Source organism: Streptomyces sp. NPDC059874, from assembly GCF_042731135.1.
Classification (GTDB): domain Bacteria; phylum Actinomycetota; class Actinomycetes; order Streptomycetales; family Streptomycetaceae; genus Streptomyces.
Genome location: NZ_JBHWJY010000031.1, coordinates 1 through 55,754, shown reverse-complemented (window position 1 = coordinate 55,754; position 55,754 = coordinate 1). Strand labels below are relative to the sequence as shown.

Annotated in this window: 51 protein-coding genes (1 of these 51 running past the window's edge); 34 read left to right on the top strand and 17 right to left on the bottom strand. The window is 73.5% G+C overall.

What is annotated here, in order from left to right; translation table 11 throughout:
• From ACFV9H_RS19550 to ACFV9H_RS19540, 3 genes are all read left to right on the top strand, one after another.
• Window positions 1-2,238, top strand: partial view of an ATP-binding protein gene (locus ACFV9H_RS19550; protein WP_385399624.1) — the 3' portion only. 801 nt of this gene lie to the left of the window's left edge; only the last 2,238 of its 3,039 coding nucleotides appear in the window; the start codon falls outside the window, past its left edge; its stop codon occupies window positions 2,236-2,238.
• A gap of 33 nt (window positions 2,239-2,271) precedes the next feature.
• Window positions 2,272-3,033, top strand: coding sequence for a maleylpyruvate isomerase family mycothiol-dependent enzyme (locus ACFV9H_RS19545; protein WP_385399621.1), 762 nt, complete (start codon window positions 2,272-2,274; stop codon window positions 3,031-3,033).
• A gap of 148 nt (window positions 3,034-3,181) precedes the next feature.
• Window positions 3,182-3,682: a hypothetical protein gene (locus ACFV9H_RS19540; RefSeq protein ID WP_385399619.1), complete on the top strand. Its 501-nt coding sequence runs from the start codon at window positions 3,182-3,184 to the stop codon at window positions 3,680-3,682.
• A 28-nt stretch (window positions 3,683-3,710) separates the two neighbouring features.
• Here the strand turns inward: ACFV9H_RS19540 and kstD are convergent, their stop codons facing one another.
• From kstD to ACFV9H_RS19525, 3 genes are all read right to left on the bottom strand, one after another.
• On the bottom strand, window positions 3,711-5,495 hold the full coding sequence (kstD, locus tag ACFV9H_RS19535) for a 3-oxosteroid 1-dehydrogenase (RefSeq protein WP_385399616.1): 1,785 nt from the start codon (window positions 5,493-5,495) through the stop codon (window positions 3,711-3,713).
• An 89-nt stretch (window positions 5,496-5,584) separates the two neighbouring features.
• Window positions 5,585-5,716 carry a hypothetical protein gene (locus ACFV9H_RS19530; protein WP_385399613.1) on the bottom strand — a complete coding sequence of 44 codons (132 nt, stop codon included), beginning with the start codon at window positions 5,714-5,716 and terminating at the stop codon, window positions 5,585-5,587.
• Window positions 5,717-5,730: 14 nt separating this feature from the next.
• Window positions 5,731-6,858, bottom strand: a complete 1,128-nt coding sequence (locus tag ACFV9H_RS19525) for an aminoglycoside phosphotransferase family protein (RefSeq protein WP_385399611.1) — start codon at window positions 6,856-6,858, stop codon at window positions 5,731-5,733.
• A 229-nt stretch (window positions 6,859-7,087) separates the two neighbouring features.
• Here ACFV9H_RS19525 and ACFV9H_RS19520 point away from each other — a divergent pair, with 229 nt between their 5' ends.
• Complete coding sequence (locus ACFV9H_RS19520; protein WP_385399608.1) at window positions 7,088-8,581, top strand: hypothetical protein; 1,494 nt, start codon at window positions 7,088-7,090, stop codon at window positions 8,579-8,581.
• 103 nt (window positions 8,582-8,684) lie between these two features.
• On the opposite strand, the gene ACFV9H_RS19515 is transcribed toward ACFV9H_RS19520, so the two are convergent.
• A complete protein-coding gene (locus tag ACFV9H_RS19515) occupies window positions 8,685-10,106 on the bottom strand; it encodes a PP2C family protein-serine/threonine phosphatase (protein WP_385399605.1) in 1,422 nt (473 codons plus the stop codon).
• Window positions 10,107-10,299: 193 nt separating this feature from the next.
• Window positions 10,300-10,548 carry an SCO4226 family nickel-binding protein gene (locus ACFV9H_RS19510; protein WP_385399603.1) on the bottom strand — a complete coding sequence of 83 codons (249 nt, stop codon included), beginning with the start codon at window positions 10,546-10,548 and terminating at the stop codon, window positions 10,300-10,302.
• Between the two features lie 249 nt (window positions 10,549-10,797).
• Between ACFV9H_RS19510 and ACFV9H_RS19505 the strand changes: the two genes are divergently transcribed.
• The 4 genes from ACFV9H_RS19505 to ACFV9H_RS19490 all read left to right on the top strand — a co-directional run bounded on the left by ACFV9H_RS19505 (window position 10,798) and on the right by ACFV9H_RS19490 (window position 17,078).
• Entirely contained in the window at window positions 10,798-13,008 is a 2,211-nt protein-coding gene (locus ACFV9H_RS19505; protein ID WP_385399676.1) for a molybdopterin cofactor-binding domain-containing protein, read from the top strand.
• A gap of 15 nt (window positions 13,009-13,023) precedes the next feature.
• On the top strand, window positions 13,024-13,479 hold the full coding sequence (locus ACFV9H_RS19500) for a (2Fe-2S)-binding protein (protein WP_385399600.1): 456 nt from the start codon (window positions 13,024-13,026) through the stop codon (window positions 13,477-13,479).
• Window positions 13,480-13,667: 188 nt separating this feature from the next.
• A complete protein-coding gene (locus ACFV9H_RS19495) occupies window positions 13,668-15,104 on the top strand; it encodes a PucR family transcriptional regulator (RefSeq protein ID WP_385399598.1) in 1,437 nt (478 codons plus the stop codon).
• A gap of 51 nt (window positions 15,105-15,155) precedes the next feature.
• Entirely contained in the window at window positions 15,156-17,078 is a 1,923-nt protein-coding gene (locus tag ACFV9H_RS19490) for an APC family permease (protein WP_385399596.1), read from the top strand.
• Here the strand turns inward: ACFV9H_RS19490 and ACFV9H_RS19485 are convergent.
• The gene (locus tag ACFV9H_RS19485) at window positions 17,014-18,258 is read right to left on the bottom strand and encodes a helix-turn-helix domain-containing protein (RefSeq protein WP_385399593.1); all 1,245 of its coding nucleotides are present in this window, start codon (window positions 18,256-18,258) and stop codon (window positions 17,014-17,016) included. The genes ACFV9H_RS19490 and ACFV9H_RS19485 overlap by 65 nt on opposite strands.
• Window positions 18,259-18,435: 177 nt before the next feature.
• Between ACFV9H_RS19485 and ACFV9H_RS19480 the strand changes: the two genes are divergently transcribed.
• Window positions 18,436-18,993 (top strand): TetR/AcrR family transcriptional regulator, encoded by a 558-nt coding sequence (locus tag ACFV9H_RS19480; RefSeq protein WP_385399590.1) that lies wholly within the window; start codon window positions 18,436-18,438, stop codon window positions 18,991-18,993.
• Here ACFV9H_RS19480 and ACFV9H_RS19475 read toward each other — a convergent pair whose 3' ends face one another.
• On the bottom strand, window positions 18,994-19,131 hold the full coding sequence (locus ACFV9H_RS19475) for a hypothetical protein (RefSeq protein ID WP_385399588.1): 138 nt from the start codon (window positions 19,129-19,131) through the stop codon (window positions 18,994-18,996).
• A 179-nt stretch (window positions 19,132-19,310) separates the two neighbouring features.
• Between ACFV9H_RS19475 and ACFV9H_RS19470 the strand changes: the two genes are divergently transcribed.
• From ACFV9H_RS19470 to ACFV9H_RS19430, 9 genes are all read left to right on the top strand, one after another.
• Complete coding sequence (locus ACFV9H_RS19470; RefSeq protein ID WP_385399586.1) at window positions 19,311-19,574, top strand: helix-turn-helix domain-containing protein; 264 nt, start codon at window positions 19,311-19,313, stop codon at window positions 19,572-19,574.
• 159 nt (window positions 19,575-19,733) lie between these two features.
• Entirely contained in the window at window positions 19,734-20,135 is a 402-nt protein-coding gene (locus ACFV9H_RS19465; RefSeq protein ID WP_385399583.1) for a roadblock/LC7 domain-containing protein, read from the top strand.
• A complete protein-coding gene (locus ACFV9H_RS19460; RefSeq protein ID WP_385399581.1) occupies window positions 20,132-20,914 on the top strand; it encodes a transcriptional regulator in 783 nt (260 codons plus the stop codon). Before ACFV9H_RS19465 ends, ACFV9H_RS19460 begins: the two co-directional genes overlap by 4 nt.
• Before the next feature lie 86 nt (window positions 20,915-21,000).
• Window positions 21,001-21,420: a roadblock/LC7 domain-containing protein gene (locus ACFV9H_RS19455; protein ID WP_385399578.1), complete on the top strand. Its 420-nt coding sequence runs from the start codon at window positions 21,001-21,003 to the stop codon at window positions 21,418-21,420.
• Window positions 21,421-21,502: 82 nt separating this feature from the next.
• On the top strand, window positions 21,503-21,880 hold the full coding sequence (locus tag ACFV9H_RS19450; RefSeq protein WP_385399575.1) for a hypothetical protein: 378 nt from the start codon (window positions 21,503-21,505) through the stop codon (window positions 21,878-21,880).
• Window positions 21,881-22,046: 166 nt separating this feature from the next.
• The gene (locus tag ACFV9H_RS19445; RefSeq protein WP_385399572.1) at window positions 22,047-25,628 is read left to right on the top strand and encodes a CDP-glycerol glycerophosphotransferase family protein; all 3,582 of its coding nucleotides are present in this window, start codon (window positions 22,047-22,049) and stop codon (window positions 25,626-25,628) included.
• A gap of 123 nt (window positions 25,629-25,751) precedes the next feature.
• Window positions 25,752-26,234 (top strand): VOC family protein, encoded by a 483-nt coding sequence (locus ACFV9H_RS19440; protein ID WP_385399569.1) that lies wholly within the window; start codon window positions 25,752-25,754, stop codon window positions 26,232-26,234.
• A 168-nt stretch (window positions 26,235-26,402) separates the two neighbouring features.
• Window positions 26,403-28,967, top strand: coding sequence for a molybdopterin-dependent oxidoreductase (locus tag ACFV9H_RS19435; protein WP_385399566.1), 2,565 nt, complete (start codon window positions 26,403-26,405; stop codon window positions 28,965-28,967).
• Window positions 28,964-29,926: an FAD binding domain-containing protein gene (locus tag ACFV9H_RS19430; protein WP_385399564.1), complete on the top strand. Its 963-nt coding sequence runs from the start codon at window positions 28,964-28,966 to the stop codon at window positions 29,924-29,926. The genes ACFV9H_RS19435 and ACFV9H_RS19430 overlap by 4 nt, the downstream gene beginning before the upstream one ends.
• A 34-nt stretch (window positions 29,927-29,960) precedes the next feature.
• Here ACFV9H_RS19430 and ACFV9H_RS19425 read toward each other — a convergent pair whose 3' ends face one another.
• A complete protein-coding gene (locus ACFV9H_RS19425; protein ID WP_385399562.1) occupies window positions 29,961-30,686 on the bottom strand; it encodes an NAD-dependent deacetylase in 726 nt (241 codons plus the stop codon).
• Window positions 30,687-30,973: 287 nt separating this feature from the next.
• Here ACFV9H_RS19425 and ACFV9H_RS19420 point away from each other — a divergent pair, with 287 nt between their 5' ends.
• The 3 genes from ACFV9H_RS19420 to ACFV9H_RS19410 are packed head-to-tail and all read left to right on the top strand — an operon-like array spanning window position 30,974 to window position 33,259.
• Window positions 30,974-31,405, top strand: a complete 432-nt coding sequence (locus ACFV9H_RS19420; protein WP_385399560.1) for a hypothetical protein — start codon at window positions 30,974-30,976, stop codon at window positions 31,403-31,405.
• Between the two features lie 42 nt (window positions 31,406-31,447).
• A complete protein-coding gene (locus tag ACFV9H_RS19415) occupies window positions 31,448-32,395 on the top strand; it encodes an ATP-grasp domain-containing protein (protein WP_385399558.1) in 948 nt (315 codons plus the stop codon).
• Between the two features lie 21 nt (window positions 32,396-32,416).
• Window positions 32,417-33,259: a GNAT family N-acetyltransferase gene (locus ACFV9H_RS19410; protein ID WP_385399555.1), complete on the top strand. Its 843-nt coding sequence runs from the start codon at window positions 32,417-32,419 to the stop codon at window positions 33,257-33,259.
• A 62-nt stretch (window positions 33,260-33,321) separates the two neighbouring features.
• Here ACFV9H_RS19410 and ACFV9H_RS19405 read toward each other — a convergent pair whose 3' ends face one another.
• On the bottom strand, window positions 33,322-33,804 hold the full coding sequence (locus ACFV9H_RS19405) for a subtilase-type protease inhibitor (RefSeq protein ID WP_385399553.1): 483 nt from the start codon (window positions 33,802-33,804) through the stop codon (window positions 33,322-33,324).
• A gap of 283 nt (window positions 33,805-34,087) precedes the next feature.
• Between ACFV9H_RS19405 and ACFV9H_RS19400 the strand changes: the two genes are divergently transcribed.
• Together ACFV9H_RS19400 and ACFV9H_RS19395 are read left to right on the top strand one after the other, a co-directional pair.
• A complete protein-coding gene (locus ACFV9H_RS19400; RefSeq protein WP_385399550.1) occupies window positions 34,088-34,825 on the top strand; it encodes an ABC transporter ATP-binding protein in 738 nt (245 codons plus the stop codon).
• Window positions 34,819-37,287, top strand: a complete 2,469-nt coding sequence (locus ACFV9H_RS19395) for an ABC transporter permease (protein WP_385399547.1) — start codon at window positions 34,819-34,821, stop codon at window positions 37,285-37,287. Before ACFV9H_RS19400 ends, ACFV9H_RS19395 begins: the two co-directional genes overlap by 7 nt.
• A 14-nt stretch (window positions 37,288-37,301) precedes the next feature.
• Here the strand turns inward: ACFV9H_RS19395 and ACFV9H_RS19390 are convergent, their stop codons facing one another.
• Window positions 37,302-37,763, bottom strand: a complete 462-nt coding sequence (locus ACFV9H_RS19390) for a Crp/Fnr family transcriptional regulator (RefSeq protein ID WP_385399544.1) — start codon at window positions 37,761-37,763, stop codon at window positions 37,302-37,304.
• 172 nt (window positions 37,764-37,935) lie between these two features.
• Window positions 37,936-38,238 carry a hypothetical protein gene (locus tag ACFV9H_RS19385; protein WP_385399541.1) on the bottom strand — a complete coding sequence of 101 codons (303 nt, stop codon included), beginning with the start codon at window positions 38,236-38,238 and terminating at the stop codon, window positions 37,936-37,938.
• A 153-nt stretch (window positions 38,239-38,391) separates the two neighbouring features.
• Between ACFV9H_RS19385 and ACFV9H_RS19380 the strand changes: the two genes are divergently transcribed.
• Entirely contained in the window at window positions 38,392-39,216 is an 825-nt protein-coding gene (locus ACFV9H_RS19380; RefSeq protein WP_385399538.1) for a class I SAM-dependent methyltransferase, read from the top strand.
• A gap of 9 nt (window positions 39,217-39,225) precedes the next feature.
• Window positions 39,226-41,118 carry a helix-turn-helix domain-containing protein gene (locus tag ACFV9H_RS19375; RefSeq protein ID WP_385399536.1) on the top strand — a complete coding sequence of 631 codons (1,893 nt, stop codon included), beginning with the start codon at window positions 39,226-39,228 and terminating at the stop codon, window positions 41,116-41,118.
• Window positions 41,119-41,133: 15 nt separating this feature from the next.
• On the opposite strand, the gene ACFV9H_RS19370 is transcribed toward ACFV9H_RS19375, so the two are convergent.
• Window positions 41,134-42,630 carry an MFS transporter gene (locus ACFV9H_RS19370; protein ID WP_385399533.1) on the bottom strand — a complete coding sequence of 499 codons (1,497 nt, stop codon included), beginning with the start codon at window positions 42,628-42,630 and terminating at the stop codon, window positions 41,134-41,136.
• Between the two features lie 77 nt (window positions 42,631-42,707).
• Here ACFV9H_RS19370 and ACFV9H_RS19365 point away from each other — a divergent pair, with 77 nt between their 5' ends.
• From ACFV9H_RS19365 to ACFV9H_RS19355, 3 genes are all read left to right on the top strand, one after another.
• Window positions 42,708-43,337, top strand: a complete 630-nt coding sequence (locus ACFV9H_RS19365; RefSeq protein WP_385399531.1) for a helix-turn-helix domain-containing protein — start codon at window positions 42,708-42,710, stop codon at window positions 43,335-43,337.
• Window positions 43,338-43,363: 26 nt separating this feature from the next.
• Window positions 43,364-43,750: a MazG-like family protein gene (locus ACFV9H_RS19360; protein WP_385399528.1), complete on the top strand. Its 387-nt coding sequence runs from the start codon at window positions 43,364-43,366 to the stop codon at window positions 43,748-43,750.
• Between the two features lie 67 nt (window positions 43,751-43,817).
• A complete protein-coding gene (locus ACFV9H_RS19355; protein WP_385399525.1) occupies window positions 43,818-46,550 on the top strand; it encodes a DNRLRE domain-containing protein in 2,733 nt (910 codons plus the stop codon).
• Window positions 46,551-46,574: 24 nt separating this feature from the next.
• Here the strand turns inward: ACFV9H_RS19355 and ACFV9H_RS19350 are convergent, their stop codons facing one another.
• Together ACFV9H_RS19350 and ACFV9H_RS19345 are read right to left on the bottom strand one after the other, a co-directional pair.
• The gene (locus ACFV9H_RS19350) at window positions 46,575-47,459 is read right to left on the bottom strand and encodes a GNAT family N-acetyltransferase (RefSeq protein ID WP_385399523.1); all 885 of its coding nucleotides are present in this window, start codon (window positions 47,457-47,459) and stop codon (window positions 46,575-46,577) included.
• A 62-nt stretch (window positions 47,460-47,521) separates the two neighbouring features.
• Window positions 47,522-47,974: a hypothetical protein gene (locus ACFV9H_RS19345; RefSeq protein ID WP_385399673.1), complete on the bottom strand. Its 453-nt coding sequence runs from the start codon at window positions 47,972-47,974 to the stop codon at window positions 47,522-47,524.
• Window positions 47,975-48,082: 108 nt separating this feature from the next.
• Here ACFV9H_RS19345 and ACFV9H_RS19340 point away from each other — a divergent pair, with 108 nt between their 5' ends.
• On the top strand, window positions 48,083-48,400 hold the full coding sequence (locus tag ACFV9H_RS19340) for a hypothetical protein (RefSeq protein ID WP_385399521.1): 318 nt from the start codon (window positions 48,083-48,085) through the stop codon (window positions 48,398-48,400).
• Between the two features lie 16 nt (window positions 48,401-48,416).
• On the opposite strand, the gene ACFV9H_RS19335 is transcribed toward ACFV9H_RS19340, so the two are convergent.
• Window positions 48,417-48,842 carry a hypothetical protein gene (locus tag ACFV9H_RS19335; protein WP_385399519.1) on the bottom strand — a complete coding sequence of 142 codons (426 nt, stop codon included), beginning with the start codon at window positions 48,840-48,842 and terminating at the stop codon, window positions 48,417-48,419.
• A gap of 200 nt (window positions 48,843-49,042) precedes the next feature.
• Here ACFV9H_RS19335 and ACFV9H_RS19330 point away from each other — a divergent pair, with 200 nt between their 5' ends.
• The 3 genes from ACFV9H_RS19330 to ACFV9H_RS19320 all read left to right on the top strand — a co-directional run bounded on the left by ACFV9H_RS19330 (window position 49,043) and on the right by ACFV9H_RS19320 (window position 51,470).
• Window positions 49,043-50,350, top strand: coding sequence for an MFS transporter (locus ACFV9H_RS19330; protein ID WP_385399517.1), 1,308 nt, complete (start codon window positions 49,043-49,045; stop codon window positions 50,348-50,350).
• A gap of 128 nt (window positions 50,351-50,478) precedes the next feature.
• Window positions 50,479-50,616: a hypothetical protein gene (locus ACFV9H_RS19325; protein WP_385399515.1), complete on the top strand. Its 138-nt coding sequence runs from the start codon at window positions 50,479-50,481 to the stop codon at window positions 50,614-50,616.
• A 62-nt stretch (window positions 50,617-50,678) separates the two neighbouring features.
• The gene (locus tag ACFV9H_RS19320; protein WP_385399513.1) at window positions 50,679-51,470 is read left to right on the top strand and encodes a peptidoglycan-binding protein; all 792 of its coding nucleotides are present in this window, start codon (window positions 50,679-50,681) and stop codon (window positions 51,468-51,470) included.
• Between the two features lie 17 nt (window positions 51,471-51,487).
• On the opposite strand, the gene ACFV9H_RS19315 is transcribed toward ACFV9H_RS19320, so the two are convergent.
• Together ACFV9H_RS19315 and ACFV9H_RS19310 are read right to left on the bottom strand one after the other, a co-directional pair.
• A complete protein-coding gene (locus tag ACFV9H_RS19315) occupies window positions 51,488-52,180 on the bottom strand; it encodes an alpha/beta fold hydrolase (RefSeq protein ID WP_385399510.1) in 693 nt (230 codons plus the stop codon).
• A 161-nt stretch (window positions 52,181-52,341) separates the two neighbouring features.
• Window positions 52,342-53,085, bottom strand: coding sequence for an SDR family NAD(P)-dependent oxidoreductase (locus ACFV9H_RS19310; protein ID WP_385399508.1), 744 nt, complete (start codon window positions 53,083-53,085; stop codon window positions 52,342-52,344).
• Between the two features lie 154 nt (window positions 53,086-53,239).
• Here ACFV9H_RS19310 and ACFV9H_RS19305 point away from each other — a divergent pair, with 154 nt between their 5' ends.
• Window positions 53,240-54,316 carry an RNA ligase (ATP) gene (locus tag ACFV9H_RS19305; protein WP_385399505.1) on the top strand — a complete coding sequence of 359 codons (1,077 nt, stop codon included), beginning with the start codon at window positions 53,240-53,242 and terminating at the stop codon, window positions 54,314-54,316.
• Window positions 54,317-54,474: 158 nt separating this feature from the next.
• The gene (locus ACFV9H_RS19300) at window positions 54,475-55,392 is read left to right on the top strand and encodes an NADP-dependent oxidoreductase (protein ID WP_385399670.1); all 918 of its coding nucleotides are present in this window, start codon (window positions 54,475-54,477) and stop codon (window positions 55,390-55,392) included.
• Window positions 55,393-55,754: the final 362 nt, after the last annotated feature.

Genomic DNA, 55,754 nt, shown 5'->3' with positions numbered 1-55,754 from the left:
GCCGCCCAGCGCGGCAGCGGCCTCGTCGCCCGCCTCGAACGCCTCGGCCCGTCCACCGTCCGCTTCGCCTGGGCCTGCGCGATCCTCGGCACCGCCATCCCGCAGGACCTCGCCGCCCGCGTCGCCGCCCTCGGCACCGAGGAGGCCGTGGACGCCACGGGTCGGCTGCGGGACGCCCGCATCCTGTCGGCCGCCACCGAAGCCTCCGCCACCGAAAACACCGACGCGGGGCTGGAGTTCGTCCACCCGCTCATCGCCACCGCCATATACCGCGCCATCCCCGACGCCCTGCGCGTCGCCCTGCACGGCAAGGCCGCCGCGGCCGTGGTCGACGCCGGACTCGGCGCCTCGGCCGCCGCCCGCCACCTCCTGGAGACCCACCCCGAGAACGACCCCTGGGTGGTGCGCACCCTGCGGGAGGCCGCGGGCGAGAACCTCCGGGCCGGCGCCCCCGAGGCGGCCCGCCGCCAGCTCGCCCGCGCCCTGCGCGAACCCCCGGACTTCGACGAACGAGCGGCCGTCCTGTACGAACTCGGCTGCGCCTCCCTGCTCACGGAGCCCGCCAACACCGTCAACCACCTGCGGGCCGCCCTCGCCGAGCCCATCGACGACCCGGCCCTGCGCCAGGGCATCGTCATCCGGCTCGCCCAGGTCCTCGCCCACAGCGACCGCCTCGCCGAGGCCTCCGAATCCCTCGCGCGGGAGATCGCGCACACCCCGGACGTCCGCGCCCGACTGCGCCTGCAGTCCAAGCAGTTCATGTGGGACGCTTTCAACGCCGCCGAGACCGACTCCCCGGCCCGCTCCCGGCGCCTCGCCCGGCTCGCCGACCGGCTGACCGGCCGGGACCTCACCGAGCGGTACGTCATCGGACTGCGCGCCTGGGACGCCTGCCTGCGCGGTGAACCGGTGGACGTGGTCCTGCACCACGCCGGACGGGTCCTGGAACAAGGCTTCAGCTGGGCGCATGAGGACCGCGGCTTCGAGGTCCCCGTACTGGTGGCCATGGCCCACATGTACGCCGACCGGCCGGGCCGCGCGGACGAGCTCTTCGAGGCGGGTACCGCCGAGTTCGAACGGCAGGGCTGGCGCGGGGCGCACCTCTCCTTCGGCTACAGCCTGCGCGCCTACATCCGCTTCCGGCGGGGGCGGCTCGCGGAGGCCGAGGAACTGGCCCGGGCCGGGCTGCAGCTCGCCGAGCGCGTGGGGCGCGGCACGCCCGTGCACTGGTACACCATCGCCATCCTCATCACCACGCTGCTCGCCCGGGGACGGACCGACGAGGCCTGGGAGCTGGCGCGGGAGCACGAGTTCGGCCGGCCCTTCCCGGCGGCGGTGGTCTTCCCGGACTCCCAGACGGTGTACGCGGAACTGCTGCTGGCCCGGGGCGACACGAAGGCGGCCGCCGCCGAACTGGAGGAGGTCGACCGGCGGTTGACCCCGCGCGGCATCCAGAACCCGGCGTGGTGCCCCTGGCGGCTCTACCTGGCCAGGGCCGTGGCCGCGGAGGACCCCGAGCGGGCGCGAGCCCTGGCCGCCGACGCCCTGCGGCGGGCCCGCGCCTTCGGTGCTCCCTCGGGCATCGGCCAGGCCCTGCGGGTGGCGGCCGAGGTCGCGGCCCCGCGGGACCGGGCGGGGCTGCTGCGGGAGGCCGTGGCCGTGCTCGCGGCCTCTCCGGCGGGCTACGAACTGGCCCGCGCGCTGGCCGCGCTCGGCACGGAGCTGCGGGACGAGGACCTGCTGACCCGGGCCGTGGTGACGGCGCGGGAATGCGGCGCGGACGCTCTGGCGGCGGAAACGGCCGACACCCTGTTGGGGGTGGGCGGTGGCTTCCCGTGCGGGTCGTCCCGGGAGGACGGGCTGACGGAGGAGGAGCTCCGCGCCGCGCGGCGCGCGGTGCGGGCCGAGACGGCGCCGGACGTGGACTTCGGCCCGGCCGGGGAATCCCCCGCGGTCGCGGCCATGCCTTCGGGCAGGGCCATGGCCTCGTCTCCGGGCAGCGGCGCGGTCCCGGACGGGGGCAGGGGCACGGCCTCGGCGCCGGGCGGGGAGCCGGGGGCTGCTCCCGGCAGGGCGTCGGCCCCGGCCCCGGCCCCAGCAACGGCCCCGGCCGCGGGCCTGACCGTGGACGGCGGCCCGGAGCCGGACTGGGCGCTTTCGGACGCCTGCCGCAAGCTCGGTACCGACCGGTCCGGACTGAAGGCCGCGCTGGAGGCGTTCGCCCGTAGCTCAAGGTGATCGGACCCACCGTTCGGCGGGCAGGGTGATCCCATGGACCACACAGAACGGATCACCCTGTTCCAGAGCGAGGCGTCGGCCTTCGAGAAGGCCGTCCGCCGCGCCGTCGATCCCGGCGAGCCGCTGCCCCCGGTTCCCTCCTGCCCCGGCTGGTCGGTCTCCGACCTCGTCGGGCACCTGGGGGGTGTGCACCGCTACCTCGCGTACGTGCTGCGGGAGCGGCTCGCGGCCCCACCGGACCCGGCCGGCCTCGCCCTCCCGGAGGTCCCGGCCGACCCGGAGGCGCTGACGGACTGGTTCGCGCAGGGGGCGCGGGAGCTGGTGGAGCTCTTCCGGGAGCTGGGACCGGACACCCCCGTGTGGAGCTGGTCGGCGGAGCACAGCTCGGGCTTCTGGCTGCGGATGCAGCTGATCGAGCTGGCGGTCCACCGCTGGGACGCGGAAGCCGCGACGGGCACCCCCGACCCCCTCGACCCGGCCGTGGCGGCGGACGCCGTGCCCCAGACGTTCGAGGTGATGGCCCCGGCCCGCCGCTCCTGGAAGCAGGCCCCGCCGGGAACGGGGGAGCGGTACCGCTTCCGGCGTACCGACGGCCCGGAATCCTGGACGGTCGTCTTCGCCGGTGACGAGGTACGGCTGGAGCCCGACCCCACCGCGCCGGTGGACGTCGAGGCCGCGGGGACGGCCTCGGACCTCGACCTCTTCCTCTGGGGCCGCCTCCCGGCCACGGCCCTGCGGGTCTCCGGAGACGCCACCCGGCTGCAGCAATGGTTCACGCTGGTCCCGCCGGTCTGACGGGCGGTACGCCACTCGGAGGCCGCCGGCCCGCCCGCCGCCCGCCCCCCGCCGGCCCCCCGGCGTCGCGCGGGCCGGGCGCCGGAGGGCGTCGGCCGGATCGAGGCCCCCGGGTCGGAAAGGGCGCGCGGACACGTACCATGGCGGCATGTCCTTCCTCCGCCGCCACCGCGCCGCCACACCCGCCGGCCCGGACTTCGATGTCCTGGCCATGGACCCGGGGGACTGGCCGGGCAATCTCGGGGCCGGGCTGCTGCCCGCGCCCGACGGAAGCTGCCAGGGCGTCTTCCTCCGCTACGACCTGTTCGGCGGACGCGGCCCCGCGATGATCATCGGCAACCTGCCCGAGGGATCCCCCGCCCGGGACCTCGCCGACGGCGAGGTGCCCTTCGAGGTGGCCCAGCTCCTCGACGCGCTGGAGAACGACGAGGACGTCGAGGTCAACGGCGTCGAGGACTGCCCCGTCATGCAGGGCGACAACCTCCTCATCGTCCGGAAGATCAAGCTGTCGGAGTCCCGCATCTCCTGCGTCCAGTTCGACCGCAGTGACAACGTGCTGGTCACCATCGCCAGCTGGGACCGCCCGATCACCGATGACCTCTACGCCCTCCTGAAGCCGCTCCCCGCCGAGCTGTTCCAGCAGGGCTAGCAGCAGCAGTAACCGCTAGACCACGACGTCACGCGTCCGCGATGTCGTTCGCCGCCACGTAGCCGAACGTCATCGCGGGACCGATCGTCGATCCGGCCCCCGCGTAGCTGTGGCCCATCACCGCCGCGCTCGCGTTGCCCGCCGCGTACAGCCCCCGGATCACCGAGCCGTCCGCCCGCAGCGCCCGGGCCCGGGCGTCCGTCACGATGCCGCCCTTCGTACCGAGATCCCCCGGCACGATCTTGAACGCGTAGAACGGCGGGGCCCAGATCGGCGCCAGGCACGAGTTCGGCGTCACCCCCGGGTCCGTGTAGTAGTGGTCGTACGCCGTGTCGCCCCGGTGGAAGTCCGAGTCGGTCCCGTTCCACGCCTGCGCGTTGAACCGGTTGAGCGTCGCCCGCAGTGCCGCCGCCGGGACCCCGATCTGGCCGGCGAGGGCGTCCCAGCTCCACGCCTTCTTCGCCGCGCCCGCCTCGTACCAGGAGTTCGGGAAGACGATCGTCGGCAGGATGTCCTTGAACAGATACTTGTTGCGGTAATTCTGATCCACGATCAGCCACGCCGGGATGTGCGAGCCGACCGCGCCCCGGTCCTTCTCGTACATCACGTGGACCACGTCGCTGTACGGCGCCGCCTCGTTGACGAACCGCGCGCCGTTCGCGTTCACGATCAACCCGCCCGGCAGGGTCCGCTCGGCGAGGCAGAAGTACGGTTCCCCGGGCAGCGGGATCGACGGCCCCCACCACGCGTCCTCCATCAGGGCCAGCGCCGCCCCCGCCCGCTGCCCCGCCCGGATGCCGTCGCCGGTGTTCTCCTTCGCACCCACCGACCACTGCGTGCCGATCGGCTGCTGCTGGTACTGCGCCCGCATCTGTGCGTTGTGCTCGAAGCCGCCCGAGCCGATGATCACCCCGCGCCGGGCCCGTACGGTGCCGCGGACGCCCGCCTGCTCGACCACCACTCCGGTGACCGTGCCGCCTTCCTGGACCAGGTCCACCAGCGGACTGTTCAGCCACACCGGCACCCCGGCCCGCATCAGTCCGGCCCGTAGCCCGGCCGCCAGGGCCTGCCCCATGGTCAGCGGCTTCTCCCCGCGCAGCGCCGCCTCCGTGCCGCGCGCCAGGCACTCCGTCGACACGGCGAGCCCCTTCGCGTTCACCGCAGCGAGGTTCAGCCACTTGTAGTCCTGGCTGAACACCACCATCCCGGCCGGCACCGGCATGTACGCCGGGTTCAGGTGGGCCAGTTCGGCGCCCAGGAGACGGCCGTCGATGTAGTCCGGCTCGATGGAGCGGCCGTTCGGGAGGCCGCCCGGCAGGTTGGGGTAGTAGTCGCTGTACCCCTCCATGAAGCGGAACCTGAGCGGGCTGTTGGCCACCACGAAGTCCAGCATCCGCGGCCCGTTGGTGAGGAACGCCGCCTGGCGGTCGGCCGGCACCTCGCTCCCGACGACGGCCGCGAGGTACGTCGCCGCCTTCTGCGGGGTGTCCGGCACCCCCGCGCCGAGGATCACCGAGTTGTTCGGCAGCCAGATGCCGGCCCCGGAGCGAGCGGCCGAACCGCCGAAGGTGGGGGCCTTCTCGACGACCAGCACGCTCAGCCCCCGGTTGGCGGCGGTGAGCGCGGCGGTCATCCCGGCGGCCCCGGAACCGACCACGACGACGTCGTACTCGCCGAGCGCGGGACCGTCCGCGGCGCGCGCCGCGGCGGACGGCAACACGGTGGCGGCGAGCACCCCGGCTCCCGTCCCGGCGATGACCGTTCGTCTGGAGGGGAGGGTTTCGGGGGATGTGCGTGAAGCGCTTGCGGACATGGGCAGGCTCCAGCGGTGTGGGGAGGGCGAGGGTGGCTCCAGCATGTCTGATGCTGAGTCAGAAAAGGTGTTCGGGGGATCATGTGATGTCAAGGCATCCGGCGCCGCCGCCTCCAGTGCGCCACCATCACCACGCCCATCAGCCCCGCGACGTACTCGGCGTACCCGGCCCGGAACGGGCGAAGTCCCGTGGCGGTGGGAGCCACGGGACTTCGCGTCATGGGGGCGACGGGGCCTACCGGGTGCCGACGGCAGCGCGCACCGCTCTACGGGCCATCCCGGCGTCGTCGTGCAGCCGGCGCAGCAGCAGCCGCTGTTCCTCTCCCGAGGACAGGGCGCCCGCCGGGAGCGGCTGGGTCGGGGCGGTCGCCAGCATCGAGCGCTGCACCGCCGTCTCGGACATCCGGATCTCCCTGGTCAGCACCAGCATCAGATTGACCAGGAAGGCGTCCCGCGCGGCCGGTCCGGCCGCCTGGGCGAGCCGGCTGATCTGTGCCCGGGCGGCCGGGGCATCGCCCAGCACCGTCCACAGCGTGGCCAGGTCGTAGCCGGGCAGGTACCAGCCCGCGTGCTCCCAGTCGAGCAGCACCGGCCCCGCCGGGGACAGGAGCAGGTTCGACAGCAGCGCGTCGCCGTGGTTGAACTGCAGCGCCGTGCCCGACAGTTTCACGCCGTGCAGCAGCTTCTGCAGGTCACCCAGGTCCCGGTCGGTCAGCAGCCCCAGTTCGTAGTCGCGGGCGATCCGCCGCGCGTAGTTCAACGGGGTCCCGAACTGCTCGGCCGGCGGACGCCACTGGTTGACCCGGCACACCGCCCCCAGGGCCGCCCGCAGGTCCACCCGCGGCGGCGGCTCCACCGGGTGCCGCTGGAGCGCCGCGACCCGGCCCGCCATCCGCTCCACCACCAACGTGCAGTTCTCCGGGTCGGCGGCGATCAACCGCGGCACGCGGACCGGAGGGCGGTGCCGGACGAACGTCCGGTACGCCGCTATTTCGTGCCGGTAGCGCTCGCGCCACTCCGGCGAGTGGTCCAGTAAAACCTTCGCGACGGCGGTCATCCGACCGGTGGTCCCCACCAGGAGTACCGAACGGCCGCTGCGCCGCAGCACCTGCACCGGCGCGAACTCCGGACAGATCCGCTGCACCGAGGCGAGCGCGGTGCGCAGTTGCGCCCCTTGCGGGCCCGAGAGGTCGATTCTTCCGCTGATGGGCTGCGATCCGGCACTCGGCATCCGTCGCGCCCGGGCGCCGCCCTGCGTCGCGGACGCGGGCCGGCCGGGGTCGAGGTAGGGGCTGCCACCCGCCGCCGGGAGCGTGCGGTAGGGCCGGACAGGTGCGGACACGGAGGACGTTGCTGCGTACATGGCTTACGGATCCCTTCGTGCGCCGACTGGGTTCGTACGCCGCCCCGCCGGATCCCGTACTTCACCCTGGGGAGTTCCGCCGGTGACCGGGTCGGGGAGGCGCATTCCTACCTGACACCCGGCCGCCCGTGGCGAACCATCGGGCGTGCCCTGGCGAAGCCTGGCGAATATGCCGTGGGGGCGTGGCGGGGGGTTACTGTCAACTCAGCCGAGAACCTGGGGGCTTGACGTGAGCAAGGGTCCAAACACCCGCTTGAACGACCTGTTCGGCCTGGCCGGCTGGTCGAAGGGCGAACTGGCGAGGATGGTCAACAAGCAGGCGGCGGCCATGGGCCACCCCCAGCTGGCCACCGACACCTCGCGGGTGCGGCGCTGGATCGACATGGGGGAGACCCCGCGCGAACCGGTGCCCACGGTACTGGCAGCACTGTTCACCGAGCGGCTCGGTCGTGTCGTGACCAACGAGGACCTCGGGTTCGTACGGCAGCGGCGCACCACGAGAAGGCAGCCGGACGGGGATCGGCAGAACCCCGACGGAATGCCCTGGGCGCCCGAACGCACAGCCGCGGTCCTCACCGAATTCACGGGAATGGACCTCATGCTCAACCGTCGCGGTCTGATGGGCGCGGGCGCCGCGCTCACCGCCGGCTCCGCCCTCAGCAACGCCATGCACGACTGGCTCCACACCGACCCCGCCCTCGCGAAGGAGGCGCAGCACTTCGGGGACGCCTTCCAGGCCGACCCGGCGGGCTACGACCGCTACGAGGCCGCCCCGATCGGCTCGCAGGAGATCGAGGCACTGGAACGTTCCGTCGAGGTGTTCCGCGCCTGGGACGCCTCCAGGGGAGGCGGCCTCCAGCGCAAAGCCGTCGTGGGACAACTCAACGAGGTCGGCGGGATGTTGGCCTACCACCACCCGGACCACCTCCAGCGCAGGCTCTGGGGGGTGGCCGCCAACCTGGCGGTGCTCGCGGGTTGGATGTCCCACGACGTGGGCCTCGAACCCACGGCGCAGAAGTACTTCGTCATCGCCGCGCACGCGGCCCGCGAGGGCGGCGACCGGCCGCGCGCGGGAGAGGCGCTGTCCCGCGCCGCCCGCCAGATGGTCCACCTCGGCAGGCCGAACGAGGCCCTGGACCTGATGAAGCTCGCCCAGTCCGGCTCCGGGGAGCGGACCCTGCCGCGCACCCGGGCCATGCTGCACACCATCGAGGCCTGGGCGCAGGCCGCCATGGGCAAGGGTCAGGCCATGCGCCGCACCCTGGGCGAGGCGGAGGAGCTGTTCGTCTCCGACAAGGGCGACGTGCCGCCGCCGAGTTGGATGCAGCACTTCGACGAGGCGGACCTGCACGGGATGCAGGCCCTCGCGTACCGGACCCTCGCCGACCACGACGCCACGGCGGCGCCCATCGCGGCGCGCCACGCCAGGGAGGCCCTGCGGCTGCGCGGGGACGGCTACCAACGCTCGCAGATCTTCGACTACATCTCGATGGCGTCGGCCTGTTTCATCGCCGACGATCCGGAACAGGCCGACCGGTACGCCCGCCTGGCGCTGGTCTCGATGAACGAGACCTCCTCGCACCGGACATGGGACCGGCTGCGCGAGATGTACCGGCTCACCGGCCAGTACTCGGGGTACGCGCGCATCGAGGACCTCCGCGAGGAGATCGAGCTGGCCCTCCCCGACAGCCCGGCGCCGCGGGCCCGGGGTGCGGCGATCTGACCACGGGAAAAGGCCGCGCCGTGTGGCGCGGCCCCCCTGCACGTCCGTCGAAGACACCCGAGGCACGTCCGTCGAAGCACCCGAGAAGGAACGCGGCGCGGAGTCAGCCGCCGACCCGGGCGACCAGCACGCACGCGTCGTCCTCGCGCTCGCTCTCGCCGAACTCCTCGATCACCATCCGCACGCAGTCCTGCGCCGACCGCGCCGCCGAGAACCGCGGCGCGAGGGCCAGCAGCCGCTCGGTCCCGTCCGCGCGGCTGAACTCGATGCTGCGCGGGGTCAGTCCGTCCGTGTGCAGGACGAGTACGTCGCCCACTTCGAGCCGCTCCTCGGCCTGCCCGTACACGGCTCCGGAGGTCGCGCCCAGCAGCACGCCCTCCGGCGGCAGCAGGGACCGGCCCGACCCGCGGCGGAAGATCAGGGGGGCCGGGTGGCCGGCCTGCGCCCAGGACAGGACGCGGCGCGTGGCGTCGTAGCGACAGCACACGGCCGAGCCGAGCGCGGGCTGGACGGAGGTCTCCAGGAGCTGGTTGAGCCAGCCCATCAGGGGGCCCGGCTCGATCCCGGCCATGGCCATGCCGCGCAGGGCGCCCAGCATCATCGCCATCCCCGAGGTGGCGGTCACGCCGTGGCCGGTCAGGTCGCCGACGGTCAGCATCGAGCTGCCGTCCGGGAGTTCGAGCGCGTCGTACCAGTCGCCGCCGATCAGCGCGCTGGTCGAGGAGGGCAGATAGTGGGCGGCCACGTCCAGCGTGCCCGCGTTGCCGTGCGGGAACCGCAGGGAGCCGCGCCACGGGGGGAGCACGGCTTCCTGCAGCTCGACCGCCAGCCGGTGCTCGGTCTGCGCGATCTCCCGCTGGCGCTGGAGCGAGTCCCGGGACTCGCGCACCGCCCGCTGGCTCCGCCGCAGTTCACTCACATCCCGCAGTACGGCCCACATGGAGGCCGTGCAGCCGTCGGAGTCGAGTACCGGCTCGCCCCTCATGTGCAACGTCCGGACCCTGCCGTCGGCCCGGACGATGCGGAATTCGCCGTCGATGGCCTTGCCGTCGACCAGGCAGGCGGTCACCCACGCGGTGAGCAGCGGCTGGTCCTCGGAGAACAGGGTGGAGCCCAGTTCGTCGAGGGGCAGCGGGCCCGCCTCGGGGGAGCGGCCGAAGATCTGGAACAGCTCGTCGGACCAGCTGACCTCGTCGGTCAGCAGGTTCCACTCGGCGCTGCCGACCCGGGTCTGGGCCTCCGGGCCGGCCTCGGGGGCAGTCTGCGGGAGCTCGATGGTCTCGGGCGCCGGCGGCAGGCCCTCCTTGAGCTGGCCGAGGTGCTCGCCGAGGTCGTCGAGGTGGTGCACGGCGAGGTCGCACAGGGCACGCTGCCAACGGCCCTGGGCGTCGTCGTCGTCGACGACCGTGTCGCGGCGCACCGCGTCCACTTCTCCCCGCAGCCGCCGGGTCTGTGAGATCAGTGCGTCCACCGACCCCGGCTCGGGCGGCTGCGCGGGACGGTCCGCGAACAGGTGGGACGGCATGAGAACTCCGATACAGGCGCGGCACGGCCAAGTCTGAAGGAAGGACCGGTAACGACTGTTGCACAGGCAGCGACTACGTGTAAGGCGTTTGGCAACATCCGCAACGGTCTTGCTTCTGGCATATGCCGCAGGCCTCTCGGCCGTCCCACCGAAGGCCGTTCGCGTGCGAACGAATCCGGTCAGGTGCGCGCCACTACACGCTCAGCGGCACCGGGTGGATCTCGTTGGCGGGGTGTCCCGTGCGCGTGTGGATCCGCTGGACCGCGTCGGCGGACGGGCCCTCGGAGAGGCAGTAGACCGTGCCCGTCGAGGGGTCGGCCCATGCCCGCTCGAAGTGGACTCCCTCTTCCTTCTCGATCGCCAGATCCGCCTTGTGGGCGGCGGTCAGCTGCTCCTGGGTGATGCCCTTCATGTCCGTGTGGACATCCATGAACTTGGCCATCGCGGAGCACCTCCTTATCGTCTCTTCCATCGTCCGCCCGCGGCCGAAAAACGGCCTTCCGGCCACGCCTGCTCGCTCGTACGGCCGACCTGTACGAGCGTCCTCGCCGCAAGGCGCCGCGCACCGCGTAACCCGAACGGAGGACCCCTTGACCGGGCTTCCCACCGCACCCCCGGCTCGCTACTCTACGTGCCGGTAATAAGGGGCGGGTCCGCTCGGGCGGACCCGCGGAGCGTGGGGACCAACGAAATGACCGGGCAGAGCCGTCGCTCCTTCCTCACCTACCTCGTCGCCGCGCCGACGCTGGCCCTCGTCACCCGCGCCGGCCTCGACGCGGTCGCCCCGCAGCCCGCCCACGCCGTGGTGCCGAGCCTGCCCGCCATCGCCGACGTCATCGACCTGGGCGACCTGTTCATCCTGGCCGGCGCGCCCACCTCCGCCCTGCTGGCGCTCGCCGTGGAGGCGGACGGGACCATCCGCTTCCGGTTGCCGCGCGAGGAGGTCGGCCAGGGGCTGACCACCGCCGTTGCGATGCTGGTCGCGGAAGAGCTCGACGCGCCGCTGGCCGATGTACGGGTCGAACTGGACGACGCCCGGCCCGAGCTCGTCTTCAACCAGCTCACCGGCTCCTCCAACTCGATCCGCTCCCTCTACGGTCCGGTCCGCCAGTGCGCCGCCACCGCCCGGGCCCGGCTCGTCGCGGCCGCCGCCGTCCGCTGGAGCCTGTCCGCCTCCACCCTGACCACCGCGAACGGCGCCGTCCGCGCCCCCGACGGCCGCACCGCCGACTACGGCAGCCTCGCCGCGGCCGCCGCCGACCCCGCGCTCGTCGTCCTCGGCGCCACGCCCAAGAAGACGGCGAAGCACATCCTCGTGGGCAAGCCCACCGGCCGCGTCGACGCCCGGGCCATGGTCACCGGCGCCCAGAAGTACACCCTCGACCTCGACGTGCCCGGCGCCAAGCCGTGCGTGGTGCGCCGCCCGCCCACCCTCGGCGGCACCGTCCGCTCCGTCACCAACCTCGCGGCCGTCCAGGCCATGCCGGGCGTCCTGCACGTGGTGACCGTCCCCACCGGGGTCGCCGTCGTCGCCGAGACCTTCGGGCAGGCCCTGACCGCGAAGGCCGCCCTTCAGGTCACCTGGGGCCCCGGCCCGGCCGACCGGCTCTCCGACGCGGAGGTCCGTACGAAGCTGCGCGCGGCCACCCCGCCGCTGCTGGTGCCGCCGCTGCTGACCCCGTACGTGGACGCCGAGTTCGACTTCGCGTTCGTCAGCCACGCCCCGATGGAGACCAACTCCGCGATCGCCGACGTACGGGAGGACCGCGCCGAGATCTGGTCCGGACTCAAGTCCCCGATCGTGGCCCGCGAGACCATCGCCGCCGAACTCGGACTGCCGCTGAGCAAGGTGCAGGTGCACGTGGTCCAGGCCGGCGGCTCCTTCGGCCGGCGGCTCTTCTTCGACGCGGCCCTGGAGGCCGCCCGCGTCTCCAAGGCCTGCCGCCGCCCCGTCAAGCTGATGTGGACCCGCGTCGACGACACGCGGCACGGCCGGATGCGCCCCGCCACCCACCACAAGATCCGCGCCACCCACCTGCTCGGCGAAGTGCTCAGCTTCGAGCACCGCGTCGCCGCCGCCGAGACCGACTTCCGGCACGGGCTCGGCGAGATCATCACCGCGACCGCGGCGCACCTGCCGCTCGGCATCGGCAACGCCACCCTCGCCCAGACCCTGTTCCTGACCACGGTGAAGTCCCCCTACAACTTCGGCCTCACCACGCAGGCCCTCACCGAGGTGCCGACCGGCGTCCCCACCGGCTCCTGGCGCTCGGTGTACTCCGCCAACACGCGCGGCGCCGAGGAGATCGTCGTCGACGAACTCGCCGCGAAGACGGGCCGCGACCCCTACCAGTTCCGCCGCCTCTTCCTGAAGACCGCCGCCCAGCGCGCCGTACTCGACAAGGTGGCGGCCGAGGGGGAGTGGGGCCAGCCGATGGGGGCGGGCCGCGCGCAGGGCATCGCCTTCCACGAGGAGTACAAGTCCCGCACCGCCTGCCTCGTCGAGATCGACACCCGCGACCCGGAGCACGTCCGCGTCACCAAGGCGGTCATCGCCGTGGACGTGGGCCTGCCCGTCAACCCGCGCGGATTGGAGGCCCAGATGATCGGCGGCCTCACCGACGCCATCTCCACCACGCTGCGCGCCGGGCTCCACCTGGACAAGGGGCTGCCGCTGGAAGGCAGTTACAGCCAGTTCCACTGGGCCAAGCAGCGCGACACCCCGCTCGACGTACGGGTCTTCGTACTCCCGGCCACCGGCGAGGAACCGGGCGGCGCGGGCGAGCTCGGTGTGCCCGCCGCCGTCGGCGCCATCGCCAACGCCTGGGCCCGGGCCACCGGTTCCAAGCCGCGCAGCTTCCCCCTCGACTTCGACGTCGACTTCACCCCCTACCCGCGCTAACCGCTGGAGTACGCCGTGCCCTCGCACACCTTCACCGTCAACGGGCGGAGCGTCACCGTGGACGCCCCCGACGATCTGCCCCTGCTGTGGGTGCTCCGCGACATGCTGGGCGTCAACGGTCCCAAGTACGGCTGCGGAGTGGACGTCTGCAAGGCCTGCACCAGCCATCTCGACGGCGCCGACATCCGCCCCTGCGTGGTGCCCGTCTCCGCGTGCGCGGGCAAGTCGGTGACCACCATCGAGGGGCTGGCCAACGGGGACGAGCTGCACCCGGTGCAGGAGGCCTGGCTCGAACAGGACGTCGCCCAGTGCGGTTTCTGTCAGCCCGGTCAGATCATGGCCGCCGTCGCCCTGCTCAAGCGGACCGGTGAACCCACCGACGCGGACATCGACGCCATCGCCAACATCTGCCGCTGCGGCACCTACGTCCGCATCCGGGATGCCATCCGCAGCGCGGCCGCCAAGATGTGACCCGCCGTGGGACGAGCGAGGAAGGACCCCGACGTTCCCCCGTTGCGACGGTGCGCATCGCGCCGGGGTCCGACCGCTCATGACCAACCTAGGCGGGTCGCCGGCCGTGCACAGGGTTCGCACCGCCCAGTGACCGGGCGAGACGGGTATCACAGCGCACAGTGTGCGCCGGGTGGTTGAATGCGCCGGTGTCCAGGTCAGACGACATCCTCAAGCTCCACCGGCTCGCCCACACCGGGGGATCGGCCGTACTGCTCACCTGGCTCGCCAACCGGCTCGGCGGCTGGACCGGAGTGGTGGACGCCGACCGGCCCCCTGACTCCGCGGGCGACCCGGGGCCTGAGTCCGCCGTGCGGGGCGCCGCCGAGATGAGCGCCCGGGGCCTGCGCTCGGCCGTCCTGGAGAGCGAGAGCTCCGCGACGCTGCTGTTCGCGCTCGACGAGCGCCGCGCGCTGGCCGCCGTACTGGAGCGGCCGCAGCACCCGGAAGCCGCCACCCTGCTCGCCGACGCGGCCGTACCGCTGGCCCTCGTACTGCGCGCCGAGGAGGCCGCGCGGCGCGAGGAGCGGACCGGGCGCGCCGAGGCGCGGGCCCGCGAGGCGGTGCTGCACCTGCTGATGAACGGCCGGCTGTCCACCGCCCGCCAGATCGCCGAGGCGCTCGGCCCCTCGCTGCCCGACCCGATGCGGATGTACGTCGTGGAGTGCCGGACCGGGCAGCGCGGCGAAGTGGCCAGGCTGTGCGCGGAGCTGACGGGCGGCCGGGCCTGGACCGTGCGCTGCCCCGTGTACGTACGCCACCTCATCGTGCTCGTCCCGGCCGACCTGGCGGCGGCTTCCGTCGACGACGACCCCCTGGCCGGAGCGCTCGTGGGGGTGGCCCGGGACGCCGTGGTCGGGGTCAGCGCGCGGGTGGGCCTGCGGGAGGCGCCGGGCGCGTACACCCAGGCCTTCCACGCACTCGCCGTGGCCCGGGGACGCGGGGAGCGGCACGCCCGGTTCGGGCCGGGCCCCGAGCTCGCGCTCGCCGCCCACGAGGCGGGCGCGGACTGGGCCGGGGCCCTGCTCGCGCCGCTGCACACGTACGAGCCCAGGCGCCCCCAGGACCCCGGAGCGCAGGAGCTGCGCGCGACGGCCCATGCCTGGCTCAACTTCACTTCGCACGCCACCCGCCTGCTGAAGATCCACCGCAACACCCTGGCCGGCCGGCTCCGGCTGATGGAGGGGCTGCTCGGGTTGGACCTCGCGCGCCTCGCGGACCAGTCCGCTCTGTCGCTCGCGCTGCGGCTGACCCCGGGCGGGAGCGCCCCGAACGGCTCGGGGGAATCCGGCGCGGGCAGCCTCGACGAGGTGCTGAGCGATCCCGGCCTGACCGACTGGGCCCGCGCCCACCTGCGCCCGCTGTCCGCCCCCGACGCCCCGCCCGGGGCCCGCGCCACGGTCCGGGTCTGGCTGGAGCACGACGCCCAACTCGCCCCGACGGCCGGGGCGCTGGGCATCTCCGTCCCGGGCGCCCGCAAACGGCTGACCCGCGTCGAGGCGCTGCTGGAGCGCTCGCTGCTGCAGTCCCCGAGTGCGCGCCACGACCTGTGGCTGGCTCACCGGGCGGAGGAGCTCGCCGGGTGACACAGTCACCAAAAGGGACGAATCGTGTGAAACATGCACGATCATGCCTGAATGAGGCGTATCAATGCGAAGCGCGTGCTGGTCGGTGAACCCCTCGACACCGCACGCCTGGGCGAGACCCTGTTGCCCAAACGGCTCGCCCTGCCGATCTTCTGCAGTGACCCGCTCTCCTCGGTGGCCTACGCCACCGAGGAGATCCTGCTGATCCTCGCCCTCGGCGGTGTCGCCCTGCTCCACCTCGCCTGGTACGCGGCCGCCGCCATCGTCTTCCTGCTGGTGGTGGTCATCGCCTCCTACCGGCAGACCTGCCACGCCTATCCCAGCGGCGGCGGGGCGTACGTAGTCAGCAAGGAGAACCTCGGCCCGACCGCCGCGCTGACCGCCGCCAGCGCCCTGCTCGTCGACTACGTGATGACCGTCGCCGTCTCCGTCGTCTCCGGCGTCTCGGCCATCACCTCCGCCGTCCCCTCGCTGAGCGACCACGAAGTGGGCCTGTCGGTCGCGTTCGTGGTGCTGCTGACGGTGATGAACCTGCGCGGCGTCCGCGAGTCCGGCCGGATCTTCGCCATCCCCACCTACGGGTTCGTCCTCGTCATCTACCTCATGTTCGCCTTCGCCGCCGTGCGGTTGGCGACCGGCGAGACCATCCGTGCCGAGTCCGCCGACCTGCCGATCACCGAAACGGGCACCTACACCGGCATCGCCCTCGTGCTCCTCGCGATGCGGGCCTTCGCCTCCGGCTGCACCGCGCTCACCGGCGTCGAGGCGATCAGCAACGGCGTCCCCGCCTTCCAGAAGCCCAAGGCCAAGAACGCGGCGACCACGCTGGCCGCGATGGGCTTCCTCTCCGTGACGATGTTCGTGGGCATCACCGCCCTCGCCATGGCCTACAAGGTGCACGTCGCGGAGGACCCCACCGAACTGGGCCTGGCCCCCGGCACCCCGATGTCCACCGCCCTCGCCCAGATCGGCCGAGCCACCTTCGGCGACTGGCACTTCCTCTTCTACCTGCTGCAGGCCGTCACCGCCGGCGTGCTGATCCTCGCCGCGAACACCGCCTTCAACGGCTTCCCGATGCTCGCCTCGATCCTCGCCAAGGACCGGTATGCGCCCCGCCAGCTCTTCAACCGCGGCGACCGGCTCGTCTACTCCAACGGAGTCGTGCTCCTCGCGCTCGTCGCGATCGGCCTCATCGTCGCCTTCGACGCCAACCTGACCCGCCTCATCCAGCTCTACATCCTCGGCGTCTTCGTCTCCTTCACCCTCTCCCAGGCCGGCATGGTCGTGCACTGGCGCAGGGAACTCGCCTCGCAGGCGACCCCGCGCGAGCAGCGCGTGCACATCCACCGCCGGCTCGCCATCAACGCCGTCGGCGCCGTCCTCACCGCCCTGGTCCTGGTCATCGTCCTCATCACCAAGTTCACCCACGGCGCCTGGCTGGTCGTCATCGCCATGCCGCTGCTCTTCCTCGGCATGAAGGGCGTGCGCCGCCACTACGACCAGGTCGCGCGACAGGTCGCCATCGCCCCCGACGCGAAGCCGCGCAAGCCCGCCCGCCACCACGTCCTGGTCCTGGTCGCCAACGTGCACGCCCCCACGATGAAGGCCCTCGGCTACGCCCAGGGCCTGCGCCCCGACACCCTGACCGCCGTCACCGTCGCGGCCGACGAGGAGGACGCGGACCGGCTGCGCGAGGCATGGACCGAACACGACCCGGGGATTCCCCTGAAGATCCTGCACTCCCCGTACCGCGAGGTGGTCGGCCCGATCCTGGCCCACGTAGAGGAACTGGCGGGGGACTCCGCCACGGACGTGCTGTCGGTGGTCATCCCCGAGTACGTCGTGGGGAACTGGTGGGAGCAGCCCCTGCACAACCAGAACGCACTGCGGCTCAAGGCGCGGCTGCTGTTCACCCCGGGGGTCGCGGTGATCGACGTGCCGTACCTGCTGGAGTCGGCGGGCAAGGAGGAGTAGCGGGATCCGCCGCGGCGAGCTGGTACACGGCCGCGTGCGCCAGCGCCAGCTCCACCACGTGTCGGGGGTCGGCGAGGGACCGGCCGGTGAGCTGCTCCAGGCGGCGCAACCGGTTGGAGACGGTGTTGCGGTGGCAGTACAACCGCTGCGCGGCGTACGTGGTCGAGCCCTGGCAGGTCAGCCAGGTGCCCAGGGTGGTCAGCAGGGTCCGGCGGTCCTCGGCGGGCAGCGCCAGCACCGGGCCCAGCACCACCTGCCGCAGCCGGGCCGCGAGTTCGCCCTGGGCGGCGACCAGCGCCGCCGGCAGCCCCTCGTCCAGCAGCGCCGTGCGCGGGCCGCCGGACCCGGGGGCGGTGCGCAGGGCGAGGGCGGCCAGCCGCCGCGCCCCGGCCAGTTCGGCCGGTGCCCCGACCACCGGGCTGACCCCGGCGCGGGCCCCGAGCGGCGCGAGCAGCTCCCGTACGGACTCCAGCGGATGGTGGCCCAGCTCCACCAGGCCGCACTCCCCGTCGGCGCGGATCCGCCACAGTACCCGGGGTGCGGAGCCGGGCGTCCCGGCTCTCTCGCTCGTGCTCCCGGCGGCGCCCGTACCGGCCACGACCACCACCGCGAAGCGGCCCCGCTCCGGCAGCCCCAGCTGCGCGGCGGCCTCCGAGGCCGCCGGTCCGTCGGTGGCGGCGGCGCCGTCCAGCAGGATGTCCAGCAGGGCCGCACGGCGCTCCCGGTCGAGGTCGGTGCGCGCGGCCTCCGTACGCCTGTACGAGTCCGTCACGGCGTCCGTCATCTGGTCCAGCACGTCCCACAGCAGGGTGGCGGAGGGCAGCAGCCGGGGCAGCGCCGCCCGGTCGTGGGCGGCCACGGTTTCGGTGAGCGTCTGCCAGAGCAGCCGCCCGCCGCGGCGGTAGGTGTGCAGCAACGAGGCGAGCGGCAGCCCCTGTTCCGCGCGCAGCGTGCCGGTGGCCCGGGCGTCGGCGAGATCGACGGGCAGGCCGCGGGAGCCGCGGACCAGGCCCTCGACGGCCTGTCGGAGGTTGTGGTGGATCCGCTCGCGCAGCTCGGCCCGGCCGAGCAGGGCGGCGTACGCGGGGTCCTCGGCCAGCGTCAGATCGGCCAGCCGGTGCGCCGCGACGGCGATCCGGCGGGACAGGTCCTCGCGTACGTCCTCGATGATCCGCTCCATGACGGGCAGGGTGGCACGGGGGACAGGGCGCTGGGGAGGGCCCGGACCGGACCGGCGGGGAGAGCCCGGACCGGACCGGCCGGGGAGGGCCCGGAGCGGCGCCATCCGCTACCGTGAGCGAAGCACTGCACATGTAGTGCTCACCATGATGTGCCGCAGCCACTCCGAGGACCGTCCATGCGCCAGAACCCGCAGCGCCGCGCGGCCCTGCTCGACGCCGCCATCGAAGTCCTGGCGCGCGAGGGCTCACGCGGGCTGACGCTGCGCGCGGTGGACGCGGAGGCGGGAGTGCCGACGGGCACCGCCTCCAACTACTTCGCCAACCGGGCCCAGCTGCTCGTGCAGATCCTCCACCGCACCCGCGAGCGGCTCGTGCCGGACCCGGCGGACCTGTCCGGCCCACTGGACACCAAGGTCCTGCTCGGCCGCCTCCTGGACCGGATGCGGCGCGAACGCAGCGTGCACATCGCGATGCTGGAACTGCGCCTGGAGGGCACCCGCCGCCCCGAACTCCAGGCGGAGCTGGCCGGTTTCCAGGCCGCCGAACTGGAGGCGAACATCGACTGGCACCTGGAATCGGGCCTCCCGGGAGACCGCCGGGGCGTTGCGCTGCTGTACCTCGCGATGCTCGGCCTGATCGTGGACGACCTGACCGCGCCGGCCACCCTGGCCGCCCACCCGGTGGACGGCCTCATCGAGACGATGGTCGAGCGTCTCCTCCCGGACGAGGATTAGTCAGCCCGCGAAGTCGCGGATCACCCGGCGTGCCAGAGCGGCGCGGGCGGGTTCCGGTTCGGCGGCGACGGCCGCCTCCCGCCGCCGGAGCACCTGCGGGTCCTTCGGCAGCCGCCCCGGCCGGGGCCGCGTCTCCACCGCGAGCTGATCCCCCGTGCTCCCGCGCGAGGCGCCGTCGGACGGCCGCGATGCGTCCCGGCTCAGGATCGGGGTGCGGTGATCTTATGCTCGGGTTTACGCGAGTCAGCTGGTTTTGCGGCTGGTGAGCGACTTTGATGGGTTTGCCAGGGCCTCGTACCGGAGCAGGGGGACTACTCATGGGTGCCGACCACGACCAGATGGGTGCCGAGCACAACCAGAAGGACAGCACACCCACACTGATCGGTTCCGTGCAGCGCGCGCTGCGTCTCGTGGAAGCGATGCACGCCGAAGGCGGGGCCACCGCCAAGCGGCTTTCCCGGCTCACCGGGATTCCGTTGCCCACCGTCTACCACTTGCTGCGCACCCTCAGCCACGAGGGCTACGTCCAGCGCGAGGGCGGCGCCTTTCGGCTCGCGGACGATCTACCGCTCGCATCTTGATCAAAAGCCGAAGGGATCCGGCCAAGCTCCGATGCGCTTTGGCGCATGTTCCAGCGGAAAATGCCAGAACACCCTTCCGCACTGTGGAAGTTGAGTAAGTTCCCTCCTGTCGCGCCGCAGACCGTGCACCCAGCACGTCCGGCCGGGAGGGGAGCCCGCGTGCCCGGGATCGACGAATGCCTGCTCGAAGCCATGGCCCTGCCTGGTGCGCGGGGGGCCGCGCTGGTCGACTGGAGCAGCGGACTGGCCCTCGGCACCGCGGGGGACTCGCCCGTGGGAGACCACGAGACGACCGCCGCCGAGACCGCCGAGCTGGCCCGGGCCGCAGCCGAGTACGAGTCCTTCGCCCCGGCGGTCGCGGCCTTGGGCGGGGACGAGGCCGGCCCGCCCGTGGAGGACCTGATCGTCACCACCCGCACCGGGTACCACGTACTGCGCTTCGTCGAGACGAGCTTCGACAGCAGCGTCTTCCTGCACCTCTGGCTCGACCGCGCCGACGGCAATCTCGCCCTCGCGCGCCACAGACTCCGCGCCCTGGCGGAGGGGCTGGTGCTCAGATGACCGCCCCAGCCGCCTCGGCCGCCGCCGTCTCCCCCCTCCTCACCCGGCTCGCCGCCGAGCGAGCCACCGGCGCCCTCCTCCGTGACCGCGGCACCCTGTTCCTGGAGGACGGCCGGATCGTGCACGCGGAGAGCCCGGCCACCCCCGGCCTCGACGTACTGCTCACCACCGGCGGAGGCCTCGCCCCGGAGCGCTGGCGCGAGGCCGTGGACCGGGCCGGAGCCCGCCGCCAGGTCGCGCGCTTCCTCGTGGACAGCGGCGGACTCGCGGGCGGCGAGCTGGAGATATGCCACCTCGCCGCCATCTTCGACGCCGCGTTCTTCGCGCTCTCCCCGGGCAGCGGACCCTCCCGGTTCCGACGCGGGGCCACTCACTGGATCGGCTCCGTCCGCTCGGTGCCGGCCGCCGCGGTCGAGCGCGAGACCTGCCGGCGCAGGGAACTGCTCGACGCGGTCTGGCCCTACCCGCAGCTCGACACCGCCCCGGTGGTGCCCCGGCCCGCCGCGCCCGGCCAGACGGTGACCGCCCGGCAGCGGATCCTGCTGCGCCAGGCGGACGGCGTCCGCACCCCGGCCGACCTCGCGTGGGCGCTGGGCCGGCCCGCCTTCCACACGCTCCTCGACGTACGGCGCCTCGCGGCGGCCGGACTGGTCGAGACTCCGCACGCGCCGGCCCAGCCGCCGGCCGCGGCACCCCTGCCCGACTGGATGACCCAGGCCCAATCCCCGGACGTGGCGCTGCTCCGCCGGTTACGCGACGCACTGGAGGCAAGCCTGTGAGGCTCCCGCTGCGACCGGTCCTGCGTGCCGACCGCTCCGAGCGGAGGCAGCCCGAAACGAGGATGGCCGAAAGGAGGAAGGCCGACATGAGTACGGTGCCCCCCGAGGCGGAGGCAGAGATACTCGCCGAGCTCCGCAGGCTCCGCGCCCGGGTGCCCCAGCTCACCGGCGCCTTCGCCGCGAGCATCGACGGCCTGGTCCTCGCCCAGGACAGCGCCGCCACGGAGGCCGACTCCGTCGCGGCCCTCACCGCGGCCGCCCTCGGCGTGGCCCAGCGGCTCAGCGACTGCACCGGCCAGGGCGGATTCCGCGAGCTGCTGGTGCGCGGCGAAAGCGGATACGTGGCGACCTACGCGGCGGGCGAGGCGGCCGTCCTCACCCTGACGGCCGAACCGCGCGTCAACGTCGGGCGCCTCCACCTGGAGGCCCGCCGGTCCAGCGTGCGGATAGCCGAGCTCGTCGAACCCGCCCTCGGGCGCCGAGGCCCCGACGGCGCGTCGGCGTGAGCCCGTAGCACTCCCCGAACCATTTCCGTACCAGCTCAAGCGACAGAGACACCTACACGGACACCGGAAAGAGGACACACCCATGGCCAACGTGGAGACCGCGCTCAAGGAAGCCACCACCAGCATCGAGGGCGCGGTGGGCGCCGCCCTCGTCGACTACGGCAGCGGCATGGCCCTCGGAACCATCGGGGGAGGCAAGGACCTGGACCTCACGGTCGCCGCCGCGGGCAACACGGACGTGGTGCGCGCCAAGGTCCGCACGATGGAGATGCTGGGGATCAAGGACGAGATCGAGGACATCCTGATCACCCTCGGGGGCCAGTACCACCTGATCCGGCTGCTGCGCACCCGAGGCTCCTCGGGGGGCTTCTTCCTCTACCTGGTGCTGGACAAGGGGCGAGCCAACCTCGCGATGGCCCGCCACCAGCTCAAAAAGATCGAGTCGGAGCTGGAGATCTGACCTTCAACCGCGTCGTCGAGGTGGCGGACGGTTTAATTCTTGCCGTCCGCCCGGCGATCGGCTCCGTTTGCCCTGTATGGGGGGAGTTTATGATTCTGTTACAGAGTAGGATGCTGTGAGCAGCTGATCATCGATAAAGCATAAAACGCTGGAGAACCCGCCACCTATGCCCCCGCGCCTGAGCATCGTCGTCCCCGTTTACAACGTCGAGCTCTATCTCGACGAGTGCCTGGAATCCATCGCCGCTCAGACCTTCGAGGACTTCGAGGTCATCCTCGTGGACGACGGGTCCACGGACACCAGCGCAGTCATCGCCAAGGCGTTCGCCGCGAAGGACAAGCGCTTCCGCGTCGTGATGCAGGACAACGCGGGCCTCGGTGCCGCCCGCAACGTCGGTGCCCGACACGCCGACAAGGACGCGGAGTACCTGGCCTTCGTCGACAGCGACGACACCATGCCGGACTACGCGTACGAGCGCCTCATCGGCGCGCTCGACGAGACCGGCTCGGACTTCGCCGGCGGCAACGTGAAGCGCTTCCGCTCCGTCGGCATGCAGCAGTCCTGGGGCCACCGGGCCGCCTTCGCCAAGACGCAGCTGAAGACCCACATCTCCAAGTTCCCGGCGCTGGTCACCGACCGCACCGCGTGGAACAAGGTCTACCGGCGCACCTTCTGGGACGAGCACGGCTTCCAGTACCCGGAGGGCATCCTCTACGAGGACGCCCCGGTCAGCATCCCCGCGCACTACTTCGCCTCCAGCGTCGACGTCATCAGCGACTGCGTCTACCACTGGCGGGTCCGCGAGACCGGCGAGCGCTCCATCACCCAGCGCTCCACCGACCCGATCTCCCTCATCGACCGCGTGAAGTCCGTCCGCCTGGTCCGCGAGTCCCTCAAGGCCAAGCAGGGCGCCAAGTACGTCCGTTACCTGCGCGACTACGACTACAACGTGCTGAGCGAGGAACTCCCGCTCATCTACAAGTACGTCGGTGAGGGCGGCCCGGACTTCCGCGCCGCGTTCGTCAAGGAGGTCGGCGGTCTCATCCGGGAGATCGGCACCGCCCCCTGGTCCGACCTGACCGTCGCCGACCGGCTCAAGGCGTATCTCGCCGGCGAGGGCCGTGTCGAGGACTTCATCGCCCTCCAGGCCCACCAGCGCGACTACCACTACAGCGTGCCGGTCAAGGGACTCGCCCGCCCGCAGGCGGACTACCCCTTCCTGCACGGCCGCCCGCCGGTCCCCGCCAAGATCCTCACCCTCGGCCCGCGCGAGCGCCGCGTCGTCAGCCGACTGGAGCAGGCGGCCTGGTCCGACGGCAAGCTGCTGCTGCGCGGCTACGCCCTCCCGGGCCACCTCGGCGCGGAGAGCCGCCTCGGCTCCCGCAAGATGCTGGTCTTCCGCGAGGGCGGCAAGCGCCGCCGTTCCGTCGTCAGCGCCCGTACGGTCGCCTCGCCGATGGCCACCGTGCTGGCCCCGCACCTCGCCCTGCGGCACGCCGACTGGGCCGGCTTCACCGCCGTCGTCGACCCCTCGATCTTCCAGTCGGGCGGCAAGTGGCGCGAGGGCATATGGACCACTTCCGTCGCCGTCACCGGCGCCGGCGGCCTGCACCGCGCGCGCCTGCGCGGCGGCGAGCACGACACCGGCCAGAACCCGCCCCCGCACTGGGTGGCCCCCGACGTCCGGATCGTCCCGGCCGTCTCCGGGTCGTTCACCGTCCAGGTGGAGATCGTCGGAGCCCGCGCCCTGGACGTGCGCCCCGTCGGTGACGACGCCGTCGAGATCGTCGGCGAGCTCTCCGCCGAGGTCGGCGCCGCCACCGAGCTGAAGGCCGTGCACGTCACCACCGGTACCACGGCCGCCTTCCCGCTGGAGACGACCGCCGCCGGCGCCGGCGGCCGGATCCCCTTCACCGCCCGCGTGGCGCTCGCCGAGCTGGCCGCCGTACCGGACGCCGAGTGCGAGCCGGGCGAGTGGACCCCGGAGCCCTGGAGCCTGTCCGTGCTCGGCGCCGACGGCACCGAGCACCGCCTCGTCCACGACGAGCGCGGCGGCTTCAACGGCCTGGTCGTGCCGCTGCCCGGCGCGGACACGGACCGTGCCCTCTTCGCCAAGCGCGGCAACACCGGCCACCTCACGCTCTCCGTGCAGCCCTCGCCGCCGCTGATCGACGAGGTCTCCACCGAGAACGGCACCGTGAGCCTGGCGGGCCGCTTCGTCGCGCCCACCGACGAGCCGTACGAACTCGTCCTGCACAACGCCCACGGGACGGAGTTCAGCTACCCCGTCACCCGCGACGGCGACCGCTTCACCGCCGTGTTCGAGCCGGTCCTCGCCGAGGCGTACGCGGGCCGCACCACCATCCCCGAAGGCCGCTGGTGGCCCACCATGCGTCCGGTCGCACAGGGCGGGACCACCGCGGGCCTGCTCGGCGTCGACCGCGGCGCCCCGGTGCAGATGGGCATCGGCATGCTGTTCGCCGGCCCGCACCCCGTCACCGTCCAGGGACGCCGGATGCGGGTCGAGACCCGCTTCCACGACCGCATGGTGCTGGTCGCCGACCCGCTGCTCAGCCCGCACGACCGCTCCAACTACGCCCAGCGCGTCGCCCGCTTCGAGACCTACCCGGCGCAGCGCGCCCTGCCGGTCAAGGACATCGTCGTCTACGACACGTTCCAGGGGACCGGTGCGGGCGACTCGCCGCGCGCCATCCACGAGGAGCTGCTGCGCCGCGGCGAGAAGCTGGAGCACATCTGGCTGGTCCGCGACGGCCGCGCCGAGGTCCCCGCGACCGCGCGCGCCGTGCAGTACGGCAGTGTGGAGTCCTGGGACGTACTGGCCCGGGCCCGCTACTTCGTGACCAATGACAACGTTCCGCGCAACTTCCAGCGCCGCCCGGGACAGATCGTCGTACAGACCTGGCACGGCACGCCGATCAAGCAGATCGGTCACGACTTCGTGCACGACTACTACACGAGCCCGGAGATCCTGGAGGGCCTGGAGCACGACAGCGCCCAGTGGTCCCTGCTCGCCTCCCCGAGCTCGTACGCGACTCCGATCCTCAAGCGGGCCCTCGGCTACGACGGCGAGGTCATCGAGGCAGGCAGCCCGCGTACGGACGCCCTGGTCCGGCCCGACGCGGAGCGGATCGCCGAGGTCCGGCGGCGGCTCGGCCTGCCCGAGGGCAAGAAGGTCGTCCTCTACATGCCGACCTGGCGCGAGAACTGCGAGGGCTTCTCCGGCGGTTACAAGCTGGACCTGCGGATCGACCTGGACGCGGCCCGCCGCGAGCTGGGCGAGGACCACGTCCTGCTGATCCGCGGCCACCACCACGTGAGCGAGCAGGTCCGCGACGGCGTCCGCGACGGTTTCGTCGTCGACGTGTCCCGCTGGCCCGACGCCGCCGACCTGCTGCTCGTCGCCGACGTGCTGATCTCGGACTACTCCTCCGCGATCTTCGACTTCGCGCTCACCGACCGGCCGATCCTGCTCTTCACGTACGACCTGGCCCACTACCGGGGCACGCTGCGCGGCTTCAACTTCGACCTGGAGGCCAAGGCCCCCGGTCCGCTGCTCGCAGACTCGGCGAGCCTGATCGAGGCCGTGCGGAACGCGGACGCGGTCGGGGCGGAGTACGCCGAGGCCCGCGCGGCGCTGCGCGCCGAGTTCTGCGACCTGGACGACGGTCACGCAACCGAGCGCGTCGTCGACCGCATGCTCGCGATGAACGAAGCCGCAGCGAAGTAGGGCATAGGCCACACGAGCGAAATCCAGGCCGAACACAGACCGGCCCCGGGCCCACCGATGACTTTCGGGCCCGGGGCCGGTCTGCATGTGAGGACGTACCCACGCACTCGCCTGGAGGCAGTCATGAGCGGCAACGGATTCACCACGTGCCTGTGGTTCGACGACAACGCGGAAGCGGCGGCCGACTACTACGTGTCCGTCTTCAAGGACGGCAGGCTCGGCCGGATCTCCCGCTACACCGACGCGGGCCCGGGACCGGTCGGATCGGTGATGGTCGTCGAGTTCGAGATCAACGGGCAGAAGTTCGTCGGCCTCAACGGTGGACCGCTGTTCCACTTCTCCGAGGCGATCTCCTTCCAGATCCACTGCGAGTCCGAGTCCGAGTCGGACCACTACTACGACGAGCTGACGAAGGACGGCGGCGAGGAGTCCGCCTGCGGGTGGGTCAAGGACAAGTTCGGGCTGTCCTGGCAGGTCATCCCGCCGGGCGCCATCGACCTGGTGAGCGACCCCGACCCGGGGCGGGCCGCCCGGGCCACCGCCGCCATGCTGAAGATGAAGAAGTTGGACGTGGCGGAAATGCGCCGCGCGGCCGACGCTGCGTAGGCCGTCCCTTCCGCGTCCTGCCCGACCCCTCCCTCCCGGCACGATCTCGAAGAGACGACCCCGGCGAGCGCGCGCCGAACTGCGCCGACCCCGCGAGCGGGATATCAAGGACGTGAAGGCGACCGCGAGGCCCGGCGGTCGCCACCCCACGGCTGAGGAGTACGTCTCGTGGAGTTCGAGGTCAATGGCGCCCGGCGCGCGGTGGACGTGGACGACGACCCGGCCGCCGTGGAGGTGGTGCGCGACCGGCTGGGGCTGACCGGCACCAAGCTGGTCTGCGCGGGCGGGGTGTGCGGGGCCTGCACGATCCAGGTCGACGGCGAGCCCCGGGTGTCCTGCCTGACGCCGGCGGTCGCGCTGGCCGGCCGGCGGGTGACCACGGTGGAGGGCCTGTCCGACCATCCGGTGGCACGTGCCTTCGCCGGTGAGGACGCCCTCCAATGCGGCTACTGCACCCCGGGGTTCGTGGTCGAGGCGGCGGCCTTCTTCGAGCGGTGGCGGGCCGTGCACGGCCGCGCCCGGCCGGAGCGCGAGCAGATCGCGGACGCGCTGGCGGGCCACCTGTGCCGCTGCGGCGCGTACGAGGGGATCTTCAACGCGGTCGCCGCGGCCTGCGCGGGCGACCACGACACCGCTCCGACCGGTGGTGAGGCGCCGGCCGTCCCGCGCGCCGAGGCCCCGGAGAAGATCGACGGATCGGCCCGGTACACCACGGACCTGCGCCCCGACGGGCTGCTGGAGGGGGTGATCATCCGCTCGCCGCACGCCCACGCGCACGTACGCTCCCTGGAGGCCGGAGACCTCCCGCTGGTGCCGCTGCTGCCTCCCGACGGTGTGGTGCGGTACGTCGGCCAGCCGGTGGCGGCGGTCGCGGCGCCGGACCGGGCCTCCGCACGGGCGGCCGCGGCACGGGTCAAGGTGGACTACGAGGTGCTGCCGGCGGCGCTCGACGTACGCCGAGCCCGCGCCGGCGAGGGTCCGGTGGTCTACGAGGACAAGGCGGCGCGCAAGCGGGCACCCGGGTCCGGCGAGACCCCCCAACTGCTGCCCGCCCGCTGGCGCGGCAACCTGCGGGGCCCGTCCGCCATGAACAAGCGCCCCGCCACGGCCGTGCGCCGGATCACCGAAGCCCGCGGCCGGACCCCCGAGCGGGTGGTGGAGGGCGTGTTCACCACCGCCGCGCAGACCCACACCCCGCTCGAACCGCACGCCTGCCTGGCCCACTGGGTCGACGGGACCCTCCACCTGGACGTGTCCACGCAGTCGGTGAAGCACACGGCCGAGCTCGCCGCCGAGCGTTTCGGTGTGCCCGTCGAACGGGTGGTGGCGCGGGCCGTCCACGTGGGCGGCGGCTTCGGCTGCAAGATGGGCCTGACCTCCGATGTCGTCGCCGCGGTCGAGCTGGCCCGGCTGCACGGCGCCCCGGTACGGGTGGTGCTGGACAGGGACGAGGAGCTCGTCGACGGCGGATACCGGCCCGGCACCCGGATCCGGCTGGCGATGGTCGCGGACGCGGCCGGCGATCTGAGTGCGCTGGCCATGGACGCGGAGAGCGACGGCGGGGTCTCGGTGGGCGGCTCCGTGGCGGCACTGGCCCGGTTCATGTACGGCAAGGCCCCCCGCCGGCTCCGCGACTTCGACGCGGTCACCAACCAGCCTCCGGGCGCCCCGTTCCGCGGCCCGGGCGGTCCCACGATGTGCTGGGCCCTGGAGCAGGCCGTCGACGAGATGGCCCACCGGCTCGGCCAGGACCCGATCGCCCTGCGCCGGCGCTGGGACGGCAACCGCAAGCGGCACGCCCTGTACGACCGGGCCGCCTCGCTCCCGCTCTGGTCCGGTCCCCGCGGCGGCACCGGGCGGTTCCGCCGCGGCGTGGGCGTCGCGGCGGCCAACTGGCTGTACTTCCTCGATCCCGTAACGGAGGTCGAGCTCACCGTCGAGAACGGGGTCGTCGTCGCCCGCTGCGCCGTGCAGGACATGGGCACGGGCTCGAGGACCGTGCTGCGCCGGGCCGTCGCCGAGGGGCTCGGTGTGCCGGAGGGGAGGGTGCGCGCCGAGGTCGGCCGGAGCGATGCCGTCCACGGCCCCACCTCCGGCGGCAGTCGCACCACACCCTCCCTCGTACCCGCCGCCGCGGACGCCGCCGCCCGGCTGCGCGACGCGCTCGGCGGCGGCGACGTCGCCGCCCGGCTGGACGCGGCGCACGGCGTACGGGTGACCGGCCGGCGCCCCCGCGACCGCCGGGGCTTCGTGACCCCCTTCACCCTGGGCGGTGTGGCCATCGGCCGCGGCTTCACCGGATCGGTGCAGGTCGCCGAGGTCGAGGTGGACACGCGGCTCGGCCGGATCCGCCCGCTGCGGGTGTGGAGCGGCATCGCCGCGGGCCGCATCCACGCGGACCGGCTGGCCCGCAGCCAGTGCGAGGGCGCCGTCGTCCAGGGCATCGGCTACGCACTGTTCGAAGAGCGGCGCGTCGACCCGGCGACCGGTCGGGTACTGACCGACAACCTGGAGGACTACCGCATCCCAGGCATCGGTGACACCCCCGAGATCACCGTCCACTTCCATCAAGAGGGCTTCGAGCACGTGCCCGGAGGCGGTGTCGGCCTCGGCGAGATCGCGACCCTGCCCACCGCGGCGTGCCTGGCCAACGCGGTCCACGACGCCACCGGCTGGCGCCCGTACGACATGCCCATCCGCCCCGACCGGCTCCTGGAAGGACTGGGTACGTGAGCACCGAGCCCGCCCTCACCGATCTCTCGGCCGCCGTCCTGTCCCGCGGCGGCGAGCTGCGCGCCGGCGGCACCGACACCACCGCCCGGCAGCGCAGCGGCGTCTCGCCCGGACCGTTCACCGACCTCGACGGCGCGGGCCACCTGCGCGGCTGCACGCCGCTGCCTGGCGGCGGGCTGCGGATCGGCGCCCTGACCACACTCGCCGCGCTGGCCGCCGATCAGCAGGTCCGCGCCGGCTGGCCCGCCCTGGCGGCCGCGGCCGGGACCGCGGCGACCCCGCAGATCCGCGCGGCCGGCACGCTGGGCGGCAACCTGCTCCAACGCAACCGCTGTTGGTACTACCGCAATCCGCACGTCAGCTGCTTCCAGAAGGGCGGCACCGGCTGCCCCGCGCGCGAGGGCGACCACCACTTCGGCGTGGTCAGCGGAGACGCCCCCTGCGTCATCCCGCACCCGTCCACCCTCGCGATGGCCCTGCTCACCTACGACGCCCAGGCCGAGGTCCACGGCGAATCCCCGCGCGGCGTGGCCGACTTGTACGGGGACGGCGACCGACTCTTCCGCGCCGACCACCTGCTGGCGCCGGACCGCATCCTCACCGCGGTCAGGCTGCCCGCACCCCTGCCCGGCGAACGCGCCGCCATCCACCGGGCCACCAGCCGCGCCCACGCCGAATGGCCCCTGGTCGAGGCCACCGCCCGGATCGCCCTCGACGGCGCCACGGTCACGCACGCCGCCGTCGCGGCGGGCGGGGTGGCGCGCGTCCCGCTGCGGCTGACCGAGGTGGAGGCCGCCCTGATCGGCCGCGAGCCCAGCGCCGGGGTCCTCGCGGCGGCGGCCGTGACGGTGCTCGCCCGCTGCCGGCCGCTGCCGCAGACCGGCTACAAGGCCACGCTGTTCCGCGACACCGTGCTCGAAGTGCTGGAACAGGCCGTCGGCCCGGCTGCCGCCGGCTGATCCGACCCGGTCCGGGCTGGTCCCGAGGCGGGCTTCAGTCGGCGATGCGCGCCAGCAGCGCCGGGAGGGCGGTGCCGATGGGCTCGCGGACGACCTCGTCGGCGAGGGAGTCGTACGGGGTCTCCTCCGCGTTCACGATGATCAGCCGGGCCCCGGCCTCCGCGGCCATCCCGGCGAGCGAGGCGGCGGGCTGCACCTGGAGGGTGGATCCGACGGCGATGAACACCTGGCAGCCCTTGGCCACGGCCATCGCCTGCCCCAGCACCACCGGGTCGAGGCGCTGACCGAACATCACGGTCGCCGCCTTGAGGATCCCGCCGCACGCCAGACAGGCGGGATCGGGCTCCCCGGCGGCGACCCGGGCCAGCGCCTCGTCCATCTCCGACCGGGCGTCGCAGGCCGTGCACACCACCGCCCGGGCCGTGCCGTGCAGCTCGAACACCTTGCGCGCCGGCATCCCGGCGAGCTGGTGCAGCCCGTCCACGTTCTGCGTGAGGACCCGGACCGGGGTGCCGCCTCGCTCCAGTTCGGCGATCGCGAGGTGCGCCGCGTTGGGCCGCGCCCCGAGGGCGCCGAGTTCGGCCCGCATCAGCCAGGAGCGGCGCCGGATCTCCGGGTCGGTCATGTAGTACTCGTACGTCACGAGCTTCTCGGCGTCGGGCTCCCGGCGCCACAGACCCTGTGGCCCCCGGTAGTCCGGAATCCCGGAGTCGGTGGACATCCCGGCCCCACTGAACACTGCGACGAGCGGCTTTCCCATGCGCCGACCCTACGGACGGGTCGCCCGCGCCCGCGACCGGATTTACGCCCGGTCCGCGACCGGATCGGATCCGCCATCCGGAGCACGCGGTTACCCCCACTCTCCGGTTCCTCTTCGATCACTCCGACGATCACGTCATGTCGGCCGGAGCCCGGCCGGAGCCCGGGGAAACCGGGGTGGGAACCGGCCCCCGGAGTGTCGTTTCTGCGGTGAATCCCGTGCTCCACGGGAGTAAGACACGCGGCGCACCGGGGCGGGCCGACAGGGCCGAGGGTTACATATCGGGTATGAAGCTCATGCCGTACAGCCTCGGCGCCCTGCCGCTGACCCTGCTCGCCCTGCTGACCCCGGCAGCCGCCCACGCCGGCCCCGCCTCCGCCCCCGGCGACGTGCCGGGCGGGCACAGCGCCTCCGAGATCGGTCGCTTCCTCACCGACTTCTACGGGGACCACGGCCCGTCCGCGAACGACCGCCAGAACCACGTCTCGCAGGTGCTCAAGGACAAGCAGAAGGAGAACACGGAGGCCGACGTCCTCCTCTGCGCCCAGAACGAACCCCAGGACATCGTCATTGGTCCCGTCACCGTCCTCCAGGATGCCGGGATCGGCTGGGCCACGGTGACCACCCACTGGGGCGCCGACACCACCGACACCTTCACCGCGTACGTACGACTGGACTCCCAGCCCATCCGGATCGACGACGTGATCTGCGCCGGCTGAAAACCGTACCGGGCCCGGCGAGACCCTCCGTAGGGTGGCGCCATGGCTCCGACGACCACTCCCCAGACGGCCCCTCCCACGCCGCCCACCCCGACCGTCCTCTACTGCGCCGACCCGCTGGGCGGGCGCCGCGTCGACGCCCACTTCGCGGCGGAGGCCCGGACGCTGCGCGCCGCCGGAGCGGCGGTCGCGCTCGTCGACCACGACGCGCTGCTCGCCGGGGACGCCGAGCGGGCGGTGGCCGGGGTGCCCGCGGGGACGGGCGGCGTCCGGTACCGGGGCTGGATGATCCCCGCCGCCCGGTACGCCGAGCTGGACGAGGCCCTGCGTCGGCGCGGCGCGGCGCTCCTCGTCGCTCCCGAGGCGTACCGCCGGGCCCACGAACTCCCCGGCTGGTACGAGACGTTCGCCGACCTCACCCCGGTCAGCGCCTGGTTGCCGACGGCCCCGGGGGAGGTCCCGGATCCGGAGCGACTCGGCGCCCTCGCCGCGGGACTGCCGCCCGGCGCCGCCGTGGTCAAGGACTACGTGAAGTCCCGCAAACACGAATGGCACGAGGCCTGTCACGTGCCCGACCTCGCCGACGCGGTGGCACTGCACCGCGTGGTGAGCCGGTTCGTCGAGCTCCAGGAGGAGTTCCTTGCGGGCGGAGTGGTGCTGAGGGCCTTCGAGTCCTTCGTCGCGCCGCCGGGCGCGGCCGCGGAGGTCAGGGTGTGGTGGCGGGACGGGGATCCCCGGCTGTTCACAGCCCACCCCGACAGCCCGGTCAGGGAGGTCGCCGAGATCCCGGAGCGGGACCTCGAACCGGTACGGGCCGCCGTGCGGGCGCTGGACTGCCCCTTCGTGACCACCGACCTCGCGTTGCGCGCCGACGGGGTGTGGCGGGTCGTCGAAGTGGGCGACGGTCAGGTCAGCGACCTGCACGCGGAGGTCGATCCGGCGCTGTTCTACGCTCTCCTGACGGATGATCAGCCGCCCGGGGTCTCTTGAGGGTCTGGTACAACACCGACCATGACGACATTCGAGATCGCCGGCGCGAGCGCCGCCGACATGGAACTGATGCGCGGCTGGGCCGACGAGGAGGGGTGGAACCCGGGGGATTCGGACCGGTTCGCGTTCGCCGTCGCGGACCCGGAGGGCTTCCTCGTCGGCCGGCTCGACGGCGAGCCGGTGGCCTGCGTCTCCGCCGTCCGCTACGGCGTCGGCTTCGGCTTCATCGGCTTCTACATCGCCCGCCCGGCCCACCGCGGCCAGGGCTACGGCATCCGGATGTGGGACGCGGCGATGCGCAGGCTCGACGGGCGGCTCATCGGCCTGGACGGGGTCGTCTCCCAGCAGGGCAACTACCGCAAGTCGGGCTTCCGGCACGCCTGGAACAATATCCGCTACGAGGGCGTGCCCCTGGGCCGGGACGACGGCCGGGTCGAGATCGTGGACGCCGCCTCGCTGCCCTTCGCCCGGCTCGCCGCCTACGACCGGCGGTTCTTCCCCGAGCCCCGGGACGCCTTCCTGTCCGCCTGGACCGCCCTGCCCGGCCGCACCGCTCTCGCCGCCGTACGCGACGGCCGCGTCGAGGGCCTCGGCGTGATCCGCCCGAGCAGCGCCGCGCACCGGATCGGCCCGCTGTACGCCGCCGACCCGGAGGTGGCCACCGCCCTGCTGCGGGGCCTCGCGCGGTCCGCACCCGGCGCCGCGGTGGCCGTGGACGTGCCCGACGCCAACCCGCACGCCGCCACGCTGTTCGAGGCGGTGGGCATGGCCCCCACCTTCGAGACCGCCCGGATGTACACGGGCCCGGCCCCGGAGCTTCCCCGGGGCGAGCTGTTCGGGGTGACCAGTCTCGAACTGGGCTGAGTACGCACGGCGGTCGGCCGGACGGCGGTCGCACGGCGCCGCCCGGCCGGGGCCGTGCCGGGTCAGAAGTCGAACAGCATCCCCTCGGTGCTCCGCAGGCCGCACGCGTTGGCGAAGGTGTGGGCGTAGCGCAGGTGTCGGCCGTTCCACACCCCGTCGGCCGTGACCGTCATCGGACTCCATTCCCTGGTACACGCGGTGTCAGCGGCCGGGGCGGTCAGCGCGTCCAACCGGGCGTCGTGCTCACGTAATTCGGCGCACGCGCCGACGGGGTCGGGGTGCGTACCGCCGGGCGTCGGAGCGCATACGAGCGTCACCGCGCGCAGCACCGTACCCCTGCGGGCGTCCTCGCCGGTGGTGACGGTGAGGACGAGCGCGGAGGGTGCGTACAGGCTCGCCGTGGCGGCCGGTGCGGCCGCGGGTGCGGCGGGTGCGGCGGGTACGGACGGCGCGGCACCGGCCGCTCCGGGCCAGGCCAGCGCGGTCAGCGCGGTGAGCGCCATGGCGGCGGATCCCAGTCCGAGACTCCTTGCGATGGACCGCATTTCGAACACTCCCTTGGGTCGGCGTTTCGGATAGCGGACGCAGTCTTGCCGACGCGGAACATGAACGCCCGTTCGCACCCCCATTTCTCGTCACCGATCGTGTACGGATGAGTGCAGACAGCAGTGGGCCCCGAGGTGCTGACCTGTGCGGGAGCGGCCCGCCGATTCGGCCGAACACCGACGGGGAGACACCCCGGAAACCTTCGGGGGTATGGCCGGCCATACCCCCGGGACACCGTCTGGACCCGCTGTGCCGGACCGCCCGGGACGGTTGGCTTGAAGCATGGAAAACGACGCGATCCAACTCAGGGACGTCACCCGTCTCCACGGGGCCGGCGAGCACGCGGTCACCGCCCTCGACCAGGTCTCCCTCGACTTCCCCAAGGGCACCTTCACCGCCGTCATGGGCCCCTCCGGCTCCGGCAAGTCCACCCTGCTGCAGTGCGCGGCCGGCCTCGACCGGCCCACCTCCGGCACCGTGACCGTCGGCGGGACGGAGCTCACCCGGCTCAGCGAGACCAAGCTGACCCTGCTGCGCCGGGAGCGCATCGGCTTCGTCTTCCAGGCCTTCAACCTGCTGCCCTCCCTGACTGCCGAGCAGAACGTCTCCCTGCCGCTGCGCCTCGCCGGCCGCCGCCCCGCCAAGGCCGAGGTCCGCGAGGTGCTCAGCCGGGTCGGCCTCGGCGACCGGGCCCGGCACCGGCCCTCCGAGCTGTCCGGCGGCCAGCAGCAGCGGGTGGCCCTCGCCCGCGCCCTGATCACCCGCCCCGACGTGCTCTTCGGCGACGAGCCCACCGGCGCACTGGACTCCCGGACCGGGCGCGAGGTGCTCACCCTGCTCCGGACCATGGTCGACACCGAGGGTCAGACGGTCGTCATGGTCACTCACGACCCCGTGGCGGCCTCCTACGCCGACCGCGTGCTCTTCCTCGTCGACGGCCGCCTGACCGGCGAACTGGTCGGAGCCCGCGCCGAGGAGATCGCCGCCCACATGACGAAGCTGGAGACCGTGCCGTGCTGAGCGTCGCCCTGCGCACCGTGCGCACCCGCTGGGTCACCTTCGTCGGAAGCTTCGTCGCCCTCGCCCTCGGCGTCGGCCTCATCGCCACCATGGGACTCGCGCTCGCCGCCACCCTCGACGCCCCGGAGCGGCAGCCCGAACGCTTCAACACGGCCACCGTCGTCGTCAAGGGCAACGACACCCTGCGCGTCGACAGCCCGATCGGCGACCGCACCCGCAAGCTGGCCCATCCCAAGCCCGTCGCCCCCGACTTGGCCCGGCGGCTGGCCGCCCTCGGCCCGACCACCGAGGACCGCTCCTTCCCCGTCCGCGCCGAGGGCGGACCCGGGCGCCTCGTCGGCCACCCCTGGTCGGTCGCCGCCTTCGCCCCGTACACCCTCGACGCCGGCCGGGCCCCGAGAGCCGACGGCGAGGTCGTCACCACCGGCTGGGCCCGGCCGGGCGAGCGGCTGACCACCGACCGCGGCCCGGTCACCGTGGTCGGCACCGTCGCCCACCCAGGCGCCCCGAAGACGCCGGGCTTCGAGAACGCCGTCTTCTGGAACGACGCCGAAGCGGCCCGGCTGTCGCCCGCCATCGACCAACTCGTCGTCGCCGCCGACCCGGTGGCCGTACGGGCCGCCGTGAGCCAGGACCCCGACGTACGCGTGCTGACCGGCCGGGACATCCGTTACGCCGACCCCGACCCGGAGCGCGACAGCGAGGCCCTGCTCGCCGTGAACGCGATGCTGGGCACCGCCGGCGGGGTCACCGGCTTCGTGTCGGTCTTCGTCGTCGCCTCCACCTTCGCCTTCGCCGTGGCCCAGCGCCGCAAGGAGTTCGCCCTGCTGCGCACCGCCGGGGCCACCCCCGGGCAGATCCGCCGCATGGTGCTCGCCGAGGCGCTGCTCCTGGGCGTGGCGGCCTCCGCCTTCGGCTGCCTCCTCGGCTCGTACGGGGCGCCGCTGGTCGCCCAGTGGTCGGTGGACGGTGACATCGCGCCGCGCTGGTTCGCCATCGGCGACGCCACCTGGCCGTACCACCTGGCCTTCTGGACCGGCCTGCTCGTCTCCCTCGCCGGAGTCGTCGCCGCCTCCTGGCGAGCGGGCCGAGTGGGGCCCGCCGAGGCGCTGCGCGAAGCCGCCGTCGACACGCGCACCATGACCTGGGGCCGCTGGATCCTCGGCGCCGGACTGCTGCTCACCGGCCTCGCCACCCTCGCGTACGCCCTGCTCGCCGACCCGTCCGACCTGCTCCACCGCAAGACGTACACCAGCCGCCCGATGCTGCTGATCGTCGCCTTCGCGCTGCTGGCACCGGTGCTCGTCCGGCCGCTGGTCCGGCTCATCGCCTGGCTCCCGGCCCGCCTGCCGGGCGCCGGCGGGATGCTCGTACGGGAGAACGCGGCGGCCGGCGTCCGCCGCACCGCGGCCATCGCCGCACCCGTGCTCGTCACCGTGGCCCTCGCCGGATCCCTGCTCGGAGCCACGGCCACGCTGAACGAGGCCAAGGCCAGGGAGGTCAGCCGGCGGACCACCGCCGACTACGTGATCACGGGCGGCGCCGGGGGCTTCGACCGGGCCGCCGTCGACCGGATCCGGGCCGTACCCGGCACGGCGGTCTCCGCCACCGCCGAGACCGCCGTGTACGTCCTGGAGGAAGGCGTGGCGCTGATCCGCTCGGACGCCCGCGCCGTCGACCCGGCGGCCCTCGCCCGGACCGCCGAACTGCTCCTCACCGCGGGCAGCGTCGCCGACCTCGACGACGGCTCCGTCATCGTCACCGAGGAATGGGAGCGGCACGCCGTCGGCTCCACCGTGGACGTCTGGCTCGGCGACGGCACCCGCAAGTCCCTGCGGATCGCGGGCGTGATGAGCATCGGCACCGGCAACAACGGGGCCTACGTCACCGCGGCCAACGCCGCCGGCGCGCCCGTCGACCGGATCGACGTACGGCTCTCCCCGGGCGCGGACGCCACCGCCGTCGGCTCCGGGCTGGCCGAGGCGGCCGAGCAGGCCGGCGGCAAGGTCCTCACCAAGGACCAGTGGGTGGCGGCCGGTTACCCCGAGACCAAGCGCACCACCCGGCTGGGCTTCCTGCTCGTCCTCGGCATCGCCCTGCTCTACACGGGGATCGGGCTCGCCAACACGCTCGTCATGGCCACCTCCGACCGGGCCCGCGACCTCGCCGTGCTGCGGCTGGCCGGCGCCACCCGGTGGCAGGTGCTGCGCCTGGTGGCGTGGGAGGCCCTGCTGGTCGTCCTCGTCGGCGCGGTCGTCGGCACCCTCGTCGCCGCCCTGAACCTGGGCGGGATGCAGGCGGCCCTGGGGCTCCTGGGAGTCCGGAGCCCGTTGGTGATCCCCTGGGACGTCATGGGGGCGAGCTTCGCCGCCTGCGTGGCCCTGGCGGTGGTATCCGCCGCCGCCTCGGCCGCGGTGTCCCTGCGGCGCCCGGCGATCGAGCTGGCCGGCGTACGGGAATAGCCCCTCGGGGGGCCCTAGCTCGCCGCCATGCGGGGGGCGTAGAGGTCGAGGAGACGGGTACGGGTCTGCTGGAGCCGGAGTGCGAGGACCCGGCCGACCCAGTGCCCGATCGCCGACCCGAAGGCGGGGTCGGAGTCCATGAGCATCCGCACGCTCACGCCGTCGAACTCGTACGCGCGCACCGGAGTCATCGCCTCGGCGCTCAGCTGCCACACGTACGGCGGGAAGAGCCAGGACCAGCCGACCAGCTCACCGGGGCCCAGGTTCTCCACGGGGGCGGGCCGGCGGACGCCGGGCATGGGGATCTCCAGGGTCACGGTGCCGGAGCGCACGATCCAGAAGGACTCGGCCCGTGCGCCTTCCTGGAAGATCCGCGCACCCTCCTCGAAATTGACCTCACGGGCCTGGGACATCAGCCGTCCGCGGTGCTCCGTGGACAGCACGGCAGCGATCCGGATGGGGGAAGGTGTGCTCACGACGGCCTCCGATCAAGACCCCCCACGACGCTCCTGCTCTCCCCAGTGTCGCCGAAGCCCGCCCGATCCCGACCGCATCGGGCGCGGCTTCTTCGCCCGGGTCCGTGCCGGCCGCACGACGGCCGCGCGTGGGCCGCGCCGGACCGTGCCCGGCCCCCCCCGCGCGGCGGGGTCATTCGTCGGCGTTGGCCTCCAGGCAGGCCAGCTCCATCGCGTCCAGGACCGCCTCGTGGCTGCGCCCGCTCAGCTCGGCGACGTTCTCGATCTGGGCCGTGGCCCAGGCCGCGAGGGTCATCGTGAGCACGCGGAGGCCGTCGGTGCCGTGCTCGGCCAGGATCGCGTCCGCGACTTCCATGGCGTCCTCGGGCACCTGCTCGGGTGGTTCCAGGCCCACGAGGCCGCGCAGCATGGTGAGGGCGCGGCGGGAGATCTCCGGCGTCATCCCCGCCAGCCGCATGTCTTCTTCCTCGTTCATCCGCCCCACCCCTCCGGTGCCGTACCCACTGCCTCAGGGCACGGTAGAGGGAGGCGGACCCACTTGGGGCGGTTTCGCCGGGGTGACCCTGTGTGAACGGGTGGCGGCGGCCGGTTCCGGTTGACGCCGGCGCGGCCGTGTCATGATCGGTGCATGCCAGAGACCAGGCCCAACGCAGCGGACGCGACCGCGTTGAACCGGGCGCTGTGGGACACCCGCGCCCGCATCCACGGCTCGACCTCCACCGACAGGTTCTACGACGTCGAGTCGTTCGTGGCCGGGCGCCAGACGCTCTTCGCGCTCGAACGCGGCCTGGCGGGAGACGTGGCCGGGAAGGACCTGCTGCACCTCCAGTGCCACTTCGGGATGGACACGTTGAACTGGGCCCGACTGGGCGCCCGGGTCACCGGCGTCGACTTCTCCCCGGCGGCCGTCGAGCGGGCCCGTGCGCTCGCCGCTCGCACCGGGCCGGCCGCCACGTTCGTGGAGGCCGACACCCAGAGCCTGCCCGCGCACCTGGCGGGCCGCTTCGACTTGGTCGTCGCCACCTACGGGGTCCTGTGCTGGATCGCCGACGTCAAGGCCTGGGCACGCGGCGCGGCCATGGCGCTGAAGCCCGGCGGAAGCCTGGTCATGGTGGACCTGCACCCCGCCTTCCAGACGATCGCCACCATCGATCCGCTCGTCGCCGACTGGCCCTACGGCGGGGGAGAGCCGCAGCGCGAGACGGTCACCGGGACGTACGCCGAGCCGGGCATGACCGTGCCCGCGCACGACACCGTCCAGTACCCGCACTCCCTCGGCGACATCGTCACCGCGATCGCGGACGCCGGCCTCACCGTGAAGCACCTGGGCGAACACACCGCCACCGAGTTCGACCCCCGGGGCATCCTGAGCCAGGGTCAGGACGGCCTGTACCGGCTGCCCTTCGGGGACACCCACCTGCCCGTCCTGTACTCGCTGCGCGCGCGGAGCTGAGAGCGCCCCATGCCCACCCCCGGGAAGCACCCGAGCACCGCCCTCCGCCACCTGCTCGCCCTGTTGGACCTGCTGGTCGAAGGCGCACCTGCCGAGAGCTTCGCGCTGCCCGCCGGCGAGGACGTCCACCTCTCCGAGCCGGAGGCGGCGGCGATCGCGGACGCCACCCGCGTCGCGCTGCGCATCCGCCGCACGCTCAGCCAGCACCGCCGGCGCGAGGCCGAACTCGCCGCCCTCTTCGACACCGCCGGAGACCTCGCGGGGCTCCGGGACCTGGACGCCGTACTGAAGGCCATCGTCCACCGGGCCAAACTGCTCCTCGGCACCGACGTGACCTACCTGTCCCTCAACGACGACGAAGCCGGCGACACCTACATGCGGGTCACCGACGGCTCCGTCTCGGCCGCCTTCCAGCAGGTGCGCCTCGGCATGGGCGAGGGGCTGGGCGGGCTCGTCGCGGAAACGGCCCGCCCCTACTCCACCGGCGACTACCGCGACGACCCCCGCTTCCGGCACACCGCGACCATCGACGGCGCCGTCGCCGAAGAGGGGCTGCGCGCCATCCTCGGCGTACCGCTGCGCCTGGGCGCCCGGGTGATCGGCGTCCTCTTCGCGGCGGACCGCACGGCCCGTACGTTCACCCCGGAGGAGATCGCGCTGCTGTCCTCCCTCGCCGATCACGCCGCCATCGCCATCGACGGCGCCCGGCTGCTGGACGAGACGCGCACGGCGCTGGTCGACCTGAACGCGGCGTCACGGACCATCGAGGCGCACAGCAAGGCCATGCGGCGTGCCGAGGACGCCCACGACCGGCTCACCGACCTGGTGCTGCGCGGCGGGGACGTCACCGACGTCGCCACCGCCATCGGCGCCCTGCTGCGGGGCGGCACCCTCATCCACGACGCCGAGGGCACCGAACTCGCCCGGGCGGGCGCCGACCCCCAGCCCCCGTCGGCCCGGGCCGTCGCCGCCTCCCGGGCCGAGGGGCGGGCCGTACCCGTCGCCGGGACCTGGGTGTGCGCCGTCCTCGCCGGGCCCGAACTGCTCGGCAGCATCGCCCTCAGCGGCCGCGCCGACCTCGACGACGCCGACCGCCGCCTCTTCGAACGCGCCGGAGTCGTCACCGCCCTGCTGCTGCTCCTGCGCCGCTCGGTGGCCGAGGCCGAGGACCGGGTACGGGGCGAGCTCCTCGGCGACCTCCTCACCGGGGCGGCCGACCCGGCCGGACTGGCCGCCCGCGCGCGCCGCCTCGGAGTGAACCTGAACCAGCCGCACGCGGTGTTCGTCCTGCACCCCGAGACCGCGCCGCGCCCCCGGCTGCTGGCCCTGGCCGCCCGTATCGCGCACACCCGCAAGGGCCTCGCCGGGGCGCACCACGACGACGTGGTCCTCGTCTGCCCCTCCGAAGCCCCCAGCGCCTGCGCCGCCGACCTCGCGAACGAGCTCGGCCACGCCCTCGCCGACCCCGTCACGGTCGGCGCCGCCGGCCCGGCCACCGGTCCCGCGGCCCTCGCCGGGGCCTACGCCGAGGCCCGCCGCTGCCGCACCGCCCTGCGCGCGCTCGGCCGGTCCGGCGCCGGGGCCGCCCTGCGCGACCTGGGCTTCCTCGGCGTCCTGCTCGGCGACCAGACGGACCTCGGCGGGTACGTGCAGCGCACCCTGGGCCCCGTGATCGAGTACGACGCCCAACGCGGCACCGACCTCGTCCGCACCCTCACCGTGTACTTCGACGCGGGCATGAACCAGTCCAGGGCCCGAGACGCCCTGCACGTACACATCAACACGGTGGTCCAACGGCTCGACCGGATCGGCAGACTGCTCGGCCCCGACTGGCAGCGCCCGGAGCGGGCCCTGGAGCTGCAACTCGCGCTCCGCGTCCACCAGGTGCACGCGGCGGGATAGCCCGACCTCCACCGCTCAGGGCTTGGAGGGTGCGGGAGCCGCGGGGGCGAACTTCCCCGCCAGGGCCAGGGCGAGGCAGGTCGCGACCGCCGCGACCGCGAACGTGGTCCGCATTCCGGTGGCCGTGGCCCCGGGGGACGCCGTCGCCACGTCGGTGGTCGCCGACGCGAAGGCGAACACGGCGCCCATGACGGACGCGCCCGTGACGAGCCCGAGATTGCGCGACAGATTGAGCAGTCCGGCGACGACGCCCCGCCGATCCGGGCGTACCTCCGCCATGACGGCGGTGTTGTTGGCCGTCTGGAACAGCGCGTACCCGATGGTCACGACCGCGATGGGGAGCACGTAGCCCCAAACGCCGAGTGACGTGGGCAGCAGGGCCAGGAGCCCGCAGCCGGCGGTCATGGAGGCGAGCCCGACCAGTGTCGTCCGCCGGGTGCCGAAACGGTCCGCGCCCCGCCCGGCCGGCACTCCGGTCAGCGCGGCGACGAGCGGTCCGACCGACAGGACCAGCCCCACCAGGGCCTCGTCGAGGCCGAGCGCACGAGAGAGGTGGAACGGCCCGACCACCAGCGTCGCCATCATCACCGTGGAGACGAGCGCGCTCATCGCGAGGCCCGCGCTGAGCACCGGATCGCGCAAGGTCGACAGGCGGACCAGAGGTGACGCCGCCCGGGCCTCGGCGCGTACGAACAGACCCGCTCCGACGGCGGCGGCCAGGAGCAGGGACACGCTGAGGGCGCCGAAGCGTCCGCGGCCGATCGTCATGGCGAGCGCGTACGCCGCGAGTGTCAGGGCGAGCAGCAGGGTGCCCACGTGGTCGAAGCGGCTCCTGCCGGCCCCGGGCTCCCGGCGGTCGGCGGGCAGGAAACGGTGCGCCAGGAGCAGTGTGAGCAGTCCCAGCGGCAGGTTGACGAGGAACATGGACCGCCAGCCGAGTCCGGCGATCAGTGCGCCGCCCAGCGAGGGACCGAGCGCGGTGCCGATCGCGGACGTCGTCCCGAGCAGCCCCATGGCCCTGCCGGTCCGCTCCTTCGGCACCGTCTCGCCGACGAACGCCATCGTCAGGGCCATCATCACGGCCGCCCCGAGGCCCTGCACCGCCCGGGCGGCGATCAGCCACCCGAGCGAGGGCGCGACGCCGCACAGGACCGAGGCCACCGTGAACAGCAGCACACCGCCCAGCAGCAGTCTCCGCCGGCCGAAGAGGTCACCGAGCCGTCCGACGCCGACGATCAGGGTGGTGATGGCGAGGAGATAGGCGAGGACGATCCACTGGACCTGCTGGAAGGTGGCGTCGAACGCCTGCGCCAGTGTCGGCAGGCCGACGTTGGCGATGCTGGTGCCGAGCGAGGACAGCAGCATCGACAGTGACAGACCGGCGAGTGCCCATCGCACCGGGACCGGCCTTCGGTTTCCTCCGGCCACCACCTCGTCCTCGTCCTGTCCTGCCTGTCCTGCCTGTCCTGCCTGTCCCGCGCGGAGCGGGTTCACGTCACTGTGTGGGCTCATGGGCCGGAGCGTGCGCCCGCGGGCCCGAGGCGGCAATTCTTGTTGCCGATTCCGGGACGGCGGGATGGAATGCCCGCATGGACACCCCAGCGGACGACCTGCCGGACCACGCGCCGGACACCTCACCGGACAGGCCGGGCCCCTACCAGGCGGTCCTCGACCAGGTCGCCCCCCGGCTGCGCCGGCTGCGCGCCGCGCGCGGCCTCACCCTCGCCGCGCTCTCCGAGGAGACCGGCATTTCCAAGAGCACCCTGTCGCGGCTGGAGTCCGGGCAGCGTCGCCCCAGCCTGGAACTGCTGCTCCCGCTCGCCGGCGCGTACGGCGTGCCGCTGGACGACCTGGTGGGTGCCCCCGAGGTGGGGGACCCCAGGGTCCGGCTGACGCCCCACCCGCTGCCGAGCGGCGGTACGTTCGTCCCCTTGACCCGCACCCCGGGCCCGCTCCAGGCGTACAAGATGATCATCGCCGACCGGGGTTCCGAGCCGGCCCACCGTACGCACGAGGGCTACGAGTGGCTGTACGTCCTGAACGGCCGGCTGCGCCTCGTCCTCGCCGAGCACGACCTCGTCCTCGGCCCGGGAGAGGTGGCCGAGTTCGACACCCGGCTGCCCCACTGGTTCACCAGCGCGGACGGGCGGCCCGTGGAGATCCTCAGCCTCTTCGGTAGGCAGGGGGAGCGGATGCACGTGCGGGCGAAACCGAGGTAGCGGCGGCGACTGTAGGGTGCCGGGCCATGACCACCGCATGGGACACCATCAACGCGCTCGCCGACCGCTTCGACGCATCGGACGCGGCGCAGGGGCTTCGGCCCGAGGAGAGCCACGTCCTCCAAGTGCTCAAGATCGGCGAGGAGTTCGGCGAGGCCGCCCAGGCGGTGATCGGCGCCAAGGGCACCAACCCCCGCAAGGGGCACTCCCACAGCTGGGAGGACGTACACGACGAGGTGTGCGACGTCATCATCACGGGCATGGTGGCCCTCGCCCGCATGCGACCCGACGCGGCGGAGTACTTCGCCGGTCAACTGCGGCTGAAGGCCGGCAAGTTCCTTCCGCCCGCCGCCGGCGCGGCCGTGGATCCGACTTCGCATCCGATCCGTCAAGTGGCCCGAACCGAACCGTGAATCGCTCTAGGGTGCGCCCGTACGGTCACACCGCAGACCGCACGTCGCACACCGAACTGGGGGGTTCATGCGTAGATCCAGAGGGCTCGCGGCCGCCGTCGCCCTGTCCCTGGCCGGAACCGGCGCCGGGCTCGGCCTCGGTCTCGTCCCGCAGGCGGCGGCCGTCACCCCGCCCGTCGCCTTCACCGCCGACGCGCTGTCGACCTGGCAGCCCAACGGCGTGGTCTGGGCCCTCGCCGAGGCGGCCGGCCAGGTCTTCGTCGGCGGCACCTTCTCCACCGTGCGCCCGCCCGCGGGCGGCGCCGGCAGCGAGCGGCCGGCCGTGAACTTCGTCGCGCTCGACGCCGCGACGGGCGCTCCGACCTCCTGCGTCCTGTCCTTCACCGTCGCCTCCGGCACCGCCACCGTCCGCACGCTGGCCCTCTCGCCGGACAAGAAGACCCTCTACGCGGGCGGCTACTTCGGCGCCGTCAACGGCGCCGCCGTCTCCAGCCTCGCCGCCGTGGACGTGGCGAGCTGCACGGTCAAGACGGACTTCCGCCCCGCCTTCTCCGCCACCGTCCGGGCCCTCGCCGTCACCGACGACACCGTCTACGCGGGCGGCGACTTCCTCACCGTCGCCGGGCAGCCCCGTCAGCGCTTCGCCGCCGTCGGAGCCACCGACGGGGCCCTCAAGCCCTTCACCGCAGACGCCGACGAGCCCGGGCGCGCGGTCGAGGTCACCCCGGACGGCAAGAGCGTGCTGCTCGGCGGCGACTTCTTCACCGTCAACGGTACGAACACGCACGCGCTGGCCGTCGTCGACGCGACGAGCGGCGCGCTCACCAAGTCCTACCCCGGCTTCATCGAGACCAACTCGGTCGTCAAGGACATCGCGACCGACGCGACCGGCTTCTACACGGCCAACGAGGGCACGGGCGGCGGCGTCTTCGACGGCCGGATCGCCCTCGACCTCGGCACCCTCGGCCAGCGCTGGCGCGACACCTGCCTGGGCGCGACGCAGGCCGTGCTGCCGTACCAGAACGTGCTCTACAGCGCCTCGCACGCGCACGACTGCTCCGGCGTCGGCGAGTTCCCCGACGGCCGGCGCCACCACCTGCTCGCCCAGCCCACCACCGGCACCGGCAAACTGGGCTGGGCCCCCGACACCAACGACGGCATCGGCGAGGGCATCGGCCCGCGCGTGATGACCGTCGGCTCCAAGGGCGGCGTCCAGTACCTGTGGGTCGGCGGGGAGTTCACCACCGTCAACGGCGCCGCGCAGCAGGGCCTGACGCGCTTCGCCTCCACGGGGGACACCGGGGCGCCCTCGGTGCCCGTCGCCGGCGCGGTCGGCTTCAAGCCCGGCGAGGTCCAGGTGCGCTGGCGCACCAGCCTCGACCTCGACGACAGCGCGTTGACCTACAAGGTCTACCGGAACGGCGCGGCCACGCCGATCGCGACGGTCACCGCCGACTCGCTGTTCTTCAAGCGTCCGCAAGCCTCCTGGACCGACACGACCGTCTCGGCCGGGCAGTCGTACACCTACCGGGTGACGGCCACCGACGCGGCCGGCAACACCAGCGCCCTGTCGGCCCCCGCGAGCGTCACGGTCCCGACCAAGGTCGACGGCTACCCGAGCCAGGTCCGCGCGGACGGGGCCCGGCAGTACTGGCGCTACGACGAGTCGGTCCTGCCCTTCGTCGCCGACTCCTCCGTCTCGGGCAACCAGAGCGGCGCGCACCTGAACGCCCCCGCCCTGCGGCAGAGCCCCGGTGCGGTCTCCGGGGCGAGCACGGCCATCGGCTTCAACGGCACCGACACCCAGGTGTACGGGGACGAGCGGCAGACGGTGGGCGGCAGCTACACCATCGAGACCTGGTTCAAGACCAACACCACCCGGGGCGGCAAACTCTTCGGCTTCGGAAGCAACCAGGACCGCGGCAGCAATCAGTACGACAAGCACATCTACATGACCAATGACGGTCGGCTCGTCTACGGCGTGTACACCGGAGCCACCCGAACCATCACCACGACCGCCACCTACAACGACAACGCCTGGCACCACGTCGTCGCCACCCAGGGCCCCGGCGGGATGACCCTCTACGTGGACGGCGCCCAGAAGGGCACCCTGGCCGTCACCACGCACGAGAACTTCTCCGGCTACTGGCACGCCGGCGGCGACAGCCTCGGCGGCTGGCCCGACCGCCCGACGAGCGAGTACTGGGCGGGCCTGCTCGACGAGACGGCCGTCTATCCGACCGTCCTGACCGCGGCGCAGGTGCAGAACCACCACGCCCTCGCCACCGCCCCGGCGGACCAGGTGGTCCAGGTGACCGCCGCGGAGGACACGTACGCCAACGCGGGCGCCCCCGCCACCAATTACGGGACCTCCGGCTCGCTCGCCGTGCGCGGCACCTCCTTCTACGCGAGCTACCTGCGCTTCAACCTCCCGACGGCGCCCGCCGGAACGGTGCTCAAGTCGGCCGTCCTGAGCGTGAAGACCAGCACCATGAGCGGCGCCGGTACGACTGACACGGTCTCGGTGCTCCCGGTCACCGGACCGTGGACCGAGAGCGGGACCACGTACAACAACCGCCCCGCACTGGGCGGACCGGCCCTCGGCAGCTTCCCGGGGATCCCGGACGGCTCCGCGGTGCACACCACCGCACTGACCCCGGCGACCGTGGCGGCGGCGCTCGGCGGCAGCTACGACCTGGCGCTCGGCAGCACCGGCACGGACGCCCTGTGGCTGTGGTCCTCGGAGGCCCAGGCCAACGAAGGCACACCGCAGTTGACGCTGACCTTCGGCGCACCGTGACCGCGCGCGAGGAGACGTACGTGCTCACGACGAGCCGGTAGCACCGCTCCGGCCGCCGCCGGACTCCCAGCGGACCTCGCCGTCCTGACGGTGCTCGGTCGGCCGGAGTCCGCAGGCGGCGGCCACCGCGGCGGAGGCCGCGTGGTCCGGGTGGACGTGCGCGACCAGGAGGCCGACGGGCAGCCCCCGCAACCAGCCGGCGAGCCCCCGGGCGGCCTCCACCGCCAACCCGCGGCCCTGCCAGGGGGTTCCGACGACCCAGGCCAACTCGGCGATGCCCCGTGCCGGGGTGATCGTGGCCTGGACGGTTCCGACCAGCTCCCGCCCGACGCGCAGCCGCAGCACCCAGTTGCACCAGACCACCCCGGGGTCGGGTGACCCGCCGGCGAGCCGCTCGTACCGCGCCCGCAGCGCGCCGGCCGGCAGCGGCGCACCGCCGATGAACCGGTGGAGGCCGGGATCGGCCAGGGCGAGGGCCATCTCCTCGGCGTGCGAAGGATGGAGCGGTACGAGATCCAGCCGGTCGGTGGCGAGAGCGACGGGCCGAACGGTTGCCAGGGGCGCCGGCACGCGGACCTTGGACTCCGCCCCCGGGCGCGGAACGCCGTCCACGGCCAGACAGATGCCGAACACCCGGTCGTGGCCGGCCCAGCCGTTGACGCGGCCCCGGTTGTTGCTGATCCGCACGCGCCGGCGGGGGCCGTCCACCGCCGAGACCAGATGCAGGTACACCGAGCCCGAGACGCGGACCAGGACGATGTCGCCGACCTCGATCAGTGCCGGGTCGGCGGGTGCGACCCGGACCTTCTGTCGGCTGCGGACGAGCGGCACCATGGAGTCGCCGGTCGGCCGGAATTCCACGGTCTCGCCCCGGTCGACTCGGTCCGCCATCGCCTCGAGTATGCCCATCGGGCGAGTGTGCCGGTGCGGGACGGGACGGGCCAACGGATTTCGCCCGGTCGACCCGCCCGTCAGCGCGGCGGTTCCACCTCCAGGAAGCGGCGGCGGCGCGGGCCCCGGTACAGGAGGCACACCCAGCCCGCGCGCTCCAGGGCGGCCGCGCAGTCCGCCAGCCGCGCCGCTTCCTCCTCGGCCACGCCGGCGCCCGGGGGGCCGAGCCAGGCCACCTCCGCCCGCCCGGGCTCGGCCCCGGCGGACACCCGGTAGCCCGTACGCGTCCGGCGGCCCTCCTCGTCCAGCGCCGACGGAGGAATCCCCGCGGCCTCCAGTACGAGGGCCACCGCGCGCGATGGTTGCCGTACCTCCCACGGCGCGGGAACCGAGGCGCCCGCCGGGCCGTTGACCAGGCGGCGGATCTGCAGCAGCCCCTCGTGGGCCGTGCGCACCTCGGCCGCGCGCCCGGCCCCGGGCGTCCCCGGCCCGTCGCCGGTCGCCGGCTCGAAACTCTGCCCGGGTACCACCATCACCCACCGCCCCCCACCCACCCGCCGTGCCCATCTGAGTACGTTGTGCCCAACGGCCTGAGTATCCGCCCCGATTCCCCGCCGCGCCGCCGCTGGTCGAATGGGGCCATGACCTACGAGACCCCCTGCGGCACGACGACGACCACGCTCCGGCCGCGCATGCGGCACGTGACCACCGCCGGGACGGCCCTGGCCGTGGCCCTGGTCCCGCTCGTGGTCGGGGTCCTCGTCGCCAAGGGCATGGGCGCCGACCCGATGACCTCGGTCAACGCCCTGATCAGCGGTGGCGGCCAGCGCGCCGGGCTGCCGCGCGCCGAGTGGCGATGCCGCGGCCACGCCACCATGTGCCGACTGCGCACGGCCCGCCGCACGGCCCGCCGCGTGGCATCCCCGCGCCTCAGGCGAGCGGCTCCCGCGACCCGGTGACCCACGGACCCGATCGTCAGCGCCCGTACTGCCGCAGGCACAGGTCGACGATGGACGGCGGGACGGCGCCCTCCGCGGCCGCGCACAGCTCGTCCACCCGCGGCGGGTGCGGGGGCGGCACGGGTTTGCGGCGCGGATGGGCGGGCGCGGGCCCCGGCGTCCGCGCCCGCCGGGGCGGGAGCGGCGCCTTCCTGCTCCGCGCGGGGGACGGCTCCGGGTCCGGCTCGGGCTCGGGCTCGGGAGCGCGCGATACCGGCAGTTTCCCCAAGGGAAGGGACAGCGGTACGTCGGGCGCCACCGCAGGCGGTACGGAACCATGCGCGGGCGCCGGGACCGACCCCGGATCCAGGCCCTCCGGGCCGACGGTGACGCAGCCGGCGCTCGCGAGGAGCGCGACGAGGGACAGGGGCAGGGGCAGGGGAACGGCCCGACGTAACTGCATCCGACCACCTTGCCGTACCGTGCGACGGGCCCGGTCCTCCACCTCACGCCTTCGAGTGACGCAGGCCGCACGGAGAAGGTGGGAATGAGTGGGGCGGCCGGGGAATTGGAACGGCAGTACGGGCGACGGGGGAGGCGCGACCCCCGGAGCCCCGTGCTGCCGAGTCCTGCCCGACGAACGCCCGTACGGAGTAACGATCGATGACCGCAGCTGCCGCGCCCGGCGACCCCGCGCCCTCCCCTGATCTGGAATCCTTCGCCGGACCCGAGCCGATGGCCGGACCGGTGCCCACAACCGGCCCCGGCCCCGCCGCCGCCCCCGCCCCCGCCCCGTGGAAGGGTTGGGCGGCCGTGTGCGCCGTCGCCCTGGGGATCTTCTGCCTGATCACCTCGGAGCTGCTGCCCGTCGGCCTGCTCACCCCCGTGGGCGCCGACCTCGGGGTCTCCGACGGCACCGCCGGGCTGATGGTCACCGTGCCCGGCCTCGTCGCCGGATTCTGCGCCCCGCTCGTCACCGTCGGCGCGGGCCGGCTCGACCGGCGGCACGTGCTCTGCGTGCTCATCGCACTGATGGCCGCCGCCAACCTCGCCGCCGCCCTCGCCCCGAACTTCGGCATCGTCCTCGCGGCCCGGCTGCTCGTCGGCGTCAGCGTCGGCGGCTTCTGGGCGATCGCCGGCGGGCTCGCGGTGCGTCTCGTCCCCGAGCGCCACGTCGGCCGGGCCACCGCGCTCGTCTTCGGCGGCGTCCCCACCGCCTCCGTGCTCGGCGTCCCCGCCGGCACCCTGCTCGGCGAGCTCGGCGGCTGGCGCACCGCCTTCGCGGCGGTCGGCGTCCTCGGCCTGGTCACGCTGACCGCTCTGCTCCTGCTGCTGCCCCCTCTGCCGCCGACGGGGCGCATCACCTTCCCGCAGCTGCCCGCCCTGCTCCGGGAGAACCGCGCGGTCCGCGCGGGCGTGATCGTCACCTTCCTCGTGGTGACCGGACAGTTCGCCGCCTACACGTTCGTACGGCCGATCCTCCAGGACGTCTCCGGCATCGACGCCGAGTACGTCAGCACGCTCCTGCTCGGCTACGGCGTCGCGGGTGTCGTCGGCAACTTCCTGGCCGGGGCGCGCGACGCCTACCGGACCCTGCTCGTGATCAGCTCCTTCCTCACCGTGATCCTCGCGCTCATCGCCGTGCTTCCGGGAGCGGTCGCCGGAACCACCCTGCTGCTCGCCTGGGGGCTCGTGTACGGAGGGGTCTCCGTGAGCGTGCAGAGTTGGATGATCAAGGCGGCTCCGGCCGCCGCGGAGGCCGCGTCCTCGCTGATGGTGGCCATGTTCAACTTCGCGATAGCGGCGGGCGCCCTGTTCGGGGGCCTGGCGGTCGACGGCCTCTCCGCCCCCGCCGCCCCGCTCGGCGGAGCCGCCCTGATGCTCCTCGCCGCCGTCACGGTCTGGGCCACGGCGATCCGGCGCCGACCCGACAGAGAGGGTGGGTCGGGGCAGATCGGACACCCGGCTTGACCGGGCCCGCCCCGGAGGGAAAGAGTGCGCCGATCAAGAAGCACCGCAGCACCACCGCAGGGCCACAGCAGAACCAGCGCAGAGCCACCGCAGAAGCACCGTTTGAGCCGCACTTCGGAGACCCGCAGATGTCCAGACCCGTGTCCGTCCGCTCATCGCTCGCCCCGGCCACACCCGGTGGTTCCCGCGCGCTCGGCACGCCCGGATCGGCCCTTGCCGCCGGCGGGGCCGTCCCGGCCCTGACCACCCGGCGGCGCGGGGCCTGACCGGCCGGGTGGGGGCCGGCGCCGCACCGCCGCGCCGGCCCCGTCCCCGCCGGGAGACAAACATGTCCCACGATCCCGATGAGAGCGGCGCCGTTCCCGACGACCGCTCGTACGCACCCCCGTACGCGACCCCCTTCCCGGGCGGGCCGTCCCGACCGTCGACGCCCGCCTGGCCGTACACGGGGCCCGTCTCCCACATGTACCCGGACCCGGACCCGGACGTGTACCCGGACCTGGACGTGTACCCGGACCCGGACCTGTACCCGTACCCCGTGCCGGGCCGCGAGGCCGTTCCCGCGCGCTTCCCCGCCGAGGCCCCGGGTGTCGGGCACCGCCGGGAGCGTCGGGAGCGCCGGGGCGCCGATCCGCTCGCGGTCGCCGTCCTCAGCCTGATCGGGCTCGCCGCGTCCGGGGGGCTGGTGTTCCTGCTGACCGGCTCCGACGACCCGGAGCCGCCCCCGGCCAAGGCGCCGTCCGGGCTGTCCGTGCCGGGATTCCCGGGGCGTGCGGCCGGCGGGGAGGAGTCGACCAGCCCGACCGCACGACCTTCCGTGACCGCCTCGCCGCAGACCTCCGCCCCGGCCACCAGCCAGCCCCCGAAGCCGACGCCGTCCGCGAGCGCGTCGACCGGGAAGCCGGCGGTCCCCGCCGCGACCCTGCGCATGGGTGACAAGGGGCCGCAGGTGCGCGCCCTGCAGGAGCTGCTGTTCGCGCAGGGATTCACGTACGTCTCCGTCACGGGCGTCTACGACGGCCAGACCAAGCGCGGTGTCAGCCAGCTCCAACGCGACCGGAGCATCACCGGCGACCCCCAGGGCATCTACGGCCCGGCCACCCAGGCGGCGCTGGATTAAGCGCCGCCTGGGGTTGCCTACACCGATCCGGCGGCCGTGCGGATGAGGTCGAGGACGGCCTCGGGTCGGGAGAGCATGGGGAGGTGGGCGGAGTCGACCTCGGCGACGGTGGCTCCCATGCGTTGGGCCCCGAACCGCTGGAGCTCGGGGTTGACGGCGTGGTCCTGCGTGGTGACCAGGAACCAGCTGGGCTTGGACCGCCAGGCCGGGGTGTCGACCGTGGAGCCCAGGACCTCCGCACGGGGGGCGCCCTGGGTCGCCCACACCAGCTGCTGCTCCTCCTCCGGCAGGTCCCCGCAGAAATCGGAGATGCCGTCGCGGGCGATCCAGATCCGCCCGTCCTCGGTGTCGAGGTGGGAGAACAGCGGCGGTGCGTCGAACTTGCCGATCAGTTCCTGCGGGGTCTCACCGGCGTCCGGGCCCAGGGCCGCGATGTAGACGAGCCCGGCGACGCGGTCGTCGGTGCCGGCGGCGGTGATCACGTAGCCGCCCCAGGAGTGGCCGACCAGGATGGCCGGGCTGCTGACCCGTGCGAGTGCGCGGTGGACGGCGTCGACGTCCCCTTCCAGGGAATCGAGGCTGTTCTGCGCCGACACCACCTCGTGGCCCTCGCGCTGGAGGACGGGGATCACCTTGCTGTAGCAGGAGCCGTCGGCCCACAGGCCGTGGGCGAAGACGATGCTCGGCTTGGTCGGCGTGCTCGGCGACATCGGCGGGTTCCTCCACGGGGTAGTGCGGACCACGGGTCCACAAGTGCCACTCGGCCATCCAGAGTCCACACCGGTGCTCGGCGGGCCGCATCCCGGTGGACCCAGCCGGGTGCCGTCGACGGCGGCCCGCACCCCGGGTGCCCGGCCCGGCCCCGCCGCGGTCAGCGTCCGCCGGAGACCCGCAGGACCGTCCCCGTCGTGTACGAGGCGTCCGGGGACAGCAGCCACGCGATCGCCCCGGCGATCTCCTCCGGCTGTCCCGGTCGCCCGAGCGGGATGCCGGCCGCGGCGCGGGCCGGGCGGCCGGGGTCGCCCATCGCCGCGTGCATGTCGGTCTCGATGATGCCGGGGGCCACCGCGTTGACCCGGATCCCGTCCGGGCCGAGCTCCTTGGAGAGGCCGACGGTGAGTGCGTCGGTGGCGGCCTTCGTCGCCGCGTAGTGGACGTAGTCCCCCGGGCTGCCGAGCGTGGCGGCCGCCGAGGAGACGTTGACGATGGCCCCACCGCCCGACTCCGCCATGTCCCGGGCGGCCCGGCGGCAGCACAACAGGTACCCGAGCAGGTTCACCTCCACCACCCGCCGCAGGTCCTCGGTCCGGGCGTCCGCGAGCCGGCCCAGCGGGCCCGTCACCCCGGCGTTGTTGACCAGGCCGGTGACCGTGCCGAGTTCGGCCAGGGCGACGTCGAAGAGCCGCTCCACGCCGAGCTCCTCGGCGGTGTCGCCGCGTACGGTCACGCACCGCGCGCCCATGCCCCGTACGCGCTCGGCGACGGCCTCGGCGGCCGTCCTGTCACGGACGTAACCCAGCGCGAGGTCGTGCCCGTCGGCGGCCAGGCGCAGGCACGTCGCGGCGCCGATGCCCCTGCTGCCGCCGGTGACGACCGTGACCGGACGACGTGACATGTGAGCCTCCTGCGTGACGCGGAACGGAATGCGTGGTGCATGCAGCCGGATGGGGCGGCGCGGCAGGCTAACACCCCGATATCCGTTGGACCAGCGGAAATCCCGGCACGGAAAGTGAGGGCTGGTCAAGAACCGCCCGTACGAGGAGCTGCCCATGTCGACTTTGAGAGTCACCGCCGAAGAGCTGACCGTCCACGAGCACCCGAACGCCGACGCGTTGGAGCTGGCCCAGGTGGGCCTCTACCGTGCAGTGATCGCCAAGGGCGCCTACCGCACAGGCGAGTTCGCGCTCTACATACCCGAACAGGCCGTGCTGCCCGCCGAGCTGATCGAGGAGCTGGGCCTGACCGGCCGGCTCGCCGGCAGCTCCGCCGACCGGGTCAAGGCCGTCCGGTTGCGCGGAGAGCTGTCCCAGGGCCTGGTGTGCCGACCGCGCGCGCTCGCCGACGTCGACCTGGCGCGGGCGGCCGAGGAGGGCACGGACTTCGCGGAGCTGCTCGGCATCACCAAGTGGTCCCCGCCGATCCCGACCAGCATGGCCGGGGACGTCGAGGCCGCTGCGGACCTGCTGCCGTGGGTGGACATCGAGAACCTCCAGCGGTACCCGCAGATCTTCGAGGAGGGCGAGCAGGTCGTCCTCACCGAGAAACTGCACGGCACCGCCTCCCTGTTCACGTACGTCGCCGAGGAGGAGCGGATCCTGGTCACCTCCAAGGGGTTCGGCTCGAAGGGGCTGGCCATCAAGGAGGAGGAGCGCAACCTCTACTGGCGGACCGTACGCGCCCACGACGTACCCGCCGTCGCGGCGAAGCTCGCCGCCCGGCTCGGCGCGAGCAGGGTCGGCATCTTCGGCGAGGTGTACGGGGCGGGCGTCCAGGACCTCGCGTACGGGACGGACGCGCGCAGCGCCGACACCCCGCCCGGCTACGCCGTCTTCGACGTATCCGCCGAGATCGACGGACAGGTCCGGTGGCTGGACCCGCAGGCGGTGCTGGAGGACGGCGAACTGCCGCTGGTGCCACGCCTGTACGAGGGCCCGTACGACCTCGACACCGTGCTGGAGCTCGCGAGCGGCCGCGAGACCGTGTCCGGCAAGGCCGTCCACCTGCGCGAGGGCGTCGTCATCCGGCCCGCGACGGAGCGGTACAGCCCGGTCGTGGGCGGCCGGGCCATCGCCAAGGCGGTCAGCCCGGCATACCTGACCCGCAAGGGCGGCACCGAGTACGAGTGACCGGCCCGGGCCCGGCCTTGCCCGGCCCTGCCCCGCCCCGCCCGGCGGCACGCCGCGTTCGCCCCGTTCGAGGGGCGGGCGCGGCGTACGTGGTGGGATGGCCCCGGGCGGGGGTCCACCCAGTACACGGAGAGGTCGGGTACATGTCCCAGGACACCATGCGGGCGATGGCGTACGAGACGTACGGCGGGACGGAGGTGCTCACCGAGACCCGGCTGCCCATGCCCAAGGTCGCCCCCGGAGAGGTACTCGTCCGGGTGAAGTGCGCAAGCGTCAACCCCGTCGACTGGAAGATCATGTCGGGCGGGCTCGACGGCCTCATGGACGTCATGTACCCGGTGGTGCCCGGCTGGGACGTGTCCGGGACCGTCGAGCGGCTGGGCATCGACGCCCCCGAGTTCGCCGAGGGCGACGAGGTGTTCGCGTACGCCCGCAAGGACTACGTGCACGGCGGGACCTTCGCCGAGTTCGTGTCGGTGCCGGTACGGGCCCTGGCGCGCAAGCCCGCCTCGCTCGGCTGGGCCGAGGCCGCCGCGGTCCCGCTGGCCGGGCTCACCGCGTACCAGGTGCTCACGCGGCTCGGCACCGGCAAGGACGACACCGTGCTCATCCACGGCGCGGCCGGTGGGGTCGGCTCGTTCGCCGTGCAGATCGCCCGCTCGCTGGGCGCCCGCGTCATCGGAACGGCCTCCCCGCGCAACCACGACCGGGTCCGCGAGCTCGGGGCCGAGCCCGTGGAGTACGGGGACGGCCTCGCCGACCGGGTGCGGGCCCTCGCGCCCGACGGGCCCACGGTCGTCGCGGACTTCGTCGGCGGGGTCCTCGCCGTCACCCGGGACGTCCTGCACCCCGACGGCCGACACGCCTCGATCGCGGACCACACGGTGACCGGGGCCGGCGGCGCATGGATGTGGGTCCGCCCGGTCGGCAGCGACCTGGCCGAGCTGGGCCGGCTGGCCGACAGCGGGCAGCTGACGGTACCGATCGCCAAGACCTTCCCGCTGACGGAACTGGCGGCGGCGTTCGAGTTGAGCCAGGGCGGACACACCGCGGGCAAGATCGTCATCGAGCTCTGACGGGTGGCCTGCGGCCGGCTCGGAGGGCGGGTTGCTGCGCCGGGCCCGATCCAACCCCGCCGGCGCCGAGGCGCCACCTGGCATGGGCGGGCCTGCCCGGGCCTCCCGGCGTCGGCCGCGGAAATCCAGCCTGCCCTGCGCTTGAGGCACCCCCACCCAGCCTTGCTGCGCTTGAGGCGTACCCACCCACCCTCGCCTGCGCTTGATGCGCACCCCCACCCTCGCCTGAGCTTGAGGCGTACCCACCCACCCTTGCCTACGTTTGAGGCGCCCACCACCCTTGGCTGCGTTTGAGGCGCACCCATCCAGCCTCGCCGGCGTTTGAGGCGCGGGGTCTGGGGCGGAGCCCCAGTTTCGGGAAG

Bases quoted from the DNA above. Each gene is read 5' to 3' on its own strand.
- ACFV9H_RS19545 (WP_385399621.1), top strand. From the start codon at position 2,272: ATGGACCACACAGAACGGATCACCCTGTTCCAGAGCGAGGCGTCGGCC.
- ACFV9H_RS19540 (WP_385399619.1), top strand. From the start codon at position 3,182: ATGTCCTTCCTCCGCCGCCACCGCGCCGCCACACCCGCCGGCCCGGAC.
- kstD (WP_385399616.1), bottom strand. From the start codon at position 5,495: ATGTCCGCAAGCGCTTCACGCACATCCCCCGAAACCCTCCCCTCCAGA.
- ACFV9H_RS19530 (WP_385399613.1), bottom strand. From the start codon at position 5,716: ATGACGCGAAGTCCCGTGGCTCCCACCGCCACGGGACTTCGCCCGTTC.
- ACFV9H_RS19525 (WP_385399611.1), bottom strand. From the start codon at position 6,858: ATGTACGCAGCAACGTCCTCCGTGTCCGCACCTGTCCGGCCCTACCGC.
- ACFV9H_RS19515 (WP_385399605.1), bottom strand. From the start codon at position 10,106: ATGCCGTCCCACCTGTTCGCGGACCGTCCCGCGCAGCCGCCCGAGCCG.
- ACFV9H_RS19510 (WP_385399603.1), bottom strand. From the start codon at position 10,548: ATGGCCAAGTTCATGGATGTCCACACGGACATGAAGGGCATCACCCAG.
- ACFV9H_RS19505 (WP_385399676.1), top strand. From the start codon at position 10,798: ATGACCGGGCAGAGCCGTCGCTCCTTCCTCACCTACCTCGTCGCCGCG.
- ACFV9H_RS19490 (WP_385399596.1), top strand. From the start codon at position 15,156: ATGAGGCGTATCAATGCGAAGCGCGTGCTGGTCGGTGAACCCCTCGAC.
- ACFV9H_RS19485 (WP_385399593.1), bottom strand. From the start codon at position 18,258: ATGGAGCGGATCATCGAGGACGTACGCGAGGACCTGTCCCGCCGGATC.
- ACFV9H_RS19480 (WP_385399590.1), top strand. From the start codon at position 18,436: ATGCGCCAGAACCCGCAGCGCCGCGCGGCCCTGCTCGACGCCGCCATC.
- ACFV9H_RS19470 (WP_385399586.1), top strand. From the start codon at position 19,311: ATGGGTGCCGACCACGACCAGATGGGTGCCGAGCACAACCAGAAGGAC.
- ACFV9H_RS19460 (WP_385399581.1), top strand. From the start codon at position 20,132: ATGACCGCCCCAGCCGCCTCGGCCGCCGCCGTCTCCCCCCTCCTCACC.
- ACFV9H_RS19455 (WP_385399578.1), top strand. From the start codon at position 21,001: ATGAGTACGGTGCCCCCCGAGGCGGAGGCAGAGATACTCGCCGAGCTC.
- ACFV9H_RS19450 (WP_385399575.1), top strand. From the start codon at position 21,503: ATGGCCAACGTGGAGACCGCGCTCAAGGAAGCCACCACCAGCATCGAG.
- ACFV9H_RS19445 (WP_385399572.1), top strand. From the start codon at position 22,047: ATGCCCCCGCGCCTGAGCATCGTCGTCCCCGTTTACAACGTCGAGCTC.
- ACFV9H_RS19440 (WP_385399569.1), top strand. From the start codon at position 25,752: ATGAGCGGCAACGGATTCACCACGTGCCTGTGGTTCGACGACAACGCG.
- ACFV9H_RS19425 (WP_385399562.1), bottom strand. From the start codon at position 30,686: ATGGGAAAGCCGCTCGTCGCAGTGTTCAGTGGGGCCGGGATGTCCACC.
- ACFV9H_RS19420 (WP_385399560.1), top strand. From the start codon at position 30,974: ATGAAGCTCATGCCGTACAGCCTCGGCGCCCTGCCGCTGACCCTGCTC.
- ACFV9H_RS19415 (WP_385399558.1), top strand. From the start codon at position 31,448: ATGGCTCCGACGACCACTCCCCAGACGGCCCCTCCCACGCCGCCCACC.
- ACFV9H_RS19410 (WP_385399555.1), top strand. From the start codon at position 32,417: ATGACGACATTCGAGATCGCCGGCGCGAGCGCCGCCGACATGGAACTG.
- ACFV9H_RS19405 (WP_385399553.1), bottom strand. From the start codon at position 33,804: ATGCGGTCCATCGCAAGGAGTCTCGGACTGGGATCCGCCGCCATGGCG.
- ACFV9H_RS19400 (WP_385399550.1), top strand. From the start codon at position 34,088: ATGGAAAACGACGCGATCCAACTCAGGGACGTCACCCGTCTCCACGGG.
- ACFV9H_RS19385 (WP_385399541.1), bottom strand. From the start codon at position 38,238: ATGAACGAGGAAGAAGACATGCGGCTGGCGGGGATGACGCCGGAGATC.
- ACFV9H_RS19380 (WP_385399538.1), top strand. From the start codon at position 38,392: ATGCCAGAGACCAGGCCCAACGCAGCGGACGCGACCGCGTTGAACCGG.
- ACFV9H_RS19375 (WP_385399536.1), top strand. From the start codon at position 39,226: ATGCCCACCCCCGGGAAGCACCCGAGCACCGCCCTCCGCCACCTGCTC.
- ACFV9H_RS19370 (WP_385399533.1), bottom strand. From the start codon at position 42,630: ATGAGCCCACACAGTGACGTGAACCCGCTCCGCGCGGGACAGGCAGGA.
- ACFV9H_RS19365 (WP_385399531.1), top strand. From the start codon at position 42,708: ATGGACACCCCAGCGGACGACCTGCCGGACCACGCGCCGGACACCTCA.
- ACFV9H_RS19360 (WP_385399528.1), top strand. From the start codon at position 43,364: ATGACCACCGCATGGGACACCATCAACGCGCTCGCCGACCGCTTCGAC.
- ACFV9H_RS19355 (WP_385399525.1), top strand. From the start codon at position 43,818: ATGCGTAGATCCAGAGGGCTCGCGGCCGCCGTCGCCCTGTCCCTGGCC.
- ACFV9H_RS19350 (WP_385399523.1), bottom strand. From the start codon at position 47,459: ATGGGCATACTCGAGGCGATGGCGGACCGAGTCGACCGGGGCGAGACC.
- ACFV9H_RS19345 (WP_385399673.1), bottom strand. From the start codon at position 47,974: ATGGTGGTACCCGGGCAGAGTTTCGAGCCGGCGACCGGCGACGGGCCG.
- ACFV9H_RS19340 (WP_385399521.1), top strand. From the start codon at position 48,083: ATGACCTACGAGACCCCCTGCGGCACGACGACGACCACGCTCCGGCCG.
- ACFV9H_RS19335 (WP_385399519.1), bottom strand. From the start codon at position 48,842: ATGCAGTTACGTCGGGCCGTTCCCCTGCCCCTGCCCCTGTCCCTCGTC.
- ACFV9H_RS19330 (WP_385399517.1), top strand. From the start codon at position 49,043: ATGACCGCAGCTGCCGCGCCCGGCGACCCCGCGCCCTCCCCTGATCTG.
- ACFV9H_RS19325 (WP_385399515.1), top strand. From the start codon at position 50,479: ATGTCCAGACCCGTGTCCGTCCGCTCATCGCTCGCCCCGGCCACACCC.
- ACFV9H_RS19320 (WP_385399513.1), top strand. From the start codon at position 50,679: ATGTCCCACGATCCCGATGAGAGCGGCGCCGTTCCCGACGACCGCTCG.
- ACFV9H_RS19315 (WP_385399510.1), bottom strand. From the start codon at position 52,180: ATGTCGCCGAGCACGCCGACCAAGCCGAGCATCGTCTTCGCCCACGGC.
- ACFV9H_RS19310 (WP_385399508.1), bottom strand. From the start codon at position 53,085: ATGTCACGTCGTCCGGTCACGGTCGTCACCGGCGGCAGCAGGGGCATC.
- ACFV9H_RS19305 (WP_385399505.1), top strand. From the start codon at position 53,240: ATGTCGACTTTGAGAGTCACCGCCGAAGAGCTGACCGTCCACGAGCAC.
- ACFV9H_RS19300 (WP_385399670.1), top strand. From the start codon at position 54,475: ATGCGGGCGATGGCGTACGAGACGTACGGCGGGACGGAGGTGCTCACC.